54 protein-coding genes and 1 pseudogene (1 of these 55 only partly in view) are annotated in these 56,193 nt (G+C 67.0%); 19 read left to right on the forward strand and 36 right to left on the reverse strand.

Translation table 11 applies throughout. The features are described from left to right. The 5 genes and pseudogenes from Rhe02_RS23820 to Rhe02_RS23840 all read right to left on the reverse strand — a co-directional run. A pseudogene (locus tag Rhe02_RS23820) lies at positions 1-252 on the reverse strand (HNH endonuclease signature motif containing protein); the annotation flags it as partial. 28 nt (positions 253-280) lie between these two features. Further along, positions 281-841, reverse strand: a complete 561-nt coding sequence (locus Rhe02_RS23825; RefSeq protein WP_203910553.1) for a hypothetical protein — start codon at positions 839-841, stop codon at positions 281-283. 6 nt (positions 842-847) lie between these two features. After that, positions 848-2,569 carry a 1,4-alpha-glucan branching protein GlgB gene (gene glgB, locus Rhe02_RS23830; RefSeq protein WP_203910554.1) on the reverse strand — a complete coding sequence of 574 codons (1,722 nt, stop codon included), beginning with the start codon at positions 2,567-2,569 and terminating at the stop codon, positions 848-850. Further along, a complete protein-coding gene (locus Rhe02_RS23835; RefSeq protein WP_203910555.1) occupies positions 2,566-3,825 on the reverse strand; it encodes a glycosyltransferase family 4 protein in 1,260 nt (419 codons plus the stop codon). The genes glgB and Rhe02_RS23835 overlap by 4 nt, the downstream gene beginning before the upstream one ends. Before the next feature lie 136 nt (positions 3,826-3,961). After that, complete coding sequence (locus Rhe02_RS23840) at positions 3,962-5,728, reverse strand: amylo-alpha-1,6-glucosidase (protein ID WP_203910556.1); 1,767 nt, start codon at positions 5,726-5,728, stop codon at positions 3,962-3,964. A gap of 28 nt (positions 5,729-5,756) precedes the next feature. Between Rhe02_RS23840 and Rhe02_RS23845 the strand changes: the two genes are divergently transcribed. Beyond that, a complete protein-coding gene (locus Rhe02_RS23845) occupies positions 5,757-8,363 on the forward strand; it encodes an MGH1-like glycoside hydrolase domain-containing protein (protein WP_203910557.1) in 2,607 nt (868 codons plus the stop codon). A 15-nt stretch (positions 8,364-8,378) separates the two neighbouring features. Next, positions 8,379-9,836 (forward strand): oxidoreductase, encoded by a 1,458-nt coding sequence (locus Rhe02_RS23850; RefSeq protein ID WP_203910558.1) that lies wholly within the window; start codon positions 8,379-8,381, stop codon positions 9,834-9,836. Here Rhe02_RS23850 and Rhe02_RS23855 read toward each other — a convergent pair. Together Rhe02_RS23855 and Rhe02_RS23860 are read right to left on the reverse strand one after the other, a co-directional pair. Continuing rightward, a complete protein-coding gene (locus Rhe02_RS23855) occupies positions 9,811-10,992 on the reverse strand; it encodes an NADH:flavin oxidoreductase (RefSeq protein ID WP_203910559.1) in 1,182 nt (393 codons plus the stop codon). The two genes, Rhe02_RS23850 and Rhe02_RS23855, sit on opposite strands and share 26 nt — an antisense overlap. Positions 10,993-11,014: 22 nt before the next feature. Beyond that, positions 11,015-12,775 carry a tetratricopeptide repeat protein gene (locus Rhe02_RS23860; RefSeq protein ID WP_203910560.1) on the reverse strand — a complete coding sequence of 587 codons (1,761 nt, stop codon included), beginning with the start codon at positions 12,773-12,775 and terminating at the stop codon, positions 11,015-11,017. Positions 12,776-13,058: 283 nt separating this feature from the next. Here Rhe02_RS23860 and Rhe02_RS23865 point away from each other — a divergent pair, with 283 nt between their 5' ends. The 4 genes from Rhe02_RS23865 to Rhe02_RS23880 all read left to right on the forward strand — a co-directional run bounded on the left by Rhe02_RS23865 (position 13,059) and on the right by Rhe02_RS23880 (position 16,883). Beyond that, positions 13,059-14,045 (forward strand): ArsR/SmtB family transcription factor, encoded by a 987-nt coding sequence (locus Rhe02_RS23865; RefSeq protein ID WP_203910561.1) that lies wholly within the window; start codon positions 13,059-13,061, stop codon positions 14,043-14,045. Positions 14,046-14,121: 76 nt separating this feature from the next. Then, on the forward strand, positions 14,122-15,309 hold the full coding sequence (locus Rhe02_RS23870; RefSeq protein ID WP_203910562.1) for an amidohydrolase: 1,188 nt from the start codon (positions 14,122-14,124) through the stop codon (positions 15,307-15,309). A 99-nt stretch (positions 15,310-15,408) separates the two neighbouring features. Continuing rightward, positions 15,409-16,095 carry a hypothetical protein gene (locus Rhe02_RS23875; protein WP_203910563.1) on the forward strand — a complete coding sequence of 229 codons (687 nt, stop codon included), beginning with the start codon at positions 15,409-15,411 and terminating at the stop codon, positions 16,093-16,095. A 134-nt stretch (positions 16,096-16,229) separates the two neighbouring features. Next, positions 16,230-16,883: a hypothetical protein gene (locus Rhe02_RS23880; RefSeq protein WP_203910564.1), complete on the forward strand. Its 654-nt coding sequence runs from the start codon at positions 16,230-16,232 to the stop codon at positions 16,881-16,883. Here the strand turns inward: Rhe02_RS23880 and Rhe02_RS23885 are convergent. After that, complete coding sequence (locus Rhe02_RS23885) at positions 16,861-18,075, reverse strand: cytochrome P450 (RefSeq protein WP_239124008.1); 1,215 nt, start codon at positions 18,073-18,075, stop codon at positions 16,861-16,863. The two genes, Rhe02_RS23880 and Rhe02_RS23885, sit on opposite strands and share 23 nt — an antisense overlap. Then, positions 18,072-19,334: an SGNH/GDSL hydrolase family protein gene (locus Rhe02_RS23890; RefSeq protein WP_203910566.1), complete on the reverse strand. Its 1,263-nt coding sequence runs from the start codon at positions 19,332-19,334 to the stop codon at positions 18,072-18,074. The genes Rhe02_RS23885 and Rhe02_RS23890 overlap by 4 nt, the downstream gene beginning before the upstream one ends. Positions 19,335-19,452: 118 nt before the next feature. Here Rhe02_RS23890 and Rhe02_RS23895 point away from each other — a divergent pair, with 118 nt between their 5' ends. Both Rhe02_RS23895 and Rhe02_RS23900 read left to right on the forward strand, forming a co-directional pair. Continuing rightward, positions 19,453-20,997: an AMP-binding protein gene (locus tag Rhe02_RS23895; RefSeq protein WP_203910567.1), complete on the forward strand. Its 1,545-nt coding sequence runs from the start codon at positions 19,453-19,455 to the stop codon at positions 20,995-20,997. After that, positions 20,994-22,466, forward strand: coding sequence for an MFS transporter (locus Rhe02_RS23900; RefSeq protein WP_203910568.1), 1,473 nt, complete (start codon positions 20,994-20,996; stop codon positions 22,464-22,466). Before Rhe02_RS23895 ends, Rhe02_RS23900 begins: the two co-directional genes overlap by 4 nt. On the opposite strand, the gene Rhe02_RS23905 is transcribed toward Rhe02_RS23900, so the two are convergent. Further along, entirely contained in the window at positions 22,463-23,050 is a 588-nt protein-coding gene (locus Rhe02_RS23905) for a TIGR03086 family metal-binding protein (RefSeq protein WP_203910569.1), read from the reverse strand. The two genes, Rhe02_RS23900 and Rhe02_RS23905, sit on opposite strands and share 4 nt — an antisense overlap. 15 nt (positions 23,051-23,065) lie before the next feature. Between Rhe02_RS23905 and Rhe02_RS23910 the strand changes: the two genes are divergently transcribed. Next, the gene (locus tag Rhe02_RS23910) at positions 23,066-23,743 is read left to right on the forward strand and encodes an SGNH/GDSL hydrolase family protein (RefSeq protein ID WP_203910570.1); all 678 of its coding nucleotides are present in this window, start codon (positions 23,066-23,068) and stop codon (positions 23,741-23,743) included. After that, on the forward strand, positions 23,740-24,321 hold the full coding sequence (locus Rhe02_RS23915) for a hypothetical protein (protein ID WP_203910571.1): 582 nt from the start codon (positions 23,740-23,742) through the stop codon (positions 24,319-24,321). The genes Rhe02_RS23910 and Rhe02_RS23915 overlap by 4 nt, the downstream gene beginning before the upstream one ends. A gap of 16 nt (positions 24,322-24,337) precedes the next feature. On the opposite strand, the gene Rhe02_RS23920 is transcribed toward Rhe02_RS23915, so the two are convergent. The 12 genes from Rhe02_RS23920 to Rhe02_RS23975 all read right to left on the reverse strand — a co-directional run bounded on the left by Rhe02_RS23920 (position 24,338) and on the right by Rhe02_RS23975 (position 34,901). Continuing rightward, positions 24,338-25,306, reverse strand: a complete 969-nt coding sequence (locus tag Rhe02_RS23920) for an alpha-ketoacid dehydrogenase subunit beta (RefSeq protein WP_203910572.1) — start codon at positions 25,304-25,306, stop codon at positions 24,338-24,340. Next, positions 25,284-26,231, reverse strand: coding sequence for a thiamine pyrophosphate-dependent dehydrogenase E1 component subunit alpha (locus Rhe02_RS23925; RefSeq protein ID WP_203910573.1), 948 nt, complete (start codon positions 26,229-26,231; stop codon positions 25,284-25,286). The genes Rhe02_RS23920 and Rhe02_RS23925 overlap by 23 nt, the downstream gene beginning before the upstream one ends. Continuing rightward, positions 26,221-27,174, reverse strand: coding sequence for a methyltransferase (locus Rhe02_RS23930; RefSeq protein ID WP_203910574.1), 954 nt, complete (start codon positions 27,172-27,174; stop codon positions 26,221-26,223). Before Rhe02_RS23930 ends, Rhe02_RS23925 begins: the two co-directional genes overlap by 11 nt. After that, the gene (locus Rhe02_RS23935; protein ID WP_203910575.1) at positions 27,164-27,955 is read right to left on the reverse strand and encodes a DUF3050 domain-containing protein; all 792 of its coding nucleotides are present in this window, start codon (positions 27,953-27,955) and stop codon (positions 27,164-27,166) included. Before Rhe02_RS23935 ends, Rhe02_RS23930 begins: the two co-directional genes overlap by 11 nt. Before the next feature lie 10 nt (positions 27,956-27,965). Further along, entirely contained in the window at positions 27,966-28,868 is a 903-nt protein-coding gene (locus Rhe02_RS23940; protein ID WP_203910576.1) for a phytanoyl-CoA dioxygenase family protein, read from the reverse strand. Next, positions 28,861-29,940 (reverse strand): 4-hydroxyphenylpyruvate dioxygenase, encoded by a 1,080-nt coding sequence (hppD, locus tag Rhe02_RS23945; RefSeq protein ID WP_203910577.1) that lies wholly within the window; start codon positions 29,938-29,940, stop codon positions 28,861-28,863. Before hppD ends, Rhe02_RS23940 begins: the two co-directional genes overlap by 8 nt. Before the next feature lie 119 nt (positions 29,941-30,059). Next, positions 30,060-31,358: a beta-ketoacyl-[acyl-carrier-protein] synthase family protein gene (locus Rhe02_RS23950; protein ID WP_203910578.1), complete on the reverse strand. Its 1,299-nt coding sequence runs from the start codon at positions 31,356-31,358 to the stop codon at positions 30,060-30,062. Next, positions 31,355-32,941, reverse strand: a complete 1,587-nt coding sequence (locus Rhe02_RS23955) for a class I adenylate-forming enzyme family protein (protein ID WP_203910579.1) — start codon at positions 32,939-32,941, stop codon at positions 31,355-31,357. The genes Rhe02_RS23950 and Rhe02_RS23955 overlap by 4 nt, the downstream gene beginning before the upstream one ends. After that, positions 32,938-33,414: a beta-ketoacyl synthase chain length factor gene (locus Rhe02_RS23960; protein ID WP_203910580.1), complete on the reverse strand. Its 477-nt coding sequence runs from the start codon at positions 33,412-33,414 to the stop codon at positions 32,938-32,940. The genes Rhe02_RS23955 and Rhe02_RS23960 overlap by 4 nt, the downstream gene beginning before the upstream one ends. Further along, a complete protein-coding gene (locus tag Rhe02_RS23965) occupies positions 33,411-34,415 on the reverse strand; it encodes a beta-ketoacyl synthase N-terminal-like domain-containing protein (RefSeq protein ID WP_203910659.1) in 1,005 nt (334 codons plus the stop codon). The genes Rhe02_RS23960 and Rhe02_RS23965 overlap by 4 nt, the downstream gene beginning before the upstream one ends. Before the next feature lie 19 nt (positions 34,416-34,434). Then, positions 34,435-34,653, reverse strand: a complete 219-nt coding sequence (locus Rhe02_RS23970; RefSeq protein ID WP_203910581.1) for a hypothetical protein — start codon at positions 34,651-34,653, stop codon at positions 34,435-34,437. Continuing rightward, a complete protein-coding gene (locus Rhe02_RS23975; RefSeq protein ID WP_203910582.1) occupies positions 34,653-34,901 on the reverse strand; it encodes an acyl carrier protein in 249 nt (82 codons plus the stop codon). Before Rhe02_RS23975 ends, Rhe02_RS23970 begins: the two co-directional genes overlap by 1 nt. 17 nt (positions 34,902-34,918) lie before the next feature. Between Rhe02_RS23975 and Rhe02_RS23980 the strand changes: the two genes are divergently transcribed. Next, the gene (locus Rhe02_RS23980) at positions 34,919-35,482 is read left to right on the forward strand and encodes a 4'-phosphopantetheinyl transferase family protein (RefSeq protein WP_203910583.1); all 564 of its coding nucleotides are present in this window, start codon (positions 34,919-34,921) and stop codon (positions 35,480-35,482) included. Between the two features lie 8 nt (positions 35,483-35,490). Here the strand turns inward: Rhe02_RS23980 and Rhe02_RS23985 are convergent, their stop codons facing one another. Then, complete coding sequence (locus tag Rhe02_RS23985; RefSeq protein WP_203910660.1) at positions 35,491-36,825, reverse strand: class I adenylate-forming enzyme family protein; 1,335 nt, start codon at positions 36,823-36,825, stop codon at positions 35,491-35,493. 363 nt (positions 36,826-37,188) lie between these two features. Between Rhe02_RS23985 and Rhe02_RS23990 the strand changes: the two genes are divergently transcribed. The 5 genes from Rhe02_RS23990 to Rhe02_RS24010 all read left to right on the forward strand — a co-directional run bounded on the left by Rhe02_RS23990 (position 37,189) and on the right by Rhe02_RS24010 (position 42,911). Further along, positions 37,189-38,439, forward strand: coding sequence for an ATP-grasp domain-containing protein (locus tag Rhe02_RS23990; protein ID WP_203910584.1), 1,251 nt, complete (start codon positions 37,189-37,191; stop codon positions 38,437-38,439). Positions 38,440-38,441: 2 nt separating this feature from the next. After that, positions 38,442-39,365: a LipP1 family hormone-sensitive lipase gene (lipP1, locus tag Rhe02_RS23995; protein WP_203910585.1), complete on the forward strand. Its 924-nt coding sequence runs from the start codon at positions 38,442-38,444 to the stop codon at positions 39,363-39,365. Positions 39,366-39,715: 350 nt separating this feature from the next. Then, complete coding sequence (locus tag Rhe02_RS24000) at positions 39,716-40,774, forward strand: alpha-hydroxy acid oxidase (RefSeq protein ID WP_203910586.1); 1,059 nt, start codon at positions 39,716-39,718, stop codon at positions 40,772-40,774. Then, positions 40,767-42,023 (forward strand): aminotransferase-like domain-containing protein, encoded by a 1,257-nt coding sequence (locus Rhe02_RS24005; protein ID WP_239124010.1) that lies wholly within the window; start codon positions 40,767-40,769, stop codon positions 42,021-42,023. Before Rhe02_RS24000 ends, Rhe02_RS24005 begins: the two co-directional genes overlap by 8 nt. A 138-nt stretch (positions 42,024-42,161) precedes the next feature. After that, positions 42,162-42,911, forward strand: a complete 750-nt coding sequence (locus Rhe02_RS24010) for an ATP-binding protein (protein ID WP_203910587.1) — start codon at positions 42,162-42,164, stop codon at positions 42,909-42,911. Here Rhe02_RS24010 and Rhe02_RS24015 read toward each other — a convergent pair. The 6 genes from Rhe02_RS24015 to Rhe02_RS24040 are packed head-to-tail and all read right to left on the reverse strand — an operon-like array spanning position 42,886 to position 48,596. Then, positions 42,886-44,178, reverse strand: a complete 1,293-nt coding sequence (locus tag Rhe02_RS24015; RefSeq protein WP_203910588.1) for an FAD/NAD(P)-dependent oxidoreductase — start codon at positions 44,176-44,178, stop codon at positions 42,886-42,888. The genes Rhe02_RS24010 and Rhe02_RS24015 overlap by 26 nt on opposite strands. After that, the gene (locus tag Rhe02_RS24020; protein ID WP_203910589.1) at positions 44,168-44,371 is read right to left on the reverse strand and encodes a 2Fe-2S iron-sulfur cluster-binding protein; all 204 of its coding nucleotides are present in this window, start codon (positions 44,369-44,371) and stop codon (positions 44,168-44,170) included. Before Rhe02_RS24020 ends, Rhe02_RS24015 begins: the two co-directional genes overlap by 11 nt. Beyond that, a complete protein-coding gene (locus Rhe02_RS24025) occupies positions 44,358-45,443 on the reverse strand; it encodes an NAD(P)/FAD-dependent oxidoreductase (RefSeq protein ID WP_203910590.1) in 1,086 nt (361 codons plus the stop codon). Before Rhe02_RS24025 ends, Rhe02_RS24020 begins: the two co-directional genes overlap by 14 nt. Next, entirely contained in the window at positions 45,428-46,765 is a 1,338-nt protein-coding gene (locus Rhe02_RS24030) for an aminopeptidase P family protein (RefSeq protein WP_203910591.1), read from the reverse strand. The genes Rhe02_RS24025 and Rhe02_RS24030 overlap by 16 nt, the downstream gene beginning before the upstream one ends. After that, positions 46,762-47,745 carry a proline racemase family protein gene (locus Rhe02_RS24035; protein WP_203910592.1) on the reverse strand — a complete coding sequence of 328 codons (984 nt, stop codon included), beginning with the start codon at positions 47,743-47,745 and terminating at the stop codon, positions 46,762-46,764. Before Rhe02_RS24035 ends, Rhe02_RS24030 begins: the two co-directional genes overlap by 4 nt. Next, positions 47,742-48,596, reverse strand: coding sequence for a dihydrodipicolinate synthase family protein (locus Rhe02_RS24040; protein ID WP_203910593.1), 855 nt, complete (start codon positions 48,594-48,596; stop codon positions 47,742-47,744). The genes Rhe02_RS24035 and Rhe02_RS24040 overlap by 4 nt, the downstream gene beginning before the upstream one ends. A 37-nt stretch (positions 48,597-48,633) precedes the next feature. Here Rhe02_RS24040 and Rhe02_RS24045 point away from each other — a divergent pair, with 37 nt between their 5' ends. Continuing rightward, complete coding sequence (locus tag Rhe02_RS24045) at positions 48,634-49,293, forward strand: GntR family transcriptional regulator (protein WP_203910594.1); 660 nt, start codon at positions 48,634-48,636, stop codon at positions 49,291-49,293. On the opposite strand, the gene Rhe02_RS24050 is transcribed toward Rhe02_RS24045, so the two are convergent. The 6 genes from Rhe02_RS24050 to Rhe02_RS24075 form a co-directional block, all read right to left on the reverse strand. Next, on the reverse strand, positions 49,290-49,715 hold the full coding sequence (locus Rhe02_RS24050; RefSeq protein ID WP_203910595.1) for a hypothetical protein: 426 nt from the start codon (positions 49,713-49,715) through the stop codon (positions 49,290-49,292). The genes Rhe02_RS24045 and Rhe02_RS24050 overlap by 4 nt on opposite strands. Positions 49,716-49,719: 4 nt before the next feature. Next, positions 49,720-50,292, reverse strand: coding sequence for a hypothetical protein (locus Rhe02_RS24055; RefSeq protein WP_203910596.1), 573 nt, complete (start codon positions 50,290-50,292; stop codon positions 49,720-49,722). Between the two features lie 106 nt (positions 50,293-50,398). Continuing rightward, positions 50,399-50,713 carry a hypothetical protein gene (locus tag Rhe02_RS24060; RefSeq protein ID WP_203910597.1) on the reverse strand — a complete coding sequence of 105 codons (315 nt, stop codon included), beginning with the start codon at positions 50,711-50,713 and terminating at the stop codon, positions 50,399-50,401. Next, positions 50,710-51,039, reverse strand: coding sequence for a hypothetical protein (locus tag Rhe02_RS24065; protein WP_203910598.1), 330 nt, complete (start codon positions 51,037-51,039; stop codon positions 50,710-50,712). Before Rhe02_RS24065 ends, Rhe02_RS24060 begins: the two co-directional genes overlap by 4 nt. A gap of 165 nt (positions 51,040-51,204) precedes the next feature. Beyond that, positions 51,205-51,966 carry a S1 family peptidase gene (locus Rhe02_RS24070; RefSeq protein WP_203910599.1) on the reverse strand — a complete coding sequence of 254 codons (762 nt, stop codon included), beginning with the start codon at positions 51,964-51,966 and terminating at the stop codon, positions 51,205-51,207. A gap of 63 nt (positions 51,967-52,029) precedes the next feature. After that, on the reverse strand, positions 52,030-53,292 hold the full coding sequence (locus Rhe02_RS24075; protein WP_203910600.1) for a sigma factor-like helix-turn-helix DNA-binding protein: 1,263 nt from the start codon (positions 53,290-53,292) through the stop codon (positions 52,030-52,032). Between the two features lie 36 nt (positions 53,293-53,328). Between Rhe02_RS24075 and Rhe02_RS24080 the strand changes: the two genes are divergently transcribed. Both Rhe02_RS24080 and Rhe02_RS24085 read left to right on the forward strand, forming a co-directional pair. Next, positions 53,329-53,790, forward strand: coding sequence for a hypothetical protein (locus tag Rhe02_RS24080; protein WP_203910601.1), 462 nt, complete (start codon positions 53,329-53,331; stop codon positions 53,788-53,790). Further along, positions 53,787-54,503, forward strand: a complete 717-nt coding sequence (locus Rhe02_RS24085) for a spermidine synthase (protein WP_203910602.1) — start codon at positions 53,787-53,789, stop codon at positions 54,501-54,503. The genes Rhe02_RS24080 and Rhe02_RS24085 overlap by 4 nt, the downstream gene beginning before the upstream one ends. A 30-nt stretch (positions 54,504-54,533) precedes the next feature. Here Rhe02_RS24085 and Rhe02_RS24090 read toward each other — a convergent pair whose 3' ends face one another. After that, positions 54,534-56,193: the 3' portion of a DUF6351 family protein gene (locus tag Rhe02_RS24090; protein ID WP_203910603.1), read on the reverse strand. Its footprint extends 548 nt past the window's final position; only the last 1,660 of its 2,208 coding nucleotides appear in the window; the start codon falls outside the window, past its right edge; the stop codon is at positions 54,534-54,536.

Here is a 56,193-nt window from a genome sequence, read left to right on the forward strand (position 1 = left end):
AAGCCCGGCGGCCAAGGCAGCAAACACCTCTGGCAACCCGTCGATCAGCTGACGGGCCAACCCCTCCTGCGCGGCCGCGGCACGGTGCGTCCAGGACAGGGCGAACGCCACCTCGTCAACGCCATAGCGGGGATCCGGCGCGGCATTGACGACCTCCAGCACCAGACCCAACAGGCGAGCCTGCGCCACAGCGGCGGCGCGGTTGGCAGCAATCAGCCTGTCGACCAGATCCTCGACCGCCCCCGCGCCCATGCCTCCAAACTAGACAAGGGGTACGACACTAAGGCAGGCACTTGCCGCCGGGCAGCGGCGTCATGACCGCCACCCAGGACTCGCTGGCATGGTGGACACCCACGACACAGGCTTCGCCGCTTCGCGCGCCGAAGATCAACTTTCCAGTCGGATCCCCATGGACCTCAACGTCTTTGAGCGAGGAGGCGTCCAAGATGACCCTGACGAGGGCCACATCGACGGGGCCTGCCCGGCGGGCGGAGTCCAGGTTGGACTCGATCATCCTGGCGCACTCGACATGCGCCCGGACGACTTCGATGCCCAGTTCACGCCGGGCACCGAACACCGTCGCGGCTCGCGCATTGGCCGCGATGAGCTTCTCCGCGTCCGGCAATACAGCGGTAGGCCCGCCCAGCGGCTGCGACGCGGTGGGAATGGGTGACGCGCAATCCACGCCGACCACCACCAGGTATGCCTTGGGTGCCGACCGTGGAACCCGCAATCCCACGGTCGCTACCGGCGTCGCCGCGAACACGCTGGAGACCAGGCTGCCGGCAAGCAGGCCGATCACCAGCACTGCCAGAACCGCCAACACCTGACGAACCTTCATAGCCGCCTAGCGTAGGACGTTTTTCCTCAGATAGACGACCGCATGCGGGCCAACCTGTACGTCGTCTCCGCGCACCTTTCCGTAATTGCCCGAGCCGGTGCCGCCGTACTCGGCCGCATCGGTGTTGATCAGCTCTTTGAACCCGCGCACCTGTGGCAGGTGGACATGCTGATGGAGGCCGGAGAAGTTGGCGACACAGACCATCGAGCCACGGCTGAAAGCGACGGTGTTGCGGTCAGGATCATTGTGGATCCATTCCATGCCATCGCCCCACAACTCCTTGTACCGGCGGTAGATCCGGTTCAGGTCACGCAGCACGTTACGCAGGCCCTCGTCCGCATAGGACCATTCCAGCCCGTCCTGCTCGTTCCACTCGGAATCCTGCCCGAGCTCGGCGCCCATGAAGACGAGTTTCTTGCCAGGGAAGGCCCACATGTAGCCCAGCAGCCCGCGCAACCCGGCCAGCCGATTCCATCTGTCGCCGGGAAGCTTGCTCAGCAGCGCCCGCTTTCCGTGCACCACCTCGTCATGGCTGAGCGACAGCACGAAGTGCTCCTGCCCGGCGTAGTACGACGGCCAGGTCAGGGTGTCGTGGTGGAAATGGCGGTAGATCGGATCTTTGACGAAGTAGAGCAGTGTGTCGTGCATCCAGCCCATGTTCCACTTCAGGCCGAAACCGAGGCCGCCCCAGTCGACCGGCTTGGTCACGCCCGGCCACGCCGTGGACTCTTCCGCGATCATCACGACGCCGGGGTGATGCCGGTAGACCGCGGAATTCAGCTCCTTGAGCAGATGCACCGCTTCCAGATTGGTGTTGCCGCCGAACACGTTCGGCTCCCACTCGCCCGGATGGCGGGAGTAGTCGAGGTAGAGCATCGACGCGACAGCGTCGACGCGAAGACCGTCGACGTGGAACTCCTCGCACCAGTAGAGGGCGTTGTTGATGAGGAAGTCGCGCACCTCGTTGCGGCCGAAGTTGAACACGAGGCTGCCCCAGTCGGGATGCTCGCCGCGTCTGGGATCCGGGTGCTCGTAAAGGCTGGTGCCGTCGAATTGGGCCAGCGCCCACTCATCTTTGGGAAAGTGTGCCGGCACCCAGTCGAGGAGCACACCGATGCCCGCCTGGTGGCAGCGATCGATCAGGTGGCGGAACTCGTCGGGCGTGCCGAAGCGCGCTGTGGGCGCGTAGAAGCCGGTTACCTGGTACCCCCATGAACCGCCGAATGGGTGTTCCATCACCGGAAGCAACTCGATGTGTGTGAAGCCCAGCTCGCTGACGTAGGCCACCAGCTGGTCGGCCAGCTCCTTGTAGGACAACCCCGGCCGCCACGAACCCAGGTGAACCTCATAGACCGACATGGCGCGAGCGTGGTGGTCGGTGCGCCGGGCGCTCATCCACTGCTCGTCGTTCCACGTGTAGTTCGAGGTGAACAGCACCGAAGCGTTGGCGGGCGGGCATTCCGTGGCGAACGCCATCGGATCCGAGCGGTAGGACCAGCATCCGTCGGCCCCCTGAATGCGAAAACGGTAGCGCTGACCCTCCTGCGCGGTCGCGACCTCGGTGCGCCAGATCCCGTCGTCGTTGCCCCACATGGGCAGCCCGTCGTCGGGCCACCACCCGCTGAAGTCACCGATAACCTGAACCTGGCGCGCGTTTGGCGCCCATACCGCGAACCTGAAACCCCCGTCAGCCAGCGCGTGGGCGCCGATATCCCGCCAATGTGTCATCGCAGCAGGTTCCCATCTGGGACCACGATCGGCTCGCGCGGCTCGCCGAGCCGCGCGGCACGATGTGCGGGCTCAGCGCGAATCGCCTCGCCGTAAGCGGCCACCACCTTCTCCGCGATCCCTTGCCAGCCATAGCGTTCGGCAATCATCGCCGAAGCCCGCTTGGTCATCTCCTTGGCCAGCTTCGGTTCGGCGAGCAGGGTGCCCACCGCGTCGGCAAGCGCGCCCGGATCGCTGTGCGGGAAAGTCATCCCGGTCACGCCCGGCTCGACGATCTCGGCCAGCCCACCGGTGGAGGCGACCGCCAGCGGCGCACCCGCCGAGGCCGCTTCCAACGCCACCATGCCGAACGGTTCGTACAGCGACGGCACCACCGTGGCGCTGGTCGCGGCCAGCATGGCGGGCAGCTCCCGCTCGCTGAGGAATCCGGTGAACGCCACGGTGGAGGTGATCCGGTGACGCCGCACCGCCTCCTGAAGCTCTTCCTTGTAGGGCCCATCCCCGGCGATGACGACCTTCAGCCCGGGATGCTCGGCACGCAACTGCGGCACGGCGTCAACCAAATCCTGCACGCCCTTCTCATATACGAGCCGCCCGGCGAATCCGACGAGCGGCCCCTTGGCCTCAAAACGTTCCCGTGCTTTACGAACGGCCGTAGCGGTGGCCCGCCAAGCCTTGCTGTCCACGCCGTTGGGGATGACATCGACCTTGTCATCGGGCAGTTCCAGCAGGCGGCTGACTTCCCACTTCATGTACTCCGAGCACACCAGCACCTTGCCGGCCCGCTTGCCGAGCCAGTACTCCACGGAGTGGATGCTGCGGTTGAGGTCGTCGGGCAGCCAGCCTTGGTGCCGGCCGGCTTCGGTGGCATGGATGGTGGCCACCAGCGGTAGGTCCAGGTGCTCGGCCAACGTCACCGCGGTGTGCGTCACGAGCCAGTCATGGGCATGCACTACATCAAAGGTGTAAGTCTCCGCCGCCCGCAACGCGGCACGGGTCAGCGTGTGGTTGAACGCCATGGTCCAAGCCAGCAACGTGGGCGTCGACAGCGGGAACAAAGGAGGATCCTCTGGTGCGCGCACAATCCGCACGCCCTGGCTGAATTCCTCCAGTGGGGCGCCAGGGGCGTGGCGAGTAACCACGGTCACCTGGTGGCCGATCTGCGCGAGAGAGGTCGCCAGCGCGTGCACATGCCGGCCCAAGCCACCGACTACCACCGGCGGATACTCCCACGAGAGCATCAAGACACTTGCCATCGATCCTCCTCGCGGTGCGCGAAAAGAGGCACCTGTTTGAGGTGCCACGCGTCGTCGGGGTTAGACCTATCCTGCCTTACTTGAGTTACCGTCGTCTGGTGCTTGAGTTTCCGTGTCGTTTCGTGGCGCGATTTTTTTATAGCCGTGTCGCCCGCAACAGCTCGGCCACGCTCCACGCTTGGAAGGGACACCCGGTTGCTCCGTGCGGTGCATTGCCGTGCAAGGTTTCGCTCACCGAGTTGAGTCCGTAGTCGCCAAGGTGGGCCATCAGGCCACCAAAAAGTTCATCAGTTGGTAACTTCGCTTTAACAAGAGCCGTGGCGTACGGGCCGATCAACCATGGCCACACCGTGCCCTGGTGATAGGCGTAATCCCGTTGCGCCATGGTCCCGTCGTGGCGCGGGCGGTAAGCGGGATCCTCCGGGCTGAGGCTGCGCAAGCCGAAGGGCGTCAGCAAAGCCTTGCCCACCCGCCTGATCACCTCGCGGTCGGGCTCCAGCGGCGCGTTGGGCAACGAGTAGGCCAGCAGCTGGTTGGGCCGCAGCGCCGCGTCGTCGGCGGTGTCGCGCAGCCATTCGCCCCCGCCGAAGGTGCGTGCGAAACTCACCTTCGCCCGGGTCAGCAGATCGCTGCCCAGATAGGCCAGCGCGTTGCACCACAAGGCGTTGATCTCCACAGCCTTGCCGCGGCGCGGCGTGACCGGCTGGCCGTCCACCCGCGCGTCCATCCACGTAAGCGCCTCGCCGTCGGCCCCTTGCACCAGCAGACCGTCGTTGGGGTCCACCCGGATGCCGTAGCGGGTCCCGGCCAGATGCGCCTTGAGGATCCCTTCCAGCGCTGGGCGCAGCTCGTGTCCCAGATCGGTGTCGCCGGTGAGCGTGACATGCCGCTCGACGGCGTGGATGAACCACAGCGTGGCGTCGGCGGTGTTGTACCCGACCGTCCCGCCGTCGGCCGTGTTGGCGAGCATGCCTTCGCTGAGCGTGGCCGCGTAGGTGCGCAGAAGCTCGCGCCCCTCCTCGGGCCGGCTGGTGGCGAGGAACAGCCCCTCATATGAGGTCATCGTGTCGCGCGACCATGCCCCGAACCACGGGTAGCCGGCGACCACGTCCGGCCCCTTGACGATGAACGCGTCGGCGGACAGCTTCAGCCCGTCCAGGGCGGCGTTGCGCCGATTCGCCAAATCGATGATCTCGCGGGCCGGTGGTGGCTCCTCGCTCAGATCGCCCGCCCAAGCGGTCACCTCAAGGCAGTCTCCAGGCGACTCGAGCCGTGCTTGAAAACTGCCAGCACGCATCAAATCTTCGGTGGGTACGTAGCCGCGCGCCGCCTCTTCCCGAGCGCGCACACCGCGCAGCCAGGTGCCGTCCGGGGTCCAGTTTGGACCGCGCAGCCGGTAGGCCCCGGCCACTACCTGACCTTCCAGCGTCAGGTCGCCGTGCTGCTCACCGTGCTGATCGCGCCAGGCACAAACGGCCTGCACGCTCAGCTCGGCCGGGCCGCCGGCCAGCAGCCGGTAAACGACCGCGACACACGAGCGGCCGTGCAGCATGGCCAGCTCCCGCTCTATAACGGTTTCGCCGAGCCGCCATCTCCATCGGGGCAAGCCGTTCACGAGCTCGAAACGTTCGAGGTAGAAATGCCCGTGCGGCCAGATGGTGCCATCCGCCCACTCGTGGGTGGCCAGCTCAACCCCGTTGAGCACGGGATCCAGCCCGATCAGGCCCACCTTGCGGGTGGCCGGGGTGGGATCGGCCACCACCAGTAATGCGTGGTAGCGGCGGGTACGAAGCCCGCTCACCGTGCCCATGGCATAGCCACCCAGACCGTCGGGCACCAACCACTCCCGGGCGCCGCCCAGGGTCACGTCACCTAAGACTTGAGAACCGTACTCGATGCGCACTCCATCATCATGCGCTAACAATGGTGCTATGACCTCCGAACAGCTCCGCTTGGACTCTGCCGCCGCTCGAGAGGAACGCTGGCGAAGCTGGGGACCCTATTTATCCGAGCGCGCCTGGGGCACGGTCCGCGAAGACTACAGCGAATTCGGCGAGGCATGGGACTACCTCCCGCACGACCACGCCCGCTCCCGAGCCTACCGCTGGAACGAAGACGGCCTGGCCGGGATCTGCGATGAGCGCCAGACCTTCTGCTTCGCCCTCGCGCTATGGAACGGCAAGGACCCCATCCTGAAAGAGCGCATCTTCGGGCTCACCGGCCAGGAGGGCAATCACGGCGAGGATGCCAAGGAATATTGGTGGTACCTAGACAGTACCCCCACGCACTCGTGGATGTCCTGGCGATACCACTATCCGCAGGCCGAATATCCCTACACCGAGCTGGTGGCGGTCAACCGCGGGCGCAGCCGGGAGGAGCCCGAGTACGAGCTGCTCGACACCGGCGTGTTCGACGAGGACCGCTATTGGGCCGTCACCGCAGACTACGCCAAGGCCAACCCCTCGGACATGTGTATCAAGATCACTGTCGCCAACCGTGGCCCAAAGACCGCCACCCTGCACGTGCTGCCGACGCTGTGGTTCCGCAACACATGGGCGTGGGGGCTGCCCGGCCGCGACGACAAGCCCAGCATCCACGCCTCCGACGGCCTGCTCTACGCCCAGCACAAGACCTTCGGTGAGCTGGCTCTGCGCGGCGACGGCGAGAGCACCCCGCTCGCATGCGACAACGAAACCAACGCGCAGCGGCTGTGGGGGCTGGAGAATCGCTCGGCCTACCCCAAGGACGGCATCAACGACCACCTGATCCACGGCACCGACACGGTCAACCCCGACCTGGTGGGCACCAAGGCCGCGCTGCACTACGTGCTGGAGGTGCCGGCCGGGGAGTCGCGCGAAATCCGGCTGCGGCTGACCCAGGGCGCGCCCGAGGGCGAGCTCGACGAGGTGCTCGCCACCCGAAAAGCAGAAGCGGACGAATACTTCTCATCTCTGATGCCACCCGGCACCACCCCCGACGAGGCCGATGTGGCCCGCGCCGGGATAGCCGGGCTGATGTGGGGCAAGCAGTTCTACCACTTCGACGTGAGCCGCTGGCTCGACGGCGACCCCGGCTCGTCCCCGCCGCCGGCCGGGCACCGCGAGGGCCGCAACTCGGCCTGGCGGCACATGAGCAGCTTCGACGTCATCTCCATGCCCGACAAGTGGGAGTACCCGTGGTTCGCCGCGTGGGATCTGGCCTTCCACTGCGTGGCGATCGCCCACGTCGACCCCCAGTTCGCCAAGGAGCAGATGCTGTTGCTGCTCAAGGATTGGTACCTGCACCCCAACGGGCAGATCCCCGCCTACGAATGGGCTTTCGGCGATGTGAACCCGCCCGTGCACGCCTGGGCGTCGCTGAAGATCTTCGAGCTGGACGGGTCGCGCGACTACGAGTTCCTCGGCCACATCATGCACAAGATGCTGCTCAACTTCACGTGGTGGGTCAACCGCAAGGACTCCAACGGCAACAACCTTTTCGAGGGCGGCTTCCTCGGGCTGGACAACATCGGCCCGTTCGACCGGTCGGCTTCGCTGCCGGTGGCCGGAAAGCTCGAACAGTCCGACGGCACGGCGTGGATGGCGATGTACGCGCTGAACCTGCTGGAGATCTCGCTTGTCCTCGCCACGCGCGACCGCGTCTGGGCCGATATCGCCACCAAGTTCTTTGAACACTTCGCTTATATCGCGTACGCGGCGGGCGAGCTGTGGGACGACGAAGACGGCTTCTCCTACGACCAGATCAAAAAGCTCGATGGCAAAGCTGTCCCGCTGAAGGTGCGTTCGACAGTGGGCCTGCTGCCCCTGTGCGCCACCACGATCCTCAGCTCGGTGACTCTAGTCAGGCTGCCGGAGCTGTCGGCCCGGCTGCGCTGGTTCCTGTCGGAGAAACCCGAGTTCGCCGACGTGCTCGGGGAAAGGCGCATCCAGAGCGGGCAGCAGCAGCGGCTGCTCTCCGCCGTTGGGCCGCAACGGCTCAGCCGCGTGCTGATGCGCATGCTCGACACAGAGGAATTCCTCTCCCCCTATGGCCTGCGCACTCTTTCCCGGGCTCATCTGGCCGAGCCGTTCTCGGTCCGGCTCGGCGATCACGACTTCAGCATCGGCTACGAGCCCGCCGAGTCGCGAAGCGGCACCTTCGGCGGCAACTCCAACTGGCGCGGCCCGATCTGGTTCCCGGTCAACTTCCTGCTCATCGAGGCGCTGCGGTCCTACGCGCGCTTCTACCACGACGACGTGCTGGTCGAATATCCCACCCGTTCCGGGGTGAAGATGCCACTCGCCCAGATCGCCGACGATCTCTCCGACCGGCTCATCTCGCTGTTCACGGTCAACAAGGAGGGCCACCGGCCGCTGTGGGGCAGCGATCCTCGGTTGCGCGACCATCCTGATTGGAAGGATCTCCTGGTCTTCCCCGAGTACTTCCACGGCGACACCGGCGCGGGCCTGGGCGCGATGCATCAGACCGGCTGGACCGGCCTGGTTGTCGACCTGATCCTGAGCCGCCGGGCCAACCACGGCTACGCCCCCGGGTACTGATATACGCTCTTCGACGTGCCCCTCACCCTCGATGAGCTCAACGTGTCCGAAAAGGCGCTCTGGGAGGCGTTCGCCACCGGAGCGGCGGTCGACCTGCGCGACAGTCCAGAAAGGACTGTGCGCGCCACGGTGCTGGCCGCCCTGCTGCTCGGCGCGCGCGAGGTGCCCCCGGGCAGCGCCCCGGGGGTGCGCCTGACCGGTGCCCGGATAACCGGCGATCTGCGGCTGACCACCGCCGCCATCACGGTGCCGGTGTTGCTGGAGGAGTGCGACTTCGACGCGGAGCCCAACTTCGACGAGTCCTCGACCCGCAGCCTGGCCTTCATTCGCTGCCGGCTGCCCGGGTTCCGCGGCAAGCTGCTGCGCGTCGACGGCCAGCTGCGCTTCAACGAGTCGACAGTGACCGGCTGCATCCTGCTCACCCGCGCCACCATCACCGGCGAGCTGGTCCTGGTCAGCGCGAAGCTGGTCAACCCCGGCGACTGGGCGCTTTTCGCCGGCGGCCTGACCGTGGAGAGCGCCCTGTTCGGCGCGCCCAACAGCGACCGCCCCGGCGCCTGGCCAATGACCGTCGAGGGCGGGCTGCGGCTGGTGGGCGCGCGCATGCTGGGCGGCGTTTTCTTCGACGGCGTGCAGATCGACAATCCCGGGGCGGTGGCGCTCCAGGGCGACAACATGACCATCTTCGGGCGGATGTTGTGCGGCCAAGGTTTCCGGTCGACCGGCAGCGTGCTGATGCCGCGTGCCCGGGTGGAGGGCGAGCTGAGTTTCGAAGGCGCCCATCTGGATGGGCCGGTGGCGCTGTCGCTCAACAACACCATCATCGATGACCTGAACCTGCGCACCGCGGAGCCCGCCACGGGTCTGGTCGATCTGCGGCACGCCCGCTGCGTCCTGCTGCGCGATGCCCCGGTCAGCTGGCCCGCACAGATCGCCCTCGACGGTTTTGTCTACGAGTCGATCGACAGCAGCCCCGCCTACCTCGCCGTCAAGGACCGGCTGCGCTGGCTCGGGCGGGAGCAGGACGGCTTCCGGCCGCAGCCCTACGAACAGCTCGCCGTCCACTACCGGCGGCTGGGCTCGGATGCCGCGGCTCGCCATGTGCTGCTTGCCAAACAGCGCATCCAGTCCCGCGAACGCCAGCTGCACCAGCGCATCGCCGGTCACCTCCTGAATTGGACCGTCGGCTACGGCTACCGCCCCTGGCGCGCCGCCGCCTGGCTGGCCGTCATGCTGGCCGTCGGCACCATCGCCTTCTCCGCCTGGCCGCCCCAACCCGACGGCTCCACGCGCAAGTTCGACCCGCTGATCTACACGCTGGATCTGCTGCTCCCGATCAGCGCGTTCGGGCTGCGCGAGGACTTCGCTCCGGTGGGTTCGACGCGGTGGCTCGCCTACGGACTGACCGCCGCAGGCTGGTTGCTCGCGACCGCCCTCATCGCCGGTGTCACCCGGGCGCTGCGCCGCGACTAGGCGTCACCGGCACCACGCATCGAGTCTGCGTGTAAATGGTTGGCATGCAACGGTTGCAGCGGATGCACTGGGAGCGCACCGCGCGGTCGGCGCGGATGCGGTTGGGCAGGTCCGGCTCCATCAGCAGGGCCCGGCCCATCGCCACGAAGTCGAAGCCCTCCCGGCGGGCCAGCTCCATCTCGGCCCAGCCGGACACGCCGCCCAGCAACACCAGCGGAAGGCTGAGCGCTTCCCGGAACCTGCGCGCGTCATCGAGCAGATATGTTTCGCGGTAAGGGTATCTGCGCAGGATCCAGCGCCCGGCCAGCCGGATTCCCAGGCGCTGCGGGAAAGGGAATGCCGCGGCGAATTCGGCGATCGGCGCGCCACCACGGAACAGGTACATGGGATTGAGCAGGGAGCTGCCCGCGGTCAGCTCGATCGCGTCGAGGGTGCCGTCGCTTTCCAGCAATGATGCGGCGCGCAGACTGTCTTGCTGGGACAGCCCATTTCGTACCCCATCAGAGATATTGAATTTGGCGATGATCGCCATCCGGCCGCCGACGGCCTCCCGCACCGCACTTGCCACCTCACGCGCCAATCGTGCCCGGTTGGCCAGACTGCCGCCGTATTCGTCGGTGCGGCGGTTGATCCGTGGGCTGAGAAAGGAGCTGATCAGATAGTTGTGTCCCATGTGGACTTCGACGGCGTCGAAACCGGCCCGCTGCGCCAGCAACGCGGCTTGCGCATGCGCCGCGACGACCCGCTTGATGTCCGCCGGGCTTACCGCTCGGGTCAGCCCCGGCCCGAGCGGATTGAACCGGCGGCTGGGCCCAAGCGACGGCAGGCCTGTCGTGGAAGGATTGGCGACCGGGCCGGCATGCCCGATCTGCGCCGAAACGGCCGCGCCTGCGCCATGCACCGCGTCGGCCAGCTGGCCCAACCCCGGCACGGCCTCCTCACGCATCCAGATCTGCTTTCCGTCGGTACGGCCTTCGGGTGCGACGGCCAAGTAGGCCACCGTCGTCATCCCCACCCCGCCCGCGGCCATGCGCCGGTGGAACTCGATCAGGTCGTCGGAAACGACCGCCTGCGGCGTGCGGCCCTCGAAGGTGGCCGCTTTGATCAGCCGATTGCGCAGGGTGATCGGGCCTAGCTGAGCGGGTTCAAAGACCATGGTTCACTATCACCGCTTTGGCCTACTTAAGCGAGTCCTCCCCGACCCCGAGCGCGCTTTCGCACCTGGCCAGCCCATCGAGCAGGGCATCGTGGTCGGCGCCGGCGTAGCCGAGGGCGGCGCGATAGTCGGCCATGGCGTCGCCGTGCCGGCCCACCGCCTCGTAGCCGTAGCCGCGGTTGAACAGCACGTCAGGGTTGCCGGGCTGAAGCTGCAGCGCCCGGTCGAGGTCGGCGATGGCCTGGACCGTGTCGCCCTGGCCGAAGCTGGTGACCGCCCGGTTGACCAGTGCCTCCACCAGATCCGGGTCGAGCTTGAGCGCGGCGTCAAAGGCTTCCCGTGCCCGGTCCGGCCAATCGTCCATGAGGGACAGTCCCAAAGCACAGTGCAGCCGGGCTTCCCCGGGCAGGAGCAGCAGCCCTTCCTCGACCACCGCGACCGCCTCGGGCGCGGGCAGCAAGGCCGCCAGGGCCAGGCGTGCCTCCAGATAGTCCGGCTCCATATCGAGCACGTAACGGAAGTCCGCTATCGCGCCGGTCACGTCCCCCAGCGTCGCCCGCAGATCGCCACGGTTGTGGTAGAGCTCGGGAAACGGCGGGCCGAGCCGCATCGCCGTCTCATAGTCCTGCAGTGCCAAGGCGTGCCTTCCCATCTTCTGCAAGAGGTTGGCCCGGTCGAACCGGTACTCCGGATATAGCGGATCGACCCCGACAACGTGCTCGAATTCGGCTAGAGCCTCGTCCATCCGGCCGAGGGCGGCGAGCACCTGTCCCCGGTTGTGCCGCAACACCGAGCGGTGCAGCCGATGCTTCTGCGGGTCGAGCGCTCGGTCGAGCAGAGCTATCCCTTCGGTCACCAATCGCAGTGACTCGTCCAGGTTGCCCAGATGCATTTCCACCAAGGCTTTCCCGTTGTACATGAACACGAGGTGGAACGGATCGTCCATCATGGTGGCCAGCGCGATGGCCGTGTTGATGTGCGCGCGGGCCCGATGGTGGTCGCGTTGCTCGTAGAGCCGCGTGTGCAGCATTGCCAGCGTGTAGGACATCGTCATGTGGCGAAATGGCGTCGTGGAACGCGCCATCAGGTCGTAGTAGATCGGCTCCACCTCTTCCGGCCGGCCCAGGAGGAAGAGGAAGTCGGCGCGCTGGGTCTGCGCCCAGTAATGCTCGCTCGGCTCGGCTATGGCGGCGAGCGCGTCGGCGAGCCACAGACCCGCGGCGTAGCAGGCTTCGCCCATGCAGTAGTCCAGCGCCACCCGGAAGGCCTCCGCCGCAGCGGCCCGGGAAGAGCCGCGGGCTCGGTGGTAAGGGATCGCGCCCAGGCACAGCGAGAACTCGCCGCGGGCGGCAAGCTCGTCGGCGCAGTGGTCGTGATAGGCGGCATCGCCCCGGCCAAGCTCCACAGTGGACGGACCTACGGTTTCGAAGCACAGGCCACGGCGTCCCGCCAGGTCAAGGAATTCGAGGTCGGTGGGGTCGGCGTGGTCCAGGCCGGTGAACCGGACCGCGACCGGGTGGGCGCGCAGCAGGTCCACAATGCCGTGCGCGATACGCCTGGTGCGCAAGCGCGAGTACCACCTGGTCCGCTCCTGCGGCGGGGCGAGCGCGGTGAGCGTCTGCGACGAGCCGAGCTGAGCACGCAACTCGGGCGCCACCGCGACGATCTCGATGGCGTGCCGGGCGGCCAGTGCGGGGTCCAGGTCACCGAACACCGCTCGAATCAACGTCCCCACCCCGGTGTAGGGCCCCCGCCAAGCGCGGTGGCAATCGATGATGAGCATGCGACCTCCGCGCCGGAGTTGGGTGTGCGGCCACGGGGCGGAGCCGCACACGTCTAATCGGCTGTCAGAAACCGTTCTCGTCGCAGCTACACGATGGTGTGGTGTAGCAGCCGATCGCGGCCCCGGTCAGACGCATCGGTCCAACCTTGTGGACCTGAAGTTTCTTCATGGCAACCCTCCTCAGGGGTGGGGACGTTTGATAAATGGTGAAGGCGTCGTCTCGATCCTCGCCAGCCCTTTCAGCCCTGGCCAAAACCTCTAGGTGGGGAGGCGGTTGCACGCCGTGTGGCGGATTCATTTCACCGCGCAAGACCTGGTCCGAACCCGGATAGCGCCAACCCTCGGGCCGCTGGCCGAGACCATGTTCGGCCTGAACCTGTTCCGCACCCGCAAGCCGTGCACCCGAGCGTTCGGGCCTTGGCGCACCACGGTGGGCGCGCGGATGACCGCCCAGATGCGACCCCTGGCGTCGCTCGCCCCGGTCGGCACCATGGGGGTCGACCTGTGGTCCCTCACCGGCGAGGCGCCCACCATCGAAGCCGGAATCGACGCTCTGCTCACGATGCGGCCCGAACACATCCGGACCGAGCTCGAGCTCTTCTCCAGCGACCAAACCCTGCCCAGGTGGGCCTGGACCCTGGCCGAGCGCAACAGCCGCGGCCGGCGCGAGCTGGCCGGCGCCGCGCTGGCCTCCTATCGCGCGCTGCTCGCCCCGCACTGGCCCAAGGTGGAAGGGCACCTGCACGCCGAGCGCAGCGCCCGAGCCCGGGTTTTCCTGGAAGGCGGCATCGAAGGTCTACTAGCGACACTTCATCCCAAAATCCGGTGGAATTCCCCGGTTTTGGAGGTGCTGATGTGCGGCGAGGCCGAGGTGCATCTGGGCGGGCGCGGGCTGTCGCTTGTACCGTCGCTGTTCGTCGGCGACCGGCTGGTGCTGCTGACCGACCTGCGGTCGCCCGACGGCCCGATCCGGCTGGTCTTCCCCACCACCCAGGACGCGCTTGCCCTGCATCGCCTGTGGTCCAACGGGCACAGCCAAACCGGCGCGCTGGCCGCCTTGCTCGGGCACAACCGCGCCGCGGTGCTGCAGCGCATCGCCGACGGCTGCACCACCAGCGAGCTGGCCCAGCGGGCCGGCGTCTCGCTGGCCTCGGCCAGCCAGCACGCCACCGTGCTGCGCGAAGCGGGCCTGATCACCACCCGCCGCGACGGCTCAGCCGTCCTGCACACCCTGACCTCGCTAGGCGCCAATCTGCTGAACGGAGCCTAGGCCTTGGAGCTCACCCGGCAGCCCGCCAACACCGCGGAGCTGCCAAGGGAGAGCTCCAAGGCCTAGAGTGGACACCATGTCTGGAGCACTCGCCGAGCTTTATCGCCAGCTGCATGCCCACCCCGAGGTCGCTTTCAAGGAACACCGCACAGCGGCCGTGATCGCTGCCCGGGTAAGGGATTTGGGCTACGACGTGACCGAGGGGGTCGGCGTCACCGGCGTGGTGGCCATGCTGCGCAACGGACCGGGCCCCACCGTGCTGCTGCGCGCCGACATGGACGCGCTGCCGATGCAGGAGAAGACCGGCCTGCCCTACGCCAGCCAGATCGACGGCGCGATGCACGCGTGCGGTCACGACATGCATGTCACCTGGCTGATCGGCGCGCTTGAGGTGCTGCAACACGAGAAGGCCAGCTGGTCAGGCACGGTCATGGCGGTCTTCCAGCCGGCCGAGGAGGGCGGCGGCGGCGCTCAGGTGATGGTCGATGACGGTCTGTTCACCCGCTTCGCCGTCCCGGATGTCGCGTTAGGACAGCACGTCACTCCGCTGCCGGCCGGCACTGTCGGGTTCCGTCCCGGCGCGTTCATGGCCGCCTCCGACGAGCTGCGGGTCAGGCTCTTCGGCCGCGGCGGGCACGGCTCACGGCCAGAGGCCACAGTGGATCCGGTGGTCATGGCCGCCTCGACCATCATGCGCCTGCAGACCGTGGTTTCGCGGGAGGTGGCACCCATCGACACCGCGGTCGTCACCGTCGGCGCGATCCACGCCGGCACCACAAGCAACATCATCGCACCCGAGGCCGAGCTGCTGCTGACCATCCGCACCTTCTCCAACGCGGTACGCGACAGGGTGCACGACGCCATCGGCCGCATCATCCGGGCCGAGGCCAGCGCGTCCAACGCCCCGGCCGAGCCGGAGATCACGGTGACCATGTCCTATCCGGTGCTCATCAACGACCCGATTGCCACCTCACGCACCATCGCCGCCATCGGCGCCGAGGTCGGCGCGGAGAAGCTCATCGAGCAGCCGCTCATCATGGGTGCCGAGGACTTCGGCACCTACGGCACCGTGGCCGGAATCCCTTCCGTCTTCTGGTACGTGGGTAGCACCGACGTGGACGTCTACGCCAAAGCGGAGCAGGCCGGACGCCTCGACCAGGACATCCCCTCCAACCATTCGCCCTACTTCGCGCCCATTCTCGACCCCACGCTGGAATTCGGGATCCGCACTATGGTTGCCGCCGCCCGCGAATGGCTCGACTGATCGGTCTGCGCTAATATGAGGTGCCCTCGGAAAGCAATAACCCCGGCAGCATGCCTTGCGGCAGAGACCAACCGGGGTGTTCTCCGAGAGGATACCGCATTGTCGTTCGACGACGCAAACCCACACCATCTCCACGCCGTTCGGCGCAGCCTGTCCGCGCCCCGTCTCGCCCCCTACGATCAGCTCGCCATGACCCATGGCGCGCTTGGGCTTCGGCTCTACGAGTGGAACCTGGAAGCAAGCGCGGCCTGTTACGCCAACCTGCAAACGGTGGAAGTGTGCCTGCGCAACGCGATCCACGACCAGCTCACGCGGCGGCACCAGGCACGAGCGCTTCCGGGAAGCTGGCTTAACGACCCGCTTCGCCTGCTCGACCCAAAGTGCCGCGCCGATATAGCCAGCGCGGTCGCCCGGCTTGTCCAGCAGCGCAAACAGGTCACCCCCGACGCCATTGTCGCCGAGCTGACCTTCGGCTTCTGGCGGTACCTGCTGTCAAAGAAGTATGAACATGCGCTGTGGACGCCTGCCATTCGCCATGGCTTTCCCCATCTACGGCCGCAACAACGGGCCGAGCTGGCCGAGCCCGTGGAACGGCTGCATCGGCTGCGAAACAGGGTGGCTCATCACGAGCCGATCCACCTTCGGGATCTGGTCGCCGACCATCACGACATGATGGTGGTGCTTGAGGCGATCTGTCCGCATACACACAGCTGGGCGCGACGCCTCAGCCTGCTGCCAGAGGTGCTCTATCGCAGGCCGGTGCCGCGCCAGCGGGCCGGAACATAGCAATAACCCCGGTGGCGTGCCTGGCGGCAGAGGTCATCCGGGGTCTTCGTCGATAAGCATACACCTCGCGCTGGGCGCTGGACACCGGCATTAGGATGTGAGCCACCCATTCCGATCCGACATAGGACACGCAGATGCCGGAAACGCCGGACGAGACCGATCCCTTTCAGGACAAGGGTGAGGCGAAGCAAGAAAGCTTGCCGGCGTACCGGCTGAAGGTTGGGATGACGTTCGCTGCCGGTGTCCTGTCCATTGTCGCCACCACGGCCCTATTAATCATGATTAGCCGAGGCTCGGATCCCGGGCGGGAGCAGGGAAGCAAACCGGTGGGCATCGATGCCACCCTGCCCCCGCCATCGACCAATCCCGAGCCGTCCGCAGTGGTGTCCCCGTTGGCCACCAGCACCGCGATGCCATCGCAGAGCCGCAAGCCCTCCACCGGGCCGGGGACGCCGGGGCCGGGCCAGACCCACGTGCCGGAGGCGACCAGCACGCCGGTGGTGGTGGCACTGAACTCGTTGAGCTGCACGCCCTCCACGGTGCCCGCGGGGCAAAACACCACCTGCCGGGTCAGGCTGACCGCACCAGCACAGTCCGATATGACCGTTGACCTGATGAGTGGCTCGGCCTCGCTGAGCGTGCCGCCCTCTGTCAGCGTATCGATCGGATCCACAGAGGTGACGTTTGACGCGACGTCGGCCAGCGACGGCACGGGCGACGTCACAGTCACCGCAACCATGGGCACGGTGACCAAAACCGACACTGTCACGATCGGTCCTGCTGCGTAGTGACCCATAGCTGCTCGTGTCCGCGGAGCATCAGCTGGCGGGGAACACCGGCCGGCTCGGCCAGGCGGATCGCGGGAAAGTTTGCCACGAGCGCGCGCAACCCGCTGATGCCTTCGAGCCGGGCGAGCGCGGCACCGAGGCAGTAATGAGCGCCCGCACCGAAGCTGAGGGTCTGGTCGGCTCGGGCGGCGCTGAACCGGCTGGGGTCAAAGCGATCCGGCTCAGCGAAGCGGGCCGGGTCGCGGTTGGCCGCCGCCAACAGCACGAGAACCCAGCTGCCCTGCGGGATGTTCACCCCGGCCACCTCAGCGTTGGCCGCCGCCCATCGCAGCGAGAAGTGCGTGGGCAGCTCGAAACGCAGAATCTCCTCCACATAGGACGATGCCAGCTCGGGACGCTCGCGCAGCCGGGTGAAATGTTCCGGGCGCTCCATCAGCAGGGTGAGCCCGTTGCCGAGCAGATGGGTGGTGGTGACGAAGCCCGCGTTGAAAAGCACTATGAGATTGGCGACGAGCTCCTCTTCGTTTAGCGCCCCACCATCGGCCTCCAGCGCCTGCACCAGCGCGCTCACCAGGTCGTCGCGCGGCTGGGCGCGCCGCTGGGCGGCCAGCTCGGCGAAGTAAGGCGTGATCTCCTGGGCGGCGGTGTCCGCGGCGGCTATGGTCTCCTGCGTCGACGCCCCCAGCTCAAGCAGTGCTCCTAGGGCGAGGGCACGAGGCCGGTACCAGGAACGGTCAACCTCAGGCACACCGAGCAGCTCACCCAAAACGTTGGCCGGCAGTGGAAAGGCGAATTCGGCCATGAAGTCGACCCGGTCCCGCCCGGCGATCTGCTCCACCAGCTCGCCGGTCATCCGCTCGATGGCCAGCAGCAATCCGTTGACGCGCCGAGGGGTGAAGGCGTGATTGAACATGCGCCGCATGCGGGTGTGCCGTGGCGCATTGGTGAAAAACATCGAGTTCATGAAGACGGCGTGGGCCGGCCCGGTGGGCGCCGACGACTCGGCCACCTTGAAGGTCGCCGAATCCTTGAGCACCTGCGACGCGGCCTCGAAGCCCTGCACCACAAAGGAATAGCGCTCCCCCTGCGCGACCTGGCAGATCGGGCCCTGCTCGTGCAGCCAGGCGTAGACCGGATACGGGTCTCGGCGGCCCGCCTCGGTGTGCAGGGCCGCCAGCGAAACCGTCTTCACAACAGCAGGTCCAACGGCACGGCCTTGGCCATGGCCTCGTTGCCCATGTCGTTGGGGTGGATGTGGTCGCCGCTGTCCCACTCTGGGCGCAGTTTGGTGGGCTCGGCCGGATTGCGCAGTGCCGCATCAAGGTCGATGTAGGCGTCGAAGTCGCTACCGGTCCGGATGTACGAGTTCACGGTGAGCCTGATCGAGTCCAGCTCCGGCGTGTAGTTGATCACGTCGGGCGCGGACGAGTAGGCGTTCCACGGCATGATGGTGCAGATGTAGACCTTCAGCCCGGCAAGTTTCGCTTGCGCGGCAAGCTGTTGCAGCCGCGCGATGATGTTGTTCGCGGTGTCCTTGCTGATCCAGATGTCGTTGATCCCGAGCTGAACGATGAGGGTGTGCACCCCGGTCTGGGCCACCACGTCGGAGTGGAAACGGGCCAGCGCATTGACTCCGAGCCCGCCGGCGCCGTCGACCCCGGTGCGGTTGCCGGCCATGCCGAGGTTGAGCACGCCGGGGGCCTTGCCTTCCGGGGCTTGTTTGTTCAGGCGTTCGGACAGGTAGTCGGTCCACCGGTTGTCGGCGTTGATGGTGGATTTGAAACCGTCGGTGATGGAGTCGCCGAGGACAGCGATAGCGCCCTTTCCGTTGCGGTTGAGCACATCCAACCCGGCCACGTAGAACCATGAGTTGCTGGTCTCGGGCATTCCCGCGCCGGTGAGCGCGACGCTGTGGTCGCCGGGACCGAAGTAGGCGGTCTCCCGCGCCGAGACATGGAAGGTGGCGGGGCCGGTCTCACCGGGGAAGTACATCGTGACCGCGACGTCCTCGTTGGCCGGAACCTGCATGTCGATCGCGTCGCTGGCAGCGTATCCGCCGACCGGGATGACGATTTCGCGCTGGCCGAAGAAGGTGAGGTCTTTGATCGTGCCGGGTTTGAGGTCGCCCGGGCCGCTGTTGGGCCCGAATGGCAGCGCGATTGTCGCATGGCCGATAGTTAAGGGGTTCTTACCGAAGCGGTTGGAGAGGCGGACCCGCGCCTTCTCCCCGCCGACCGAGGTGTGGACGAACATGCGCACCGTCTGCCCGGCGAACCCGGCCGACGACTTTCCGGTCGCCCCGGCTGCGGAAAGCCCTGCGGCCCAGGTCGCCACCCAGGCCTCCGGTGTCGGCGCGGGCACCCGGCCCGCCGCGGTCACCAGGGCGGTGGACCCGACCGTTACCAGCGATATGAGGGCAAGCAGCAGCTGACGCCGACGGGGGTTGGTCATAGCGCAGAGTCTATGAGCGAGATCTTTCATTGGAAATATCTCAACTGGACGATAGCCGACAGGCCGAACGAGCGGTAGGGTCCGCCTGGGAGACCACCAGGGCAGGGGTGACTACACAATGGATGAGCGAAACTATGCGGCGCGCGCGTTGGAACTGTTCGAAGCCTATGGCGATGCGGAGGCCTTGGTCGGCATAGACGGTCGCCGCTTCACCTATGCAGATCTTCGCCGGCGCACGATCACGATGGCGAATGCGCTGTGGCGTCATGGCATCCGTGAAGGCGCGGCGCTGGGCATCCTGGCCCGGCAACCGTCCGAGTCGCTTTTCCTGCAGCTGGCCGCGCACCTGATGGGCTGCCGAACGGCCTGGATCGCCAGCCACACCCCGCCGCGCGCCCGCGACCGGGTGCTGACCCTGGCCAATGTCGACGCCTTCATCTATGACGCGGACATCTTCGCCGAGCTCGGGCCGGAGCTGGCGGCCTATGTCGACGTGCCGGTCTACTGCTTCGGCGGCGGCGGCATCGGGCCGGACCTGGCCGCCGAGCCGCTCACCGACGAGCTGCCGTTCGACCCGCAGACCATCACCACCGAGCCTGAGTCGCTGTTCCAAACCGGTGGCACCACAGGCGATCCGAAGCTGGTGCATCACGGCCATACCTTCTTCCAGGCCCTGCACACGCTTTCGGAGCTCTATCTGGCCAGCGGCGAGCCGCACATCCGCCACCTTCTCGTCTCGGGCACGTGGCATGTCAGCGCGCAGACCGCCTCGTTCATGACCTTCTTCACCGGGGGAACCCTTTTCCTGCACGACGGCATCGAGTTCGAGCCATACCTGCGCACCATCGAGGAGGAGCGGATCACCAGCACGCTGCTGCCCCCTCCCGTGCTCTACCGGGTTCTCGAAGACGAAAACCTGGTGGGCAGGGACATGTCGAGCCTCAGATCGCTCACGGTGGCCGGGGCGTCGACCTCGCCCACCCGGCTGCTGGAGTCGATCGAGCGGTTCGGCAAGTCGGTGCGCATCGTCTACGGCATGAGCGAGTCCCCGTTCATCGCCGCGATGCCTTACGTCGAGTTCGATCCTGAACACCCGCAACGCCTGTCCTCCTGCGGCCTGCCCTATGGCGACGTGAAGGTGGAGATCCGTGACGCCGAGGGCAAGACGCTGCCCGTCGGGCAGACCGGTGAGATCTGGGTTTCCGGCTCCCTTCTCATGAAGGGGTACTGGGGTGAGCCCGAGCTGACCGCCGAGACCCTCGTCGACGGGTGGCTGCGCACAGGCGACGCGGGCCACCTCGACGAGGACGGTTACCTCTATATAGACGATCGCGTCAAAGACATGATCGTCACCACCTACTCCAGCACGAATGTCTTCTGCCGGCCGGTGGAGGACGCGCTTGCCTCCCACCCCCAGGTGCGGGCCGCCGCGGTCATCGGGGTGCCGCACGACATGTGGGGCGAAGCCGTGCACGCCTATGTGGTCACCGTGCCCGGGGCGAGCGTGACCGGCGAGCAGCTGTGCAAGCTGGCAGTAGCCGCGCTCAACAAGGATTGGGCGCCAAAGAGCGTGGACTTCCTCGACGAGCTTCCGCTCACCGTTTCCGGCAAAGTGGACAAGAAGGCGTTGCGCGCCCACTACGACTCCCGGGTGAGCGCATGACTTTTGCGGCCGCCCTGTCGGCTCTGGGCACGCGCATCTCCTTTCTGACCCTGGCCTGGCTGCTGCTGGCCGGGTCGATGAGCCTGCGTGACGTGGCCATTGTCTGCGGCGCGCAACTGCTGGGCTACCTCATCTTCCGGCAGGTGGCCGAGCGTGTTTCGCCGGTGCCGCTGGGGGCCGACCTGTTGAGCATGCTCGCGCTCGGGGCGATCGGTTTCTTCACCGGCAACCTGGTGGCGGTGGCCGCGCTGGCTGGCTGGCTCGGTGCCCTGCGCGGTTTCGGTGACCGCTCCACCGAGCACGCGCTGCCGTCCACAAGCGACACTCCGCGCCGGGAGGGGCTGGCGCGCTTCGGGATGCTGCTGCTCGGGCTGGCGGTCGGGGCGGCCACGATGTGGCTGGGCCCGCTGGCCCTGCTGTGGGCCAACGCAATGATCTTCGCCGTGGCGGCGGCGCTGCGCGTGCTGGCCAAGACCCCCGACGTGCTCGACAGCGAAGCCACCAATGGCGACAACGTCTCCCAGCTTCAATCCGATCCCTTGGTACGCAGACTTGCGGTAACCCTGTTCGCCACCAACCTGTTCGCCCAGGCGGCAGCCGTGGTGCTGGTGGTGGTCTGGGTCAGCGAGGTCACCCGCACCCCGCGGATGCTAGGGCTCGTCGGCGTCGCCTTCGCCCTCGGCCTGCTCGGCGCGGCACTGGCCAACGCGCGTCTGGTGCAAGGCGTTGGGCGCCTGTTCGTGCTGGGCCTCGGTGTGCTCGTGGGCGGTGGGACGCTGCTGGTGATCGGCGGCCGGCCGGCGGTCCTGCTGCTGGTGGTCATCGCCGCGATGGTGGCCGGTGTCGCCACCGCGTCGGTCATCCCGGTCATCGCCACCATGCTGTCCGCGCACGTGCCGGTGTCGCTGCGGTCCCGGGTCGACGGCGCGCTGTCCAGCATCGCCTATCTGGGCATCCCCCTGGGCACGGCTGCCGCTGCCTGGTTCCTGGCCAGACCGCACTCGGTGCCCCTCGCGCTGGGCGCGGCCGCCGCCGTGCTGCTGGTGGCCCTGCTCATTCCGGTGTTCGCCTTCCGCACCTGGCGTCAGCTGTTGCCGGATGCGCCCGTGGTGCTCACCGGAAACGCGAAGCTGCCCGCCCGCCTCACCGTCATGCTGGCCTACGCCAACGGGCAGTGGGTGGTGGAGGTACGCCGCGGCCGCGCGCTGCTCGGCAGCCGCCATCTGGTGCGCTCGGCGGAGGCGCTGAACATGCTCTCGGTCCTGGATGTGCCCGGGGTGCACGACAGCGTGGAGAAGGCGCTGACCGTGGACCAGACCGAGGCCACCCGCCAGGCCGACCGGATGCGCTCGGAGCTGTCGGAGCTGGAGGCGAAGCTGGCCGGCCTGACCGAGATGGTGGAGATCACCGAAACCCACCGCCCACCCAAGCCGAGGGAGAGCACCGACGCCGAGGTCACCTCGACCTAGGGCGCGGCCGTGCGCCATTGCGGGTCGCGGCCGAGGTAGCCCATCAGTCGCTGATCCACCGGCGCGGTGTCGGGCAACGGCACGTGCGCGCCGAAAGGGTCTCCGCTGCCGAACGAGCTTTCGGGCCAGCGCTGCGCTATCCGCAGGCCGTGCTCACACAGCTCACCGTCCAAAGTGGAGTCGACGCCGATCGTTTTGGCGACGTCCCAGCCGTGGGCCAGATAGTCGACCGCGTGCATACGCATGGTGCCGAGGGCGGGAATGAGCCCGTAGCCGAATATCTCGAGGCGATGGTCGGCGAGATCGGGCCGGGCGAAGTCGCGCACCACCAAGGCCGCCGCCTCCCGATAGGTGGCGTAGGGGTCGTCCTCATCGAGCGTGACCTGCTCCCACACGGCCGGGTCGGCGGGCTCGAGCCGGGCCGCGGCGGCGAAGCCACGATGCTGGCCGACCATGTGCCGCAACAGGTCACCCAGCTGCCAACCCGGGCACGGGGTGGGCAGGTGCAGCTGGCCGGGCCGGATCTGGGCCACGATGGGGTCGATCGACTCCAGCACGCGGCGGTCGAATTCACGGGGATCCACCCGCATACTGTATCCATGGCCGTCACCGAAGCGGACGATCCTTTCTGCTTGCGTCCCAATGAGTCTGCGGACCTGGTCGGCAGGCATCCGTGGAAGCGGTTCGCGGTGCTGGGCGACAGCGTGGCGCAGGGGCTGGGCGATTCGGTCCCCGGCTACCCGGATCTGCCGTGGTGTGACCGCATCGCCCACGAGCTGCGCCGGTTTCAGAGCGAGCTGAGCTACTTCAACCAGGGCCAACGTGATCTCAAGGTGGCCGAGGTGCGCGACTCCCAGTTGGCCAAGGCGCTGGCTTTCGCCCCCGACCTGGCTCTGGTGGTGGCGGGTGGCAACGACGCCATGCGCTCGTCCTACGACCCGGATCTGGTCAACGAAACGCTGGCCGCCATCATCCGGCCGCTGCAGGAGACCGGGGCCGACATCATCACGGTGAGCATCTTCGATATTTCGCATGCCCCCGCGTTTCCGGACAAGGCACGCGAGTCCGTCCGGGTGAGGATGGTTCGCTTCGCCGAGCACACGGCCGCGCTCGCGCAACAGCTGGGCACCATCCACGTCTACTGCACCGGGCATCCGGCCGAGCGGGATCCGGCGATGTACAGCGAAGACGGGATGCACGCGAACATGCGCTGCCACCAGATCTGCGCGGCACTGGCCCTCCGCCGGCTCGGAAGTCATCTAAAGTCTCGCAGGTGACTTCCACCCCCGCTTACGTGTCCCGGTTCCGCATAGGCCGGGCCATGCTCGGCCTGATGGCCGCATCGCTCGCGCTCGCCCTGGTCATCCTGTTCGTCGGTGTCTCCGACATGTTCCTGTTCGTGTTGGTCACCGTCGGGTTCACGGTCCCAGCGGTGCTGCTGGTGTTCTTCGGTTCGGCGGCGTTGCTGCGCCGCGCCGGCCTCGTCGTCGACGGCGAAGGCGTCCACATCGGCGGACGGCCACCCATCTACCGCATCACCAGGGGGTTTGTGCCGTGGTCGGCGATCCGGGAAATCTACCTGTTCCGGGTCAACCACGGCGTAATGGTGCTGTCTTACGTCGGCTTTCTGAGCCATGATGGCTCGCTGCTGCTCAAGCCGTACCTGGCGCCTTCGGTCGCGAAAACTATCTGGCACGTGCCGCTCGAGGCTGTTCGGGCCAGCCGGCCAGCCTACGGCTGGCGATTGGACGCGGCCGCGTTCAAGGCGGCGGCAAGCCATTTCGCGCCCGAGGTGATCGTGGTCGACCTCTCGGACACCGCGGTGGTCCAGGCCCAGCTGCGCAACGCCGGCTAGGGCTCGCGGCATTGGGCTAGTCCTTGGCGACCTCGCGGACAGCGGTGACAAGTTGTTCCGCGTCCGGTTGGCAGGCAAGGTCTAGCGCCAGCGCGAAAGGCAGCACGGCCCCGCTGGGACGGGTCACCCGGCGGGGCGGCGCCGTCAGCCGCATCTGCTCGGCCGCGGTGGCAAGGATTTCCCCGGCTATTCCGCAGTGGCGGTTGGAGTCGTCGATGACGACCAGCCGCCCGGTGCGGTTGACCGACTCGGCCAATCCACTCCAGTCAAAGGGATACAGGCTGCGCGGGTCCCAGACCTCCACCGAGATCTCCCCTTCGAGCTGATCGGCCACAGCCAGCGCCGTCTGCACATGATGGCCGACGGCAACCACGGTCACGTCCGAGCCGGGGCGGTGGATCGTGCCAACGCCAAGTGGCACAGCCGAAAGCGTCTCTAGGTCGACATCGTCGCGCACCCCGAGCGAGCCGGCCGGCGCGAAGATCACCACCGGGTCGTCCTCGCGGATCGCCGAGACGAACAGGCCGTAGGCGTCCGCGGGCGTCGCCGGGACCACCGTCTTCACACCGACATGCGCGAAAAGGCCGTAGGGATGGTCGGAGTGCTGTCCGGCCCATCCGGTCTTCGATCCGGAACCCGGGACGAAATAGGTCACCGGAACCCGGGCCTGGCCGCCGGTCATGAGCGAAAACTTGTGCGCCTGATTGGCGATTTGCTCAAAGACCAGGAACAGCAGCGACGGGATCTGGAATTCGATGACCGGCCGCATTCCGGCCAGCGCCGCCCCGGTGGCAAAGCTGGTGAAGCCCTGTTCGGACAGTGGCGTGTCCAGCACCCGCTGCGGCCCGAACTTCGCCAGCAGGCCGGTGGTCACGTTGTTGACGCCCACGCGAATGTCTTCACCCAGCACGAAAACCGACTCGTCGCGGCTCATCTCGTCGATCAGCGCCCGCTGCAGCGCCTTAAGGTAGGACAGCCGAGCCATAGAGATAGTCCAATGCGGTCGAAGGATCCGGGGCAGGGCTTGTGGTGGCGAAGGCTACCGCCTCGTCGAGCAGCGCCTCGATGGCCTCATCGATCGACTCACGTTCGGCTGGGTCAAGCCGCCCGCCCGCGATCTCGACGGGATCGCGCAAACGGCCGCTGACCTCTTCCTCGGCCGGCCTGTACCGCACCCGCGCCTTGTGCTCCCAGGTGTGGTGGGCGTCGAAACGGTAGGTGAGGCACTCCAGGAACGCGGGACCCTCCCCGCGCCGGGCGCTTTCCACCGCCGCCGAGGCCGCTTCGAAAACCACCGCGGCATCCATACCGTCCACTGTGGACGAGGGGATCCCGAACGCGCTCGCGCGTCCGCAAATGGTTCCGGCGACGCTCTCCGACACGGTCAGCGTGGTGGCGTAGCCGTTGTTCTCACAGACGAACAGCACCGGCACCTTCCACAGCGCGGCCAGGTTCATCGCCTCCAGCAGCACGCCCTGGCTCACCGCGCCATCACCGAAGAAGCTGACCGCGACTTTGTCGCCGCCGCCTTGGCGCAGAAAGGCCCACGCCGCACCGGTCGCGATGGCGCCGCCGGCGCCGACGATGCCGTTGGCGCCGAAGATGCCCTTGCTGAAGTCGGCCGCGTGCATCGACCCGCCTCGGCCGCGGTTGAGCCCGGTCACCTTGCCGCACAGCTCGGCCAGCATCCGGATCGGGTCGGCGCCCTTGGCCAGCACGTGACCGTGCCCGCGATGGGTGGAGGTGATGATGTCATCGAAGCGCAGCGCCGCGCACACCCCGGCCGCGATGGCCTCCTGGCCGATGTAGGGGTGGATGCCGCCGATGATGTCGCCCGAGCGCACCAGCTCGACGCAGCGCTCCTCGAAGCGGCGGATCAGCCGCACCATGCGATAGAGGCTAGCTTCCATGCTCGGCCTCCAGCACCCCGTGGCCGGTTCTGGTGACGGCGAACCCGTTGCGTTGCAGCAGGTCTTGGTACTCGGCGGCGGTGCGGTCGCGCCCCTGCAGCGTCACCAGCATCAGCAGGTCGACCGGCCCGCCCGAAGCTTCGCCGAGGAATTCCTCCAGCACCACCAGCCGCCCCCGGGCCGGCATGGCCTCCTTGACCCGCCTCAGGATCCGGCTCGCGTTCTCGTCGTTCCAGTTGTGCAGCACCCGGCAAAGGACATAGACATCACCATTTTCGGGTACCCCGTCGAAGAAGCTGCCTTCCACCAACGTGACCCTGTCCCCCAGCGGCGCCAGCCTCTTTCGGGCCTGCTCGACCGCCGGTCCGAGCTCGAGCAGGATCCCCCGCTGGGTGTCGGCAAGCACCTCCAGCAACAGCCCGCCGTCTCCCCCGCCGACGTCGACAATCGTCACCGCACTGGAGAGGTCGACCTCGGCCAGGCCGGGCGGAACACCCTCGTCGGCCATCGACTCGATGAAAATGCCGGCCGCTTCAGGGTTTTGCGCTAGATAGTCGTAGAACCCGGTGCCGTAGACCTTTTCGAAAGCCGGCCCGTTCCCCGCCACCGTGTGCATGATCTCGGCGAACGATCGGAATATCTCGTCACCCTGCATCAGCGCGTTGAGCCGCACCGAGCCGGGCACCTGAGCGCGCAGCAGCTGCCCGGTCGCGGTGAGCGCGAACGTTCCCGGCTCCGGCTGGGTGAACATGCCCGCGCCGCAAAGCGCCCGCAGCAGCCGGGTCAGCACGACCCGGTCGGCTCCGGTGGCATCGGCGAGCGCGGAGGCGGTGGCCGGACCCTCCGCGATAAGGTCCGGCACACCGAGTTTGCACACCGCATACATCGCCTGCGCTGTCCAGGTGCTGGCGAGGATGCCGAGTAGCTTCTTTCTAGCGAGCATCTTTGATGGCGGTCAGGATGCCGCCCCACAGCTGCTGGCGCGCAGCGAGCGCGGTGTTGACCGTGTCCGCCGCTTCCTGCCACTTGACTTCGTCGTCGCCGCAAAGGTCGGCGAGCATCTGCATCGCCATCGGGGTGTGCTCTTCGCCGTCGACCTCGATGTGGCGCTCCAGGTAGTCCACGAACGTGTCCAGCCGGCCGCCCTCCTTGTTCACCGTGACGACCTGCTGGAACATGTCCGGGATCAGGTCCTCGCGGCCGAAGGCGAACGCCGCCGCCTGGCAGTGCACCGGCGCGGTCTCGATGAACTTCCACGTGGTGCGCACGAACTTGGCGGCCACCCCGGGCACGTCGGCATCGTCGAGCGCGTCGCTGACCGGCACCCCGGCGCGCAGCATGTCGATGAAGGTGTTGATGGTGGCGGTTTTGGCGCCGGCCTGTTCCATCCCCTGGACGTAGAGCTCGAAGTGCGAAATGAACCCGCCGCCGAGCAGGTCGCTCTCCTCCACCAGCACGATGTCGTTGATGAGCCGGCGGCTGCCGGTCGGACCGGTCGGCACCCACGGCACCGTGACACAGGTCAGGTTGCGCTGCAACGACTTGAGCAGCGACATGAAGTCCCACACCGCGAAGACGTGATGCTCCATGAAGGCGACGATCGCTTCGTGGGTGTCGAGGTTGGAGTAGAGCGGATGGGTGATGACCCCGTTCCGCTCGACGCTGATCGCCTCTTTGAGACGCTCGATTCCCGGGTGGGTCTGGCCCCAATCGTAGCGGGACATGCATTTCTCCTTAGTGGGATTCGGACCAGATCACTGGACAGTAGGTGGGGTCTGCGTAGTCTGGCCTGCCGTCCGGGGTCTGCCGGACAAGCACGTCGTGGTTGTACGAGACCACGCTGCCGTCGCTCAGCTCGAAGCGCCGGTACTGGTTGGCCCCGTCCTGGAGGTGGAACGAGATCGCGCGCCGGGGTCGGTCGCTGCGATTGGCCCCACTGCCGTGATAGGTGCGGCAGTGGTGGAAACTCATGTGGCCCTTGGGGATAATCATCGGGATCTTACGGACGTCGGTGTTGTTGAACTCCGCGTTGCGGGCGAGCTTCTGTTCGAGGTCCTCGTTGTCGCGCTCGGCGAAGTGCTTCACCGTGGTGTCGTCGCTGCCCGTTTCCTTCCAGGCATGGCTCCCGTCGACCATGGTGATGGTTCCCATCTGCTCATCGCAGTGGTGGAACGGTATGAAGGCGGTGAGCATGTTCTCCGACGTGCACGACGACCAGTAGTGGCGGTCGAAGTGCCACGGCACGACGTTGCTCGGCTCGTTCGGTTTCGGCGGCTTGTAGATGAGCGTGGATTGGAAGATACGCATCTCGTCGGCGCGGGCCAGGCGGGCCGCGACCGCGCCGAGCACCGGCTTGCGCAGGATCCGCGCGATGGCGTCGCTCTCGTAGTGCACGTAATCGTTGTGGCGTTGGACCGCGCCGTGTGCGGGCTCCCAGTAGGCCAGCTTGGGCGGGCGCAGCGGCAGCTCGCGGTCGCGCTGCCCGGCGTAGAAACGCTCACTGGCCTCGGCGAGCTCGTCCACCTCGTCGTCGGTGAACAGCTTCCTGGTCAGGTACCAGCCGTGCTCGCTGTAGAACGCCACCTCCTCCGCGGTGGGAAGCAGCTCGCGCTCTTCCTCAGACAGCTTCTCAAGCATTGGCACCTCCGGTCGCCATGGCCAGCTCGCGCTCCTTGGCCTCGTAGAGCGCCTTGATGTTGCTGGTCCCAAATGTCAGAGCCCCGTGCCGCTCGATGAGCTCAAGGAAGAGCGTTCGGCGGATGTGCATGGACTGGGTGAAGATCTGGTACATCTGCCCCCAGTGGTCCTGGTCGACCAGAACCGCGTGCTTGCGCAACTGGTCGATTGGTACGTCTACGCTTGACAGCCGCTGCTCAAGGGAGTCGTAGTAGCTGCCCGGGGTGCTCAGGAAGCCGACCCCGCGCTCGGTGAAGGTGCTGACCGCCTTGATGATGTCGTTGGTGCGGAAAGCTATATGCTGCACGCCCGCCCCGGCGTGCCAGCTGAGGAAGTCGTCGATCTGACCGGGACGCCGGTTGGTGTCCGGTTCGATCAGCGTGAAGGTGACATCGCGCGATGGGCTTTGCACCACCTTGGAATCCATGCCCTGGCCGCCCACTTCGATGTACTCCTCGAAGGTCTCCTGGAAGCCGAAGACCTCCTGATAGAACTTCGACGTACGGTTCAGGTCCCCCGACGGCACGCAGATCGCAAGGTGGTCGATGACCTGCAGCAGGCCGTCATCGCGTTCTGGTGACACGATTTCCTCGATGCCCGGCAGCCAGAATTCCTTGTCGTTCTCCCGCTGCACCAGGCGATGGGTCACGTCGCCGAAGCCGGAGACCGACGCGGCGCTCAGGCAGCCGTGCTCCTCCAGCTCATGGGTCTGTGGCGCCGCCAGCCCGGCCGCGCCCCGGCCGACCACGTCGTCGTAGAGGGCGGCGGCATCCGAGGTGGCCATGCCGATGACGGCAACTCCGTCGCCATGGCGGCCAACGTATTCGGTCGCCGGGTGTCCGCTCACCAGCCCGGTGGTCAGTACCAAGTTGATGTCCCCGTGTTGCAGCAGCAACGAACGCTGATCTGGCAACCCGGTCTGCGGCCCGCCTTGACCACGAATCCGGAATCCGAACGCGGTGCACATGAAGTAGGCCGTCTGACGGGCATCGCCGACGTAAAACTCTAGGTGGTCTACCCCGAGTATGTTCATCTGAACCTACCTATTCGTCGATTCTCCGCCCTGCCGTTTTTGGGTGCAAAAAGGTAGGGAGTGATGCCCCGTTGGTTCGGCGCATAGATCAGCGCCAGTGAGCCCTGCCGTATAAAAAACTAGTTAAGCATTTGAAAACTATCAATGGTCTGTTCAGTCTGATTGAAGCGATTCCGCTTGGTCGCCGGCGGGCCCACGATGAGGCTTACGTTGTGACCACCGAACCCGAACGAGTTTGATAGGGCTAGCTCGATTTTTTCGGTTCGGGCCGAACCCCGGATATGAGGCAAATCGCAGGCCGGATCCGGGTCGTCCAAATTGTGCGTTGGCGGCAGCACTCCGCGTCCGACAGCGACGATGCTGGCGGCGGCTTCGACCACCCCCGAGGCGCCGAGCATGTGCCCGGTCACCGCCTTGCTGGAACTCACCGGCGGCAGGTCCTGGCCGAAGACCTGCCGGATGGCAAGGGTTTCCGCCGCGTCACCAAGCTTGGTGCTCGTGGCGTGGGCGTTGAGGTAACCGATGTCCCGCGGTTCTACGCCGGCGTTTCTCAGCGCTATCTTCATAGCCTGAGCCTGGCTCTCGCCGTCGGGCCGCGGTGTTGTCGGATGATGGGCATCGGTGGTCATGCCCCAGCCGAGCAGGGTGGCGTAGGCCGCCCGGCCACGCCCGTCGGCGTGGTCGGCCCGCTCCAGCACGAACACTCCGGCCCCCTCGGCCAGCACCAAACCGTTGCGGCGCATGTCAAAGGGGCGGCTGCCCAGGGTGGGCGTGTCGGCCCAGCCCTTGGCGAGCGCACGGGTGTTGTTGAAGGTATCGGCCAGCGTGGGGAACAGCGGCGCCTCGGAACAGCCGCACACCACCACATCGGCGTCGCCCGCACGCAGGATCCGGATCCCCTCGGCGATCGACTGGGCGCCGGCCGCGCACGCCGTGCCGATCGAGGAGCTGTACCCGCGAAGGTTGTGTTTGATGGCCACCCGCGCGGCGCCCATGTTGGGCAGCATGCCGGGCAACAGGTACGGGCTCACGCCCATGCGGCCCTTCTGCGTGCGCAGCACCACCTGTGCCTCCAGCGACGCCAGCCCGCCGGTGCCGGAGACGACGCTGGCCGCCCTATACGGGTCGACATCACGCCCCACCACGAGATCCGCGTCGGCCATAGCATCTGCCGCGGCGACGAGCGCCATGACGATGTAGCGATCGATGGTGCGCGCCTCCGGGCCGGGCATGACACTTGCCGGGTCAATGGGTTCAGAAGCGCCCATAACCTCGAGCGAGCCGTATGCCGGGTGGCCTTCGGGTGGAGTCACGAGCCCGGATTTCCCACTGCACAGCGCTTCAAACACCTCGTCCAGGTGACGCCCGACCGGCGTCACCAAGCCGATCCCGGTGACGACAATCTCCTCGCCGGTCATGCCGCCACCCCCGCCAAGTGGCGTTGCCGCATCAGGAACTTGCGCACCTTGCCGGTGGGCCCGGTGACGATGTCGTCGTCGGTGACCGTCACCACCTGCCGCAGCGTGGCCGCGACATGCTCGTCGAGCGAGTCGCGCACCGCCGCGAACCGGTCCGCCTCCGGATCGGCGTCGTCGGCCAGCAGCAGCAGGACATCGCTGATGACCTGACCGTCGACGGTGATGGCCACCACGGTGCAGTCGCGAATGTCGGGGTTGCGGGCCAGGATCCGCTCCTCGGACATCGAGGTGTAAAGGAAGTGACCGTTTCCGAGGTCGACCGAGTCCACCGCGCGATCCATGTGGTAGTAGTAGCCCTCTTCGTCGCGGTACATGAGGTCGCCGGTCAGGTAGTAGCCGGCGAAACGGGTGCGGTAGGTCTGCACCGAGTCGTTCCAGTAGCCCAGCGCGAGCGTGGGCGACTTGAGCCCGAGGTGCCCGACGACCCCGACCGGAAGCTCGTCGCCGGTCTGCATGTCCAGGATGCGCACATCGGCGAAGACGTGTGGCTTGCCGACACACCGGCCGTAGCGGCTGGTGTCCGACCGGTGTCCAATGTGGAATGCCGAGTGACCCATCTCGGTGGAGCCGATGCCGTCGTAGAACGTCGATCCCGGCACGGTCACCCGGCCCTGCGGGGTCACCGTCACGTGGCTGCCGACCGCCACCAGGCGGCGGATGTGCGCCTCATGCGCGCAATCGCCGGTGTTGAACCAGATCGCCACCGACGACATGTCCCGTTTGGTCAGGTCGTAGCGTGCCATTTCGGCCCAGGTCACCGCGAAACCGAAGACACCGGTGGGTTTCCAGCTTTCGATGGCATCGATAATCTTGCTGGCATCGTCCTGGGTGGACAGGAACAGCAGCTCTGCCCGGTTACACAGCGCCTGGTTGACGGTGAGGATGCCCGCCGTGTGCGGTGCGGGCAGGGCGCTGAGCACCCGCTCGGTGCCCTGTGCCCTGGGTCCGGAAAGGCGGATCCGGCGGGTCGCGGCGAACAGGCTGCCGTGGGAGTGCACGACTGCCGTCGGCATTCTCGTGGTACCCGACGAATGGGTTATGGCTATTGGGTCTTCCTGGTGGTGGCGGTAGGGCCTGGGCGCTGCGGAAGGGTCACCCGCGCCAAGGGACGCGGCATCCCAGTCGCTGCCGGAAAGGCGGTGCACCGGATCGGTGATCACTGCGGTGGCGCGCAGCTTCTCCACATAGAGCACCGCGATGTCCAGTGGCATGTTCGGGTTCATCAATGCCGGGATGGCCCCGAGGCGGCACAGCGCCATGAAGTTGAGGAAGCAGTCGGCGGCCGAGCTGACGTAGACCGCCACCGGATCGCGTTGCTTGACTCCCAACGCCAGCAGCGATGTCACGCGGGCGTTGACCCGCTCATCGAGCTGGCCCAGCGTGAGCAGGGTGCCGATGCCATCGACGTCGGTGTCGAATTCGATTCCGGGCCCACTCGGGTCGGCGCCGTGCTCGAGCAGCCGGGTCACCACATTGGCCGCCCCCAGCTCGGGGTCGGCGGCCAGGATGGCTCGAAGGTTCATACCGCTCCTTTCACCAGCACCGCGCGAGCGGTGTCACGCTCGCCTACGGATGTCGCCTGTTCCACAGAAATGATCAGTGCCTGATGCGCGTCGCCATCAAGGAAGAGAAGGTCGGCCACAGCCAAGCCCTCGGCAAGGTCCGGCTCGGCGGGGCTCAAGCAGACCACCGGGCCGCGCAGGTCCCACTTGGCCGCGATGTAGCCGGCGATCGCGTTGGGAACGGCTTGGAAGAACAGCAGCGGGCCGGGACGGATGCCGCCGTCCACGGCCCGCGCGGTCGCCTGCGCCGTGGCGAGATCGCCGGTGGAGCTGACGATGATGACGGCCGTCTCCGCGATCGGCTCGGCCGATTGCAGGCAGCGCCGGGCCACCTCGGCGGCCAGCGGGCTGAACGTGGACTCCACGAAACCCGCTACGGCCGGCAAGGTGTCCCCTTCGGAGGTGGGCCAGCGTCCCTCGGCGAGCGTGATCACGGCGCACCCACGATCAGGGCGGTGTTCGCGCCGCCGAAGGCGGAGTTGAGCGAGAGCGCATAGCGCGGCTTGGCTGGCAGCGGCTCGTCGACGATGAGGTTCACCGCACAGCCCGGGTCGGGCTCCAGGAACCCGGCGGTGGGCGGCAGCTGACCCTCACCCATCGCCAGCACCGTGGCGATCAGCTCGACCAGCGCCGAGGCTTCCAGCGACTGCCCGTGCAAGGACTTGGTGGAGCTGACCGGGGCCGCGCCGGCCCGGCTCAGCTGCAGCGCGTTCGCCTCGGCCGCATCGCTTTGCGGCGAGCCTGAGCCGTGGGCGTTGACATATCCCAGCTCGGCCGGGCCTATACCGGCTCGGCGCAGCGCGGACGAGATGGCTCTAGCCAAACCCGAGCCGTCTGGGCGAGGTTGCACTACGTGATAGGCGTCCCCGGCGCGGCCCCAGCCCCTGATCCAGCCCAGGGGTTCGCGTGTGGTCGTGCTGCCTGCCTCCAGCACGATCGCGGCCACGCCGTCACCGAGCAGGATTCCCTTGCGCCCGAGACTGAACGGGCGCACCGCCTCATCCACGGCCAGCGCCCGGCCGGCGTCGAAGAGGGCGAATTGGTCCGGCTCGACCAGATATCCGGCAGCGACCACCGCGCGGGAGACGAACCCGTGCGCGATCGACGCCGCCGCATCGGCCATCGCCTGGGAAGCCGCCACACACGCGCTGGTATAGGTGCGTGCCTGGGGGAAAAGCCGGCCCGCGAAGTGATCCCGCGCCGGCTCGCCATGAATGGCCAGGTGCAGATTTTCCGGCGGCTCGCCGTCGCACGCTTCGGCGATGACTTCGGTCAGCAGCGATCGCAACGATGGCGCGCCCGGCATGGTCGCCGCGACACCGACCCGGCGCGCGCTCACATCGAAGCGCGACACCGGGCCGAAAGCGGGCTTACCGGAAAGAACCCCCTGCAACAGGGCTTCGCAGCCGTGGCCATAGGCGCTGGCCACCGCCATCGAGGTGATCGCCACTGACTCAGCCACCGGTGAGCACCTTGTTCAGCACCGCCAACGAACCGTCCACAGTGGACATTTCGGCGAGGGAGTCGTCATCGAGGTCGAGCACCACGCCATGGCGCTGCTCCACCTGGTGGATAAGCCAGGCCAGCTCGAGGGAGTCGATGCGCTCGCGGACCTGGTCGGCCGTGCGGTCGCCATAGGTCGCCAGCATCGCGATCACCTCTTCGCGTGTCATTACGCAGCCGACCGCGCAAGGATGGCGTCAGCGAACTCACCCACGGTCATGCCGGCCATCTCCTCAGCTTCCTCATCGGCGAACTTCACCCCGAACTCGTCCTCCACACGGACCGCAAGCTCTGCCACGGCAAGGGATTCGAGGTCGATGCCGGCGCTGCCCAGCGGGGTGTCGGCATCGACGTCGTCGACCGGATAGTTCATGGCCGCGATCGCTTCAATGACGAACTGGCGCACATCGGTCCTCATCTGGTGCACTTCCTTTCATGGGGTGGGACTGCATCACGGTGCTGTGCAGCAGCGAGCCGGGCGACCAGCGGGCGCTGGCCCGCCGGCTGATCGTCGAGGCCGCCGCGGAGCTGGGGGTGCGGGCGCAGGTGCGCAGCGAGGCCTCCGGCCAGCCGGTGATCTCCGGCTCGCCGCGCCCGCTGCACGTCTCCATCACGCACACCCGCGGTCTGGTCGCCGTCGCGGTGACCGGCCTGGGGGCGGTGGGCCTCGACGCGGAACCGCTGCGCCAGCTCGACGCGATTCCCTTGGCCGCCAAGTGGTTCAACGCCGCCGAGGTGCGATGGCTGGGCGAGGTCGAGCCCGGCGCCCGCTCCACCGGCTTCCTGCAGCTGTGGGTGCGCAAGGAGGCCGTGGGCAAGGCGCTGGGCCACGGGCTGCGCCGGCACGGGCTGCGCCGCGAAGTGCCACTGCCGCAGGAGCCGGAGCGGATGGCGCCCGTGCCAGGGCTCGAGCCGCTCGCGGTCACCGCACAGCTGTGGCAGGGCGGGCATCTGCTCGGCATAGCCTGTGCGATCCAGGCCCCCATCCTGCTGCGCTGACTGAAGCTTCATTTCGCGGTCTTCAACACGGATTGGGCGCGGACCAGCTTTCCGGTGGCTGTTCGCGGAAGCTGCTCCACGAAGTGGATCACTTTAGGCCGTTTGTAGGCCGCAAGCCGTTGTGCCAAAGCGGCTTCCACCTCACCGGCCTGGTCGGGGTCGGGCACCACGGCGTAGGCCTCTATTCCGCCGTCGTAGACAACGACCGCGGCCTGCACCCCGGGCAACGCGGCGAGCGTGTGTTCCACCTCGGTCAGGTCCACCTTGAGGCCACCGACCGAAACCTGTGAGTCGAGCCGGCCGTGCACGGTGACCAATCCGGTTTGCGGCGAGACCGTTCCCGCATCCTTGGTACGAAGCCAGCCGTCGACCCAGCGCGTTGGGTCGGTCAGCCCGATGTAGGGCGACTCCGGCATGGCGATGAGCAGCTCGCCTTCGTCCTCGCGCACGGTGATCCCGGGCGCGGGCATGATCGAAGGCCGGTTCTCGCCGAACAAATCGGTGCCGATTACGCCGACCTCGGTCATCCCGTACATGTTGCCCAGCGGCACCCGATAGCGATCGGTGAACCGCTGGTACACCTCGGCTCGCACCAGCTCGCCGCCGGTAGTCATCCGCTTGAGCTGGGGCAGCGCGGGTGGGTTTTCCACCGAGGCGAGCAGCTCGATGTGGAAGGGCACCCCGATGATGCTCGTGGGCTTGTCGCTGGCGGCGATCAGCTTGAGGATCGAGTCGACGGTCAGCCGCTCCGGGATGGCCAGCTCAACCCCCGCGTGCAGGCAGTAGAGCAGCCCGCCGACCAGACCCAGCACGTGCACCACCGAGGCGAGAAGCACCACCCTCTCGCCGGGTTTGGGCACGCCATCGATCTTGGTGTAACGCTCGATCTCCTCGATGAGGCTCTGTGCCGTCCGCGCGATCACTTTCGATGGCCCCGTCGAGCCGGAACTGAGCTGCACCACCGCGTGCGCGGTGGCCGCGGGGCTGCCTTCGCGCGCCTCGGCCACATCTGTCACCTGGTAGAAGGCCCTAAGCCCGCCCGGGATAGTGCCTTGCGCCGAGACCACGACCTGAGGATCGAGCCGCTCCAGAGCGCGGTCCACCTCGTAGGCGGTCAGACGATGGTCCAAAAGCGACACTTGCGCGCCAATTCGCCACGCCGCCAACAGATTGGCGACGTAGGCAAGCGACGGCGGGAGCCGCAGCGCCACCGAGCCGCCCGCTTTGAGGCCGAGCGACTCCAGCACCACCTGGCGCTGGGCGACTTCTTCCCGCAAAAGGGCACAGCTGATGGGCTCTCCAACGTTCAAGGAAATTTCACTGTCAGAGCCAGACAGTAACATCCCGTCGATCCACGCGCTCATGGTGATCCTGCCATCACTAATCGCTGTGTCTCCCCCGGTGTTCGGAATGTACTGTCCTATCGAGGCACTTGCAATAGTCTCTTGACCTTGCGCGCCAATTGAATCGAGTATTTCCAATGAAACTCTCGAAGGTTTGTTTACAGAAGACGTTTGGCGAGGCAGGTGACGGCGGTGGTGGGTCTTGAAGATATCCGTGTTCATCAATTAATGCGGTCTGCGGATCGTATGGAATGGCCGATATCTGACTCAATGAATATGCAGGTATGTCCGCAATGGAGATGTTTCTCTATTCTTTGGCACGCGGTAATCTGACCAGCCATGGAACGTAGCCATCATCTTCTAATGGTCGGCCCCGATCATCAGGCGCTGGAGGCGATCCAGAAGCACGATGTCGAGGTCACCGCGCTGCTGGGCGGCAACGCCAAGGACATCGGGCTGCCCATCCCGCCCGGGCGCACCCGGCTGGTCTTCACCGATGACCCCAAGAGCATCGACAGTGCGCTGAATTGCCTTTACCGCAACGGGCTCGAAACATTCGACGCCGTCTACGCCCACGACGACACGACCGTCATGACCGCCGCGGTGCTCGGCCAGGTGCTCGGCGCGCGCGCCATCCACCCCCGGACAGCCGCGCTGTTTCGCGACAAATTCCTGCAGAAACAGGTGCTCGCCGCGGCGGGGATCATCGTCGCGCGCAGCGAGCTGATCGAAGACATCCGGGACCTGCCCGCCGGCTGGGAGCTGCCCTTCGCCAAGGCGGTGGTCAAACCCGTTGCGGGCCAGGCGACCCAGACCACCTATGCGGTCACCAGCACCGCCGAGGTGCGGCGGATCAGCCGGGAATGCAAGGCCAAGGCGATCCCCTCGCGCACCTTCGTCGTGGAGGAGTTCGTCGAGGGCGAGGAGTGGTTCGCCGACGGCGTCGTCTCCGACGGGCGGGTGCGCTTTGTCAGCCTTGGCCGGTATGCCAAAAACTGCCTCGACGCGGTCGCCGAGCACAGCCCGGTGCGCACCCTGTGCCTGGACCCGGTGACCGACAAGGCTTTCTACGACCTGGCCGGGCCGGTGGTGAACCAGGCGCTGGCCACGCTGGGCCTGGGCTACGGCGTCTTTCATATGGAGCTGTTCTATGACGGCGCCCGGCTGGCGTTCAGCGAATGCGCGGCGCGGCGCGGCGGCGGGCCGATCAGCGATCAGGTGCGGCACAAGTTCGGCGTTGACCTGGCCGCGCTGAGCGTGCTTTCGCAGCTGCAACCGATCGGCGACATCGCCGTCGAGCCGGTGGAGGGCTCGATCGGGTCGGCCTTTCTGCCCACGGTGGAGGGCACCCTGCTCGACCATCCCAGCGTCGCCGATCTGCTCGCCCAGCCCGATGTCATCAACGCGCGCATCTTCGTGCCCAAGGGGCTTCGCGCCGCGCCCACCGGAGGCAACACCTTCGGGCGGATGGGCGAGTTCACGGTACACACCAAGTCATGGGAAGAAATGGTTCGCCGGCTCGATGAGGTTTCGGCGTGGTTTGCGGCGAACACCAAGGTTTTGCCGCTGACCTCCACCATGCGCGAGCTTCGATCCCTCAATCTCGGAGGCTGACCATGCCGTTGCACCCCCAGGTCCGGGCCATGCGCGAGCGCCGCAAGCAGGAGCACGTGCCTCAGCTCTACACGCTTTCCGTCGACGAGGCGCGCGCCCTTGACCTCGCCTCGATTCAGGCCGCTTCCGGATCGGTCGAGCAGGTGGCTTCGGTGGCCGACAGCACCATTGACGGTCCGGCGGGCCTGCTGCCGGTGCGGCTCTACCGCCCGATCCTGGACAAACCGCTGCCCGTGCTCGTCTACTTCTTCGGCGGCGGCTGGACCCTGGGCAACCTCGACACCTCCGACGCGGTGTGCCGCACCCTGGCCAACGCGAGCGGCTGCGCTGTGCTGGCCGTCGGCTATCGGCTCGCTCCCGAGCACAAATTCCCGGCCGCCGTGCACGACTGCTACGCGGCCACGGTATGGGCAAGCTCCAATTTGGACGCTCCGTTGATCGCGGTCGGTGGCGACAGCGCAGGCGGCAACCTGGCCGCCGCGGTCACCCTGCTCGCCCGCGACGAGGGCCTCCCGCTCGCGGCCCAGCTGCTGGTCTATCCCAATACCGACTATCTGTCCGACACCCGGTCCCTGCACGACGGCGACGACCCTTATCTGTTCAACAAAACCTCAGTCGCCTGGTACTGGAACAACTACCTCGCCGCCGACGACGACGGCCGCAACCCGCTTGCCTCTCCCCTGCGCGCCCCGTCGGTCAAGGGCCTGCCGCCGGCGCTGATCATCACAGCCGAATACGACCCGCTGCGCGATCAGGCCGAGCAATACGCCGACCGCCTCAGCGAAGAGGGCGTGCCGGTCAAACTTTCCCGTTATGAGGGCATGGTGCACGGTTTCTTCTGCATGGCCGGGGATCTGGCCGCCGGAGCACAGGCACAGGCCGAGGCGGCCCAGTTCCTCAGAACCCATCTCGCCGGGATCAGTTAGCCCAGATCGCTTTGATAGCACCGGAGACCGGAGCGCAGCCGTCGCCGCGCCCCGGTCCAGTGTGGTAAGTAGGTGTTACTCCAGGCTGGTCGCAACCTCGCGGGCGACCTCCTTGGCGACCTCCTTGGCAACTTCGGACATGACATACCTCCCTTCCAAGCACGCGTATGACCACTGGGGAACCCCGCTAGCGACCATGGCGCGTCTCGCGCGCGACGCGACTCGCTCGCCCTTGGAGCCTAACGTTCAAACTTTCTCCAGTGAAGCATCCGCATGGGTGATCATCGAGGAATAGCCACTCTTCGTTCACACTATTGCCAGCGACCGAAGGCGGCTCTAGCGTTGGGCCGGTGCCCCACCTATCCGTTGACGATTACGCCATCGCAGCTCGCGAGCTTGTCGACAGCAAAGTATGGGACTTTGTCTGCGGTGGCGGCGGAGCCGAAATCACGCTTGCCGCCAACCGTCACATCTTCGACACAGCGATGATTCGCCCGAGGATATTGGTAGATGTGTCCATATGCGACACCTCCCGCCTGCTTTTGGGTGATCGATGGCCTTCGCCCATTGGCATAGCGCCCACGGCGTACCACACCCTGCTGCACCCCGAAGGCGAGCTGGCTACGGCGCAGGGGGCTAACGGCGCGCCAATGGTGGTAAGCATCTTCGCCGGCCAGCCCCTGGAGGAGATCGCGAAACGGGCCACCGGCCCGCTGTGGCTTCAGCTCTACTGGTTGCAGCGCCGCGATGTCATGACAAGTCTCGCCAAACGCGCGCATGACGCAGGCTTTCGGGCACTCATGCTCACCGTGGACGCACCCCGGATCGGACGCCGGCTGCGCGACATGCGCAACGGCTTCGCCATCCCGCCACACATTCAAGCGGTCAACCTCGACGAGACGGTGATGGCCGCGACCCACCAGCCCGATGGCATAGCCAAACACGCCGCCCTCACCTTCGATCAGCGGGTCACGTGGGCAGATCTGGCCTGGCTCAAGAGTTTGACCGACCTGCCGCTGGTGCTCAAAGGGGTGCTGACCGCCGAGGACGCCGCGCTCGCCGTGGAACATGGCGTCGACGCGATCGTGGTTTCCAATCACGGCGGCCGGCAGCTCGACGGCGCCGTTCCGGCCATGCGCGCCCTGCCGGAGGTGGTGGCGGCCGTGGACGGGCGCTGTCCGGTACTGGTCGACGGTGGGATACGCCACGGCCGCGATGTGTTCGTGGCGCTGGCGAGCGGGGCGAGCGCCGTCCTGATCGGCAGACCGGTGCTGTGGGCGCTGGCAGCCGGCGGCGCGAGCGGCGTCGGGGAGCTGCTGAGCCTGCTCAATGCCGAATTCGAGCACACCATGGCGCTGGCCGGCCGGCCCCGCGCCGAGGAGATAACGCGGAGCGCCCTATATGGTTGAGCTGATCAAAGAAGCGTTGCACGTGTCGGTGAGCGATCCCGTTGCCACGTCGATGAATTTTCTCAACGAGGTGGCCGGCCGCTATCCGGAGGCGATATCGCTGGCCGCCGGTCGCCCCTACGAAGGCTTCTACGAGGCCACGGATATCACCAGATACATTGATATCTATCTGGAATATCTTCGGGAACGCGGGGTGGATCCGCGCCGCGCCCTGATGCAATATGGCCGGACCAACGGGCAGATACACGACCTCATCGCCCGGCTGCTCGCCACCGACGACGGGATTGTCGTTGCGCCCGAGGCGATCGCGGTGACCGCCGGCTGCCAGGAGGCGATGGTCATCGTGCTGCGCGCCCTGTGCGCCGGCCCCGGCGATGTCCTGCTGGCCATGTCGCCCTGCTATGTCGGCATCACGGGAGCGGCCCGGCTCGTCGGCATCGAAGTCGTCCCCGTGCCCGAACATGAAGGGGCGCAAGGAGTCGCCCGAGTCGCTCGGGAGGTGCGGGCGATCGGCAAGAATCCTCGGGCGCTTTATCTGGTACCAGACTTCAGCAACCCCGGTGGAGATTGTCTCGATCTGCCCGAGCGCCACCGGCTGCTGGAGATCGCGCAAGCCGAGGATCTCCTGATCCTCGAAGACGATCCCTACGGCCTGTTCGGTTTGGACGACCGGGAAAGGCCCAAGCTCAAGGCGCTGGACACGCAGCAGCGGGTCATCTATCTGGGCTCGTTCGCGAAGTCGTGCTTTCCGGGCGCACGCGTCGGCTTCCTCGTCGCCGATCAGACCGTCGTCGACGCCAGCGGCGGGCGCACTCTGCTAGCCGACGAGCTGTCGAACATCAAAAGCATGTTGACCGTGAACACCTCTCCGGTCAGCCAGGCGGTCATCGGCGGCGTTCTCCTCGAGTCCAAGTTCAGCCTGCGGGCCGCGAACAAAGCCAAAATCGAGTTCTACCGCCAGAACCTGCGCGCCTTGCTCTCCGCCTTGCAAGAGCACATGCCGGCCGGCATCACCTGGAACACTCCGGCGGGCGGATTCTTCGCGGTGGTACAGGTTCCGCTGGTGGCCGACGAGAAGCTGCTGGAAATTTCCGCCTCCGAGTACGGCGTGCTGTGGACGCCGATGAGTTTCTTCTACACCGGCGGCGAGGGCTCACACTCGCTGCGCCTGTCGTGCAGCTACCTGGACCAGGCTCAGATCGAAGAAGGGGTGCGCCGGCTGGCTCGCCTCATCGGCGAAAGGCAATAGGCCGAAAGCCGGTAAAGCCGGATCACGTCGGGCGCCCAGGCGAGCCAACGAGCGCATACAATGTTTCAAACACATTTCTTCAATCCCCTCCCAACACCAATGCCAGCTCGTTCTTGGTGAGACAGGCAGGTGCCAGTCATGGTCACCCTTGCACATACCACGAGCTATGACTTCGAAACCGGCCTTGCCCGGCTCTGGTTCCACGGTGACCTCGACATGGTCAGCGCCGCCAAGATACGTTCCGCGATGCTCAAGACGCTTTCCGAGCATCCGCTGGCTGTGATTGTCAATCTTGACGATCTGGAGATTCTGCAGGAGCTGGCGCTGCTGGTGCTGCCGGCACTGGTGCACAACCGCGAGGATGTCCCGATCCTGCTGTGCTGCGACCCGATCAGCCCCACCGGCATCATTGTTCGCGCCGCCTCGCTGGGCGGCATGCTTATCTACGCCCATGAGCGCGAGGCCTCGGCCGTCCTGGCCAAGGGCCGCTCCTCCAGCAAACGAGCTCATGTCCTGCTGCGCCCGACCCCAGCCGCCCCGGCCGTGGCCCGCCGTTTGGTGGTGCGGCTGTGCGAGGCCTGGGACCTTGAGATAGTGACCGAGGTTGCCGAGCTGATCATTTCGGAGCTGGTCACCAACGCCGTCCGGCACGCCGGCACAGATATAGAGGTGACCGCGGCCATCGGGGAGCATTTCCTGCACCTGCACGTGCGCGACCGGAGCAAGCAGCTGCCCACGCTCTCCGGCGCCGACGGCCTGCAGACCGCCCATCGCCGTGGCCTGCAGATGGTGGACCGTCTCTCCAACGGCTGGGGAACCACGCTCACGGCTTACGGCAAGACGGTGTGGGCGACGTTGCGCCTCACTCCGCCAGCTCCGCCAAGGTGACAGGCTGGGCGATCGGCCTGGTGCCGAAGGCAAGCAGATCGTCGCGGGAGACCTCGCGCCCCGCGCCCGCGGCCACCAGCTGGCATGCGGCCGCCCCGCAGACCCGCCCCTGGCACCAGCCCATGCCCACCCGGGTCATGAGCTTGGCACCCCGCCCGTCCACCACACCAAGCTGGCGGACTGAGCGGTTCACCGCATCGACCGTCACGCCTTCGCATCGGCAGAGCACCGTCTGTTCGTCGCACCGGCCGGCCCATGGCGGAGTGCGATGCACCCGCGCCAGGACCGCGGCGAAGCGGCGCAAGGCGGAGCGTCTGCGTAGCAGCGCGAGCGGAAGCGGTTGGCCCGTTGCGGCGAGCCCGGCGAGGCGGCCCTCGACCAGTGACAGTTCGGCACCGCCGACGCCGGTGACCTCGCCCGCGGCGTAGACGCCCGGCACCGAGGTGCTCTGGCCGTCTTCGACCTGCACCACCAGGCTCCCGTCGCCGTCGAGCCGGGTCTCGCACCCGGCGGCGATGGCCAGCTCGACCTGGGGGGTGAAGCCGTACCCGATGGCAAGCGCATCACACTCGATGACCCGCTGCCCGCCCGGCCCGCTGACGGTCACCGCCGTCACCCGGCCGTCGCCGTGCGCGGCGGAGACGACACGCCTTGTCCGGTAAGGGATCCGGTGCCGTGCAAGCTGGGCCAGGTAGGCAGCCGCCTCGGCCACCTTGCCCAGCGGCGGCACACCGCGCAGGTATCCCAGCGGGCTGGCCGCCTCGATGACCGCGGGCACCCGCACCCCGGCCCGAGCCAGCCCGGCCGCGACCGGCAGCAGGAAGGGCCCCGACCCGGCCACCACCACCCGTTTGCCGATCGGCACCCCTTGGCCCTTGAGCAAAGCCTGGGCGGCCCCGGCGGTGACCACCCCGGGCAAATCCCAGCCGGGGAACGGAAAGCTGCGATCGTAGGCCCCGGTGGCCAGGACCAGGCGCGCTCCGGCGAAGCGCTCACCGCCCTCCAGATGCACGGTGAAACCCGGCTCCACGAACCAAACCCGCGAACCCGGCCGGTAGTCCACCCCGGACAGCTGATCGCGCAAGGCCGCGAAGGTGGCCCAGTCGCGGTGACCGGCACCGGTGTCGGCCGCGCGGTGCCGCCAGAACTGGCCGCCCGGCCGCGTGGCCGCGTCGAGCAGGGCCACCGAGCGCCCGAACCGCGCCGCGGTGGTCGCCGCGGCGAGCCCGGCCGGACCGGCCCCGATGACCACGACGTCATATCGCACGGCTGACCACGTCCCCTTCCTGGGCCACGGTGACGCAGCCCCTTTCCGGTGGGCCGGCGTTGACCGACACCAGGCAGCCGAAGCACACCCCGATGGCGCAGAAAAGCCCGGCTGGTTCACCCGAGCGCACCAGCGCCGCGGCGATGCTCAGCTCCCCCTCGGCCGGGATCTGCCTACCTTCAAAGCTGAACATGGAACCGCTCCGGGCGAAACGGGCTCAGATCCACGTCTGTGGGTGAGCCGGTGATTTGATCGGCGATGAGCTTGCCGGTGATCGGGGCGAGCCCCACCCCCGCCCCCTCATGGCCGCAGGCGTGATAGAGCCCCGGCACGCGCGGGTCGGCCCCGATGATCGGCAGATGGTCCAGGGTATAGGGGCGAAAGCCTTTGTAGGCCCGGATGAGGCGAACCTGTTTCAGCACCGGGAACAACCGCACCGCTCCGGCCGCGAGCAGCCGCAGCACCGGAAGCGACATGGCCGCGTCGAACCCGACGCGTTCCCGGCTGGAGCCGATCAGGATGCTGCCCGCCTTGGTGCCCTCGATGACCGGCGAGGTTTGCAGGTCGGCGGCGTCGCTTTCCACGGCGGCCACATAGCTTGCCGCGTAGACCTTGTGCCTTACCAGTTCCGGCTGCCGCGAGGTGACCAGAATGAACCCGCGCCTGGGAAGGACCGGGACATCGCCGAGCTGACCCGCCCACACCCCGGCCGCGTTCACGATCGCGCCGGCGGCGATGACTCCGGCATCGGTCACCACCCGGCCCGGCTCGATGGAGGTCACCGTCACGCCGAGCCGAACCGTTGCCCCGCTGGCCCGCAGCAGCTGGGCCGCCGCGAGCATCGGCTGCACCTGCATGTCCTGCGGGTAGAACATGCCGCCCGCCAGATCGGGCGCCAGGTGCGGCTCGTAATCGCGAACGTCGGTCACCTCGGTCGCGGTGACGCCCGCCTGCCCGGAGGCGAAGGCCCGCAACGCTTCCTGCTGCTCCTGCGACTCGGTCACCACCAGGCCGCCCTTGACCTCGAGCTCGATGCCTTCCAGCTGTCGGCCAAGGGCTCGCCAGAGTTCGTTGGAGCGCAACGCGATCTGCAGCTCGGGCCCGGGCGGCTTGTCCGAGACGAGGATGTTGCCCTCGCCCGCCCCGGTGGTGCCGCCGGACACCCCGCCCCGATCGAGCACGGTCACCGTCAGCCCGGCCCGGCTCAGGTAGTAGGCGCAGGCCGCGCCGACCACCCCGGCCCCGATCACTACGACGTCTGGCACACCCTGTCCATCCACGACTCGACCTCGTCAGCGCTGCGGGGCAGATCGCTGGAGAGGATGCGCGCGCCCTCCTCGGTGATCAGGATGTCCTCCTCGATGCGGAAACCCATCCCGCGCATCTCGGCCGGGATCAAAGCATCGTCGGCCTGGAAGTAGATTCCCGGCTCCACCGTGAGCACATGCCCCGGGGTGAGCGTTCCGTCCAAATAGGACCCCGACCGGGCCTGGGCGCAGTCGTGCACATCGAGCCCGAGCATGTGTCCCGAGCCGCACAGCGTCCAGCGGCGATAGAGCCCGCTCTCCTCGTCGAGCGCCTGCTCGGCCGGGATCGGAAGCACGCCAAGGTCTTCCAGCCCGCAGGCGAGCACCCGCATGGCCGCCCGGTGGAAGTCGCGGTAAGCCGCACCCGGCTTCAGAGTTTCGATCGCGGCGTCGTTGGCCTTGCGGTTGAGCTCGTACAGATCCCGTTGCAGGGGCGTGAACCGCCCCGAGATCGGCAGCACCCGGGTGATGTCCGACGTGTAAAGGCTTCGCGTCTCGACTCCGGCGTCGAGCAGCAAGAGCTCCCCGTCGCGCAGCGGGCCGTCGTTGTCTATCCAGTGCAACGTCGCCGCATGCGCACCCGCCGCGACGATGGAGTGATAACCCACCTCGTTGCCCTCGAGCCGAGCCCGCGCCCAGAACACGCCTTCGAGATAGCGCTCCCGCCCGGAATCCAAGGCGCGCACCACATCCTCGAAGCCGCGGGTGGTGATGGCGACCGCTTCCTCCAGCTGCTCGATCTCCCACGCGTCCTTGACCAGACGCAGCTCGGAGAGGACAGCGGCCACCTCCGGGTCGGTCTCGTCGCGTCCACCCTCGGCGAAGGCATCCAGGTGCCTCGTGCGAAGGCCCAGCCGGCGCTCGCTTTCCCGCAGCGTGGCACGCCGCCCGGCCCACAGCTCGCCGTATTTGCGGTCACGGAAGAACTCGCCGTCGTCGCGGCTGGAGCGCGGGCGAAGGTAGAGCGCGCACTCGCCATCGGGCTCCTTGACGAAGACCCCGTCGCTGGACTGGTCGCCGGACAGCCAGACATAGGCCGAGTGCGGCCGGAACCGGAAGTATTGGTCATTGGAACGCTGTTTGAAGCCGCCGGAGCGGACCACTATCCGCTCACCCGGGAAGGCCTCCTGCAGCCGCGCCCGCCGGGCCGGGGTCCACTGCGCGACCGCCTCGGCGGCCGGGTCGGTCTCGGAGTCGAGCCAGCCGGTGCGCATGAAGTCTTCCAGCGCCGCCGACACGGGAAGGTCGTGGCTGCCGGTGTGAAAACGCTTGTCTGTCATAGCAAAAATCCAGCCGGGAAGGGGTCGTCAGGGGCAAGCCAATGCTGGGCGGTGCCGGTCAGCCAGGCGCGCCCGGTGATGGTCGGCACCACCGCCGCGAAATCGCCGACCGAAGTGGTCTCCGTGAGCCGCCCGAGGAAACGAGTGCCGAGAATGCCCTCGTTGACGAAATCGGTATCCAGCGGCAGCAGCCCGCGCGCGTGCAGCTGCGCCATCCGGGCGGAAGTGCCTGTGCCGCAAGGGGAACGGTCGAACCACCCGGGGTGGATCGCCATCGCGTGTCGCGAGTGACGCGCGTCGGAACCTTGCCCGGCAAGGTAAACGTGATGGCAGCCGCGGATGCCCTCGTCGAGCGGGTGCACCGGCTCGGCCTTGGCGTTGATGGCGGCCATCAGCTCCAGGCCCGCGTCGAGCAGCTCCCGCTTCGGGCTCTGCAGGGTCAGCCCGAGGTCGGCCATCTCGACGATGGCAAAGAAGTTGCCGCCGAAGGCAAGGTCGTAACGCACGCCGCCGGCGGACAGGTCGAGCCCCGCGCTGAACGAGGCCACATTGGTGATGGTGACCGAGGTGGCCACGCCGTCGCTCACCTGAACCTGCGCCGTCACCAGCCCGGCCGGGGTGTCCAGGCGCACCGTGGTCACCGGCTCGGTCACCTCGACCATGCCGGTTTCCACCAGCACCGTGGCCACGCCGATGGTGCCGTGCCCACACATCGGCAGGCAGCCGGAGACCTCGATAAACAGCACGCCATAGTCGGCGTCGGGCCGGGTGGGCGGTTGCAGGATCGCCCCCGACATGGCGGCGTGACCGTGCGGCTCGAACATCAGCCAGGTACGCAGATGGTCCAGATGGGCCATGAAGTGCAGCCGCCGCTGGGCCATGGTGTCGCCCGGGATGACCCCGATGCCACCGGTCACCACGCGCGTCGGCATGCCCTCGGTATGCGAGTCGACCACATGGACGACCCGGGACGCTTTCATCGGCACCCTTCCTTGATGGCCCGCTCGGTCGCGGCTACCACGGCCGCGGTCATGGTCTCGTTGAGCGGCAGCCGTGGTGGCCTGCACGGTCCACCGTAGCGACCGGCCAGGTCCATGGACAGCTTGATGGCCTGAACGAACTCGGTTTTCGAGTCCCAGCGCAGCAGCGGGTGCAGCAGCCGGTAGAGCTCGGGATCGCGGTTGCGGTAAAGCTCCATGCACGAGTGCGGCAAGGCGTTGGGATAGCCGGCGATCCAGCCCACCGCGCCCGCCTGCAGCAGCTCCAGCAGCACGTCGTCGGCGCCGACCAGCAGATCAAGGCCGGGCGCCAGCTCGGCTATCTCATAACCGCGCCGCACATCGCCGCTGAACTCCTTGACCGCGACGATGAGCCCCTCGCCGTGCAGCTTGGCCAGCATCTGCGGGGTCAGGTCGACCTTGGTGTCATAAGGGTTGTTGTAGGCGACGATCGGGAGCCCGGCCTTGGCCACCTCCCGATAGTGCGCCAGCACGGCCTCATCGTCGGCACGGTAGGCCGTCGGCGGCAGCAGCATCACCGCCTGGCAGCCCGCCTCGCCCGCTTTCTCGGCCCAGGCCCGCGCCTCCAGGGCCCCATAGGCGGCCACGCCCGGCATGACCACCTTGGCGCCCGCTTCGACCGCGGCCCGCATGACCGTCTCGCGTTCGGCCGCGCTGAGCACCTGATATTCCCCGAGCGAACCATTGGGGACCACTCCGTCGCAGCCGTTGTCGGTCAGCCAGCGCACATGGTCTTTATAGGTGTCGACATCGATCTGGCCGTCGCGCCACGGCAGGGCGGTCGCGACGAGTACCCCACGCCAAGGTTTCATTAAACGATCTCCTCAGTAATATGTTACACATTACCTTGTGACCCTAGCCCCACGACAGAGCCTGCGGGAAGAGATCGCCACCACCCTTCGCGCCTCGATCATCGCTGGGCAGCTTCGTCCTGGCCATGTTTATTCGGTACCAGGTCTGGCCGCCGAATTCGGCGTCTCCCCCACCCCCGTGCGGGAAGCAATCCTCGATCTGGCCAAAGAAGGTCTGCTCAGCATCGCCAAGAACAAGGGCTTCCGGGTCAGCGAGCTCTCCGAGCGCGAGCTGGATCAGATCACCGAAGTCCGGGCGCTGCTCGAAATCCCCACCGTGACCGCCCTGCACGGCAAACTGACCCCCGACCAGCTGACCGAGCTGCGGCTCCTCGCCGACGCCATCGTCACCGCCGCCCAGAAGCAGGACGTGGTCGCCTATCTGGCGGCCGACACCGCCTTCCACACCACCCTGCTGGGCCTGTCCGGCAACGCCACCCTGGTGGAACTGGTCACCGACCTTCGCAACCGCACCCGGCTCTACGGCCTGGACGCGCTTGTCCACAATGGACAGCTGGTCGACTCCGCCGCCGAACACGTCGAACTGGTAACGCTGCTCGCCACCGGCAGCCGAGCCGAGGTGGCCAAGCTGATGCGCCACCACCTCAGCCACGTGCGCGGCATCTGGGCCGCGACCCCTGACAGCCGACTCGGCTAGCTCGCCGCCGGCGCGAGGTAAGACAGGCCGCAAGAGGTCCAGGCGGCCCGGCGAATGGTGTCGTAGGCTTTCAGCCCATCGGTGTGTGTCTGCTGGGGAAGCGTGCTCTGCGCGGGCCTGGTGTCGCCGGGCGCTTCCCGCTGGGCCTCGGCGTAGAGAAGGCGAACATAGGCCGCGTGAGCGACCGCCGCCTCGCGCAACTGTCCATTGCTCTGCAGCGCAAGCCGATCGCTGGCATCGATCAGGTGTTTGAGAAGCTGCTGCTTCCCCCGCACCCCCATTGGCCTGAATATCTCATCCATGGTCCGGCAGGCAGTTGGGCTCAATGGTGGCGCCACCTCAGCGGTGGCGCCCCCGTCATGCAACATGTAGACAATTGCCAATGCCACCAACGCAAGCACGGCAAGCGATAGCTTTCTCATCGGATCAGTTGAGAACCGATGAGTCGCGCACCGCGCCGCCGGTCGCCCATTCCCACTGGCTCATGCCGGCTTGCCAGAACCAGGCGCCGACAAACACGTAACCGGTGACCTGGTTGGCTGACAGGGGCGAGTTGTCCAGCACCCACGCCGTCGCACACGTCACCTGGTACCCGGGCATGAGCTCCCCGTAGTAGCAGTTGTTGGTGGGATCGCCGAAGTAACCCTTCAGCGTCTTGGAGGTGTCGTTGAAGCCCATCTTCAATCCCAGCATCGCTTTGCCGCCGGCCGTTCCAAACTGGACATATCTTGAGCCGTAGTGGTTGTTGTACTGTCCCTGGTTGGTGGCGCCGTTGTAGACCGTGACATCCCCCGCGAAGTACTCGCCCGTGGTGGCTTTCTGGATGCAGACCCGGGTCAGCATGTCGGTGAAGGTGCCGCTGGCCGGACCTTGGTAAGAGGTGATTGCCAGCCAGCCGGGGCCACACCAACCGGCGGCCTGTGCCGGAGCCGCGGGAAGCACGACGGCCGCGGCAGCCGCGACGGCCATAGCGACGGTAACCTTGACGAACTTGCGCACAGTGATCTCCTTTCAACGCATGTGGGATGAACCGATACCCACATGGTTCGCGCGCCGGGAGTCACCAAACAGAGCCACTATCGAGCCGTTTGAGTCGCGTAGTGGCTCAGGATTGCAAGATGTGCATCGCAGCGCCGAGAACCGCCGTCGCAGCGCCGAAGCCCATGAGCTGATAGTCGGGCCGCCCGCCGAACGGAGCGATGGACGATCCTTGCATCCAGCCACCGTGGCTCTTCGTCATCAAGCGAAATGCCATGCCGGCGCCCAGAATCGACAGCCCAGCGAACGCGACGACCAGACCCCAGTGCCTCACCTCATGGCCGGGGTTCTTCACGAACATCTCGATCAGCAGCAGCCCCAGCGAGGAACCCGCCATCGCCGCCGACAGAATCCAAGCCGCCCTGATGTTCTGCCGGCTCATCGGCGGTCGGGCCAGTCGCGGTGCGGCAGAAGGCTTAAGCGCCAGGCAACCCGGCTCAAAAAGTAAATGCCCAGCGGTGGCATCAGCCAATACAGGCCGTGCACCCACCGGTAGGACACCCGGGCTGCCAGGAAACCCGTGAAGAGGACGGGAAAGACCGCGCCCAGGAAATCGGCCAATGGCCCGTTGCCTGCCAGCGGAAGGACCACGAAACGCTTGACCATAAGCCAGCCGGCGACGCCGATGACGACGATCGCGCCAGCCAGCAGCACTCGCGGCACCCTGCCCCGTGGCTTGGCCAGCGCGGCCTGCGCTGCGGGGATCATGAGTGGCTGCCACCCCCGTTCGCGATCGCTGCAGAGGGCGCGAATTTATCAGGTTGGTACCCGGCGGCAAGCTGGCCGAATGGCCAGAAACCGGCGTGCACCCCGCAATGTGCCGCCACCTCGGCAAAACCTCGTGCCCTCCGGGGTGGCGGCACAGCCCACCGCCTAGGCCGGCAAACCGCCGACCGTGGTGTTGATCCAGGAGCGGATCGCGGTCAGGTCGCTGTAGATGGACGGACCGGTGGCGCAGGTCGAGCTGTTGTTGCCGGCGCGGCTCGTGGCGCCGATCAGCCACCAGCGGGTGCTGCCGGCGATCTTCTTGACCTGTGGCCCGCCGGAGTCGCCGTAGCATGCGCCCGCGACACCGCCGGTGTTGTTGGTGCAGATCTCCAACGGCCCGTTGATACCCGAGCACGAACCGTCGGTGCGGATGGACGTGTCGAGCTGGCGCGCCACGGTCGGCGCGGAGCCGCAACCCGGCGTCGGGCAGGTCTGGCCCCAGCCGATGATGCGGGTGGCCGTGCCCACCGCGCCCGAGGTGGTCGGAATGGGGGCGGGGGCGAAGGTGACGTTGCTGGCCAGACGGAAGAGCTTGACGTCGGCGCTCGGGTTGTTGACCACCTGTACGACGCTGACCACCACACCACCGCTGGTGCGGTTGATGCTGCCGACGCGCACACTGCTCGGGTTCGAGCAGTGCTTGGCGGTGACCACCCAGTTGGCCTTGATCAGAGATCCGGTGCACCCGCTGACGTACACCATGAACGAGTAGTTCTCGGTCGCCGAAACGCCACCGACGACCGTCGTGCCGACGTCGCCGTCACCGGTCGGTCCGGAGTAGGCGATAGCGGGCGCGGCCGGTGCCGCCAGGCTGGAAGCGAAGAGGCTGGCCACTATGGCCAGCCTCGCGATCGGGGATGTCCTCATGACCTTCAATATAGATATGTGTCAGCCACATATACAGCCGTGAATTTTCAGGGTTAAGCCCGGCTACGGCGATTGAATGAGGATGCCTTCGGCGAATGTGATCAGGTCTTCCTTGGTGAGCATTTCGAACGGGGTGCGCTGCTCCAGGCTGACCCGGATCACGCTGCCGTCGTCGAGGTGAATCCAGATCTCGGCCCAGAGCAGGTTCGGGTAGATGAGGTGGGCGGTGCGGCCCTGGATGCTCACGGTCACCGGCTGGACCGGCCAGCTCGCCTGGCCCAGCACGTCGGCCATGGCGGTCACACACAGCCCGAAGCTCGGCTGGGTCTGGCTGGCCGCCAGGCAGACCGACTGCGGATTGGCCCGCCGCAGCACATAGCCCGCCGGCATCAGCGAGATGGTGAACGGCGGCAGCGACATCTTGGCCTCTCCCAGCACCAGACCGGCGGCAACCTGATCGGCTTCGGCCAGCGATATCCGGTCGGAGACGAGCCTGAGCCAGTGCCCGTCGCGCTCCCAGACATGGTCGACCCGCCTGCGGCTTTCGATCGGGAGCGGCGTCGGGCTGACCGTCAGCGCGAAATTCTGATAGGTCATCCCGATCGTGGCCCCGTCCTGATGGATCACGGGCACGCCCGCATCCAGCGGCAGATAGGTTGCCACATAAGGAAAAACGGGAAACGGGAAGATAGCCGGGATCATCCGGACAGGCGAGGGCAGATAGGTGTGGGTCGGGCTGGGATCCGGCGCCGGAGGCGGGGCCGGAGCCGGCTTGGTGGGCGGATTGGCCAGCGCGCCGACCGCCACGATCACCGCGATCACGGCGGCGGCCACGGTGACCCGCCGCCGGGACCGCTTCGCAGCCGCGCCGGCCGCGCCCTGCAGCAGCACCGAGGTGCCGGGGCTGAGGGATTCATAGCTGTCCAGCGCGGAAACCACCACAGCCTCATCAACCAGGGCGAGTGCTTGCTCCGCCAGCTTCGCGGCCGTGTTGGGCGAGCCCTCCAGGTGCTCGGCGATCTCCAGATAGCTCAGCCCCGCCAGGAATCGGAGCACCACCACCGCCCGCTGCGTTCGCGACAGCGGCGCCAGCGGATCACCCGCCGCCGGGGCGGATCGCCGCCAGGGCGACAGGTAGGCACGGACGATGCCTTGCCGCATAAAGGTTTGCGGGCTCTCCTCGGCTATCCGCGCCCACTGCCCCTGCGCCTCGGCCAAAGCCCGGAACAGCAGCTCGCGGGCGGGTCGTTCCTGACCGGCCAGGGCCCTGGCCAATCGGAGGAACTCGCCACCGCGGGCTCGCACGTACTCATCAAAAGGGACCATCGCCGGAAAACCCCTAAGCAAACTAAGCTGCCCGCCATGGACACGACATCGCTGCGCCAAGGGTATGCCGAACTCATCGCAGAGGCGCGGCGCGGCGGCTTCGGCCAGCCGCCTGCGGGCGAATGGTCGGCCGAACAGATCATTGCGCACGTCGCCGCCAACGACGAACTGCTGGCCGAGACCACCGAGCACGTCCTGAGTGGTAACCGCCGGGCCTACTACAACCACGACGCAGTGGACACCGCGAAACTGACCGAAATCGTTGCCGCCCACGGCAACCTGGAAGCCTTGACCGACTGGCTGGAGAAGACCAGCAGCCGCCTGGTGGAATTGGCCGGCCGGCTCGACGAGAAGATGCCCACCATGGTGCACACCACGATTCGCGACGGCGACCTCACCCGGGTCGACCAGCCGTGGCCCTGGCCCAGAGCCATCAAAGTGCAAGCAGGACACCATCTTCCCGCCCACCTCGCACAGCTGCGAGCGCTCCGGGTGTGAGCGGGCGAAGGCGCGGGCCGCGCAGCATAGTCGAGCCGACCGACTTCGGGCAGGCAGAACTGATCCCGGAAACCGAACGGCCCGGCTGCTGGACTCTGCTCATCGACGGCCTGCCGCAGTCGCATGTGGACCTATTACACCCGGCGCGGCTGCATTTCGACTATCTGCGCTGGATCGGGTACGTCATCGACGCCGCCGCAGCGCAACGCCATCCCCTGCGCGTGCTGCACCTGGGCGGCGGCGCGCTGGCCCTGCCCCGCTTCACCGCCGCCACCCGGCCCGGCTCGGCCCAGCTGGTCATCGAGCGTGACGCGGCGCTGATGATGCTCGTGCGGCGGGTGCTGCCGCTGCCGGCGCGCAGCGGCATCCGGGTCAGGCACGCCGAAGCCTGCGCCACGGTCACGGCCATGGCCGCGGGCCGCTACGACCTGGTGATCGCCGACTTTCCGGCCATGCCCAGCAGCCTCGGCCACGAGGTCGCCCGGCTGCTGCGGCCCGGCGGCTGCTACGCCGCCAACCTGCTCGCCAGGCCGAAACCCTATGTGCCGGTGGGCTTCCACGACGTGTGCCTGATCGCCGACCCCAACGTGCTGCGCGGCCGCCGCGACGGCAACATCGTGCTCGCCGCCTGCCTCGACGCCCCCTTGCAGACGGACAGGCTGGCCTCCGCGATCGCTCGCGAACCCCAACCCGTCCGCCTCCAACCCATCTAACCGTTACCTCCCTGGGCGCCGCGCGTTGCTTTAGCGCGCGCCAGGCTTACCAGCGTCGCCTTTGGTGTAGTCACAGACGCCGGTGGGGAAGATTTGTTCCAGTTTGAGCTGTTGTTCGGCCGTGGGGGTCCACGAGCCGTAGAGGCCCTTCGCTATGGCTGAGCTCACGCTCTGCAGGTGGCAGGCGTAGATCGAGCCTTCGATCGGGCCGCCCGCGACCATCCGCGAGGTGCCGTAGATCGGGAACGTCGAGGTGCATGTGCCCGCGGGGCGGTCGTTGAGGATGCCGTCCCACACGTTGGGGCCGGAGGCGATCTCGGCTCCGGTCGTGGTGAAGCACTTGTCCACGGCCGCCGCGGGTTTGGTGCCGGTACGCATCCACTCATCGATCACGGTAAGCGCCTGCGGCGTCTGGTCGAAGGCCACCGCTGGACGCGCGTCGGTGAACCAGATGACCTGGTTGCTCGCATTGCCGTCGTAGTTGAGCATCCGCTGCCGGCTGGCGAAGGACTGATGCGAGTTGTGCATGTCCAGCTGGTCTTCCAGGTAGTGCCGCCAGTCGATGATCGGGATATCGATCTTGCCGGTGAAGACGTGCCCCGACTCGTACGCGCCTTTGATCGCTATCCGGTCACCGGTGGTCCGGCCCGGCTGCATGTTGCGCGCGCTCCACGGATCGAACTGGGCCGGATCGGCACAGGCCGCGGGCGTGAACGGGCAGCCCTCCTGAACCATCTGCGACGCCGGCTTCCAGGTGCCCACCTTCTCGTTGAGGTCGAGGAACTCGGCCGGGGTGAGCAGGCCGGAGGTCAGCGACTTGAGCCCGTACTGGACGCCGACGTTGTCCCAGCTGTTGCGCGCGTAACCGTCCGGGCCGACGCCATAGATGGTCTTGAGGTCTTCGGCGTGGGTCCAGTGCACGGTCGCCGCCACCCCGGGCGGGTCCATCCTCGCCCACAGCGGATCCAGCTGTGTCCACAGTGGATTGAGGGTGAGCGGGGTCAGGCCGCGCCAGCCCCGGACGCACTCGTCGGAACCGGGGCGGTTGCCCAGGTACGGGTTGGGCACCGTGGCCGAGCCGTTCATGCCGATCAGAGCCGTGCGGTTGTCCCAGTTCTGCCACTTGGGGTTGGCCCGGTCGGTGACGTCCATGTAGTACTCGAGCAGCTCGCAGTCGGCCACGTGGATGCCCTGCGTGACCATGTCCGAGTAGGAGTACTGCGGGATGGCCGCGTCGATGATCCGCGCCCCGTAGTTCTGCCCGTAGACGTACTGCTGCAGGCCTCCGCCCGAGCCACCAACGCCGACGGTGTACATGGGCACGCCGTGCTCCTCGATGAAACGCTCCTTGAGCATGAGCGCGGTCTCGCCGCCGAGGGTCAGGTTGTAGTGGGTGTTGGTGCGGTTGCCGGTCGAGTAGAGAATCGCGTAACCGAGCGAAAGTCCTTCGTGGTAAAGGGCTCCGCCGGGCAGGCGGCCCTGGTCGCGGCCGATGGCCACGCCGCCGTCGAAGCGGTAGATGACCCGCTTGTTCCACGCCGTTTCGTCATCGAGCATCGCGATCGAATAGATGAAGCGGTTGTTGACGCCCCGCTCGCGCTTGATGACGTAATCGAGGGTGCGACCGTCCAAAGTGGTCGTTGTGGTCATGTCCGCGGGACGGGTGCCGTCGGCGGGCATCGCCTTGAAC

It is taken from the genome of Rhizocola hellebori (genome assembly GCF_016862955.1).
GTDB lineage: Bacteria > Actinomycetota > Actinomycetes > Mycobacteriales > Micromonosporaceae > Rhizocola > Rhizocola hellebori.

Bases quoted from the DNA above. Each gene is read 5' to 3' on its own strand.
- Rhe02_RS23870 (WP_203910562.1), top strand. From the start codon at position 14,122: ATGTCTGGAGCACTCGCCGAGCTTTATCGCCAGCTGCATGCCCACCCC.
- Rhe02_RS23940 (WP_203910576.1), bottom strand. From the start codon at position 28,868: ATGCTTGAGAAGCTGTCTGAGGAAGAGCGCGAGCTGCTTCCCACCGCG.
- Rhe02_RS24075 (WP_203910600.1), bottom strand. From the start codon at position 53,292: ATGGTCCCTTTTGATGAGTACGTGCGAGCCCGCGGTGGCGAGTTCCTC.
- Rhe02_RS24035 (WP_203910592.1), bottom strand. From the start codon at position 47,745: ATGAAAGCGTCCCGGGTCGTCCATGTGGTCGACTCGCATACCGAGGGC.
- Rhe02_RS23970 (WP_203910581.1), bottom strand. From the start codon at position 34,653: ATGACACGCGAAGAGGTGATCGCGATGCTGGCGACCTATGGCGACCGC.
- Rhe02_RS24070 (WP_203910599.1), bottom strand. From the start codon at position 51,966: ATGAGGACATCCCCGATCGCGAGGCTGGCCATAGTGGCCAGCCTCTTC.
- Rhe02_RS23855 (WP_203910559.1), bottom strand. From the start codon at position 10,992: ATGGTCTTTGAACCCGCTCAGCTAGGCCCGATCACCCTGCGCAATCGG.
- glgB (WP_203910554.1), bottom strand. From the start codon at position 2,569: ATGACACATTGGCGGGATATCGGCGCCCACGCGCTGGCTGACGGGGGT.
- Rhe02_RS23890 (WP_203910566.1), bottom strand. From the start codon at position 19,334: ATGACCAACCCCCGTCGGCGTCAGCTGCTGCTTGCCCTCATATCGCTG.
- Rhe02_RS24020 (WP_203910589.1), bottom strand. From the start codon at position 44,371: ATGTTCAGCTTTGAAGGTAGGCAGATCCCGGCCGAGGGGGAGCTGAGC.
- Rhe02_RS23990 (WP_203910584.1), top strand. From the start codon at position 37,189: ATGGTCGGCCCCGATCATCAGGCGCTGGAGGCGATCCAGAAGCACGAT.
- Rhe02_RS24060 (WP_203910597.1), bottom strand. From the start codon at position 50,713: ATGAGCCGGCAGAACATCAGGGCGGCTTGGATTCTGTCGGCGGCGATG.
- Rhe02_RS23965 (WP_203910659.1), bottom strand. From the start codon at position 34,415: ATGGCGGTGGCCAGCGCCTATGGCCACGGCTGCGAAGCCCTGTTGCAG.
- Rhe02_RS23980 (WP_203910583.1), top strand. From the start codon at position 34,919: ATGGGGTGGGACTGCATCACGGTGCTGTGCAGCAGCGAGCCGGGCGAC.
- Rhe02_RS23935 (WP_203910575.1), bottom strand. From the start codon at position 27,955: ATGTCCCGCTACGATTGGGGCCAGACCCACCCGGGAATCGAGCGTCTC.
- Rhe02_RS23835 (WP_203910555.1), bottom strand. From the start codon at position 3,825: ATGGCAAGTGTCTTGATGCTCTCGTGGGAGTATCCGCCGGTGGTAGTC.
- lipP1 (WP_203910585.1), top strand. From the start codon at position 38,442: ATGCCGTTGCACCCCCAGGTCCGGGCCATGCGCGAGCGCCGCAAGCAG.
- Rhe02_RS23985 (WP_203910660.1), bottom strand. From the start codon at position 36,825: ATGTTACTGTCTGGCTCTGACAGTGAAATTTCCTTGAACGTTGGAGAG.
- Rhe02_RS23860 (WP_203910560.1), bottom strand. From the start codon at position 12,775: ATGCTCATCATCGATTGCCACCGCGCTTGGCGGGGGCCCTACACCGGG.
- Rhe02_RS24010 (WP_203910587.1), top strand. From the start codon at position 42,162: ATGGTCACCCTTGCACATACCACGAGCTATGACTTCGAAACCGGCCTT.
- Rhe02_RS24005 (WP_239124010.1), top strand. From the start codon at position 40,767: ATGGTTGAGCTGATCAAAGAAGCGTTGCACGTGTCGGTGAGCGATCCC.
- hppD (WP_203910577.1), bottom strand. From the start codon at position 29,940: ATGAACATACTCGGGGTAGACCACCTAGAGTTTTACGTCGGCGATGCC.
- Rhe02_RS24065 (WP_203910598.1), bottom strand. From the start codon at position 51,039: ATGATCCCCGCAGCGCAGGCCGCGCTGGCCAAGCCACGGGGCAGGGTG.
- Rhe02_RS23825 (WP_203910553.1), bottom strand. From the start codon at position 841: ATGAAGGTTCGTCAGGTGTTGGCGGTTCTGGCAGTGCTGGTGATCGGC.
- Rhe02_RS23930 (WP_203910574.1), bottom strand. From the start codon at position 27,174: ATGCTCGCTAGAAAGAAGCTACTCGGCATCCTCGCCAGCACCTGGACA.
- Rhe02_RS23920 (WP_203910572.1), bottom strand. From the start codon at position 25,306: ATGGCTCGGCTGTCCTACCTTAAGGCGCTGCAGCGGGCGCTGATCGAC.
- Rhe02_RS23925 (WP_203910573.1), bottom strand. From the start codon at position 26,231: ATGGAAGCTAGCCTCTATCGCATGGTGCGGCTGATCCGCCGCTTCGAG.
- Rhe02_RS23845 (WP_203910557.1), top strand. From the start codon at position 5,757: ATGACCTCCGAACAGCTCCGCTTGGACTCTGCCGCCGCTCGAGAGGAA.
- Rhe02_RS23895 (WP_203910567.1), top strand. From the start codon at position 19,453: ATGGATGAGCGAAACTATGCGGCGCGCGCGTTGGAACTGTTCGAAGCC.
- Rhe02_RS24050 (WP_203910595.1), bottom strand. From the start codon at position 49,715: ATGAGAAAGCTATCGCTTGCCGTGCTTGCGTTGGTGGCATTGGCAATT.
- Rhe02_RS23900 (WP_203910568.1), top strand. From the start codon at position 20,994: ATGACTTTTGCGGCCGCCCTGTCGGCTCTGGGCACGCGCATCTCCTTT.
- Rhe02_RS24040 (WP_203910593.1), bottom strand. From the start codon at position 48,596: ATGAAACCTTGGCGTGGGGTACTCGTCGCGACCGCCCTGCCGTGGCGC.
- Rhe02_RS24030 (WP_203910591.1), bottom strand. From the start codon at position 46,765: ATGACAGACAAGCGTTTTCACACCGGCAGCCACGACCTTCCCGTGTCG.
- Rhe02_RS23955 (WP_203910579.1), bottom strand. From the start codon at position 32,941: ATGAACCTTCGAGCCATCCTGGCCGCCGACCCCGAGCTGGGGGCGGCC.
- Rhe02_RS24080 (WP_203910601.1), top strand. From the start codon at position 53,329: ATGGACACGACATCGCTGCGCCAAGGGTATGCCGAACTCATCGCAGAG.
- Rhe02_RS23910 (WP_203910570.1), top strand. From the start codon at position 23,066: ATGGCCGTCACCGAAGCGGACGATCCTTTCTGCTTGCGTCCCAATGAG.
- Rhe02_RS23880 (WP_203910564.1), top strand. From the start codon at position 16,230: ATGCCGGAAACGCCGGACGAGACCGATCCCTTTCAGGACAAGGGTGAG.
- Rhe02_RS23975 (WP_203910582.1), bottom strand. From the start codon at position 34,901: ATGAGGACCGATGTGCGCCAGTTCGTCATTGAAGCGATCGCGGCCATG.
- Rhe02_RS23950 (WP_203910578.1), bottom strand. From the start codon at position 31,358: ATGACCGGCGAGGAGATTGTCGTCACCGGGATCGGCTTGGTGACGCCG.